60 protein-coding genes and 1 pseudogene (1 of these 61 only partly in view) are annotated in these 54529 nt (G+C 69.9%); 35 read left to right on the plus strand and 26 right to left on the minus strand.

The window, feature by feature from the left end; translation table 11 throughout:
- The first annotated feature begins 9 nt into the window (after window positions 1–9).
- The 7 genes from AB0H78_RS10485 (at window position 10) to AB0H78_RS10515 (ending at window position 8213) form a co-directional block, all read left to right on the plus strand.
- Window positions 10–819 carry a purine-nucleoside phosphorylase gene (locus AB0H78_RS10485; RefSeq protein WP_363233869.1) on the plus strand — a complete coding sequence of 270 codons (810 nt, stop codon included), beginning with the start codon at window positions 10–12 and terminating at the stop codon, window positions 817–819.
- A gap of 362 nt (window positions 820–1181) precedes the next feature.
- On the plus strand, window positions 1182–2816 hold the full coding sequence (locus AB0H78_RS10490; protein WP_363233870.1) for a phospho-sugar mutase: 1635 nt from the start codon (window positions 1182–1184) through the stop codon (window positions 2814–2816).
- A 209-nt stretch (window positions 2817–3025) separates the two neighbouring features.
- Window positions 3026–4132 (plus strand): glycosyltransferase family 39 protein, encoded by a 1107-nt coding sequence (locus AB0H78_RS10495; RefSeq protein WP_363233871.1) that lies wholly within the window; start codon window positions 3026–3028, stop codon window positions 4130–4132.
- Between the two features lie 58 nt (window positions 4133–4190).
- Window positions 4191–4832: a PH domain-containing protein gene (locus AB0H78_RS10500; protein WP_363233872.1), complete on the plus strand. Its 642-nt coding sequence runs from the start codon at window positions 4191–4193 to the stop codon at window positions 4830–4832.
- Between the two features lie 102 nt (window positions 4833–4934).
- Complete coding sequence (gene deoC, locus AB0H78_RS10505) at window positions 4935–5882, plus strand: deoxyribose-phosphate aldolase (RefSeq protein ID WP_363233873.1); 948 nt, start codon at window positions 4935–4937, stop codon at window positions 5880–5882.
- A 5-nt stretch (window positions 5883–5887) separates the two neighbouring features.
- Window positions 5888–7330 carry an aldehyde dehydrogenase family protein gene (locus AB0H78_RS10510; RefSeq protein WP_363233874.1) on the plus strand — a complete coding sequence of 481 codons (1443 nt, stop codon included), beginning with the start codon at window positions 5888–5890 and terminating at the stop codon, window positions 7328–7330.
- Entirely contained in the window at window positions 7323–8213 is an 891-nt protein-coding gene (locus AB0H78_RS10515; RefSeq protein ID WP_363233875.1) for an aldehyde dehydrogenase family protein, read from the plus strand. The genes AB0H78_RS10510 and AB0H78_RS10515 overlap by 8 nt, the downstream gene beginning before the upstream one ends.
- 95 nt (window positions 8214–8308) lie before the next feature.
- Here the strand turns inward: AB0H78_RS10515 and AB0H78_RS10520 are convergent, their stop codons facing one another.
- Window positions 8309–9055 carry a flavodoxin family protein gene (locus AB0H78_RS10520; protein WP_363233876.1) on the minus strand — a complete coding sequence of 249 codons (747 nt, stop codon included), beginning with the start codon at window positions 9053–9055 and terminating at the stop codon, window positions 8309–8311.
- 151 nt (window positions 9056–9206) lie between these two features.
- Between AB0H78_RS10520 and AB0H78_RS10525 the strand changes: the two genes are divergently transcribed.
- The 4 genes and pseudogenes from AB0H78_RS10525 to AB0H78_RS10540 all read left to right on the plus strand — a co-directional run.
- On the plus strand, window positions 9207–10103 hold the full coding sequence (locus AB0H78_RS10525) for a LysR family transcriptional regulator (protein ID WP_363234105.1): 897 nt from the start codon (window positions 9207–9209) through the stop codon (window positions 10101–10103).
- 43 nt (window positions 10104–10146) lie between these two features.
- Complete coding sequence (locus tag AB0H78_RS10530; protein WP_363233877.1) at window positions 10147–10674, plus strand: DinB family protein; 528 nt, start codon at window positions 10147–10149, stop codon at window positions 10672–10674.
- Window positions 10675–11180: 506 nt separating this feature from the next.
- A complete protein-coding gene (locus AB0H78_RS10535) occupies window positions 11181–12485 on the plus strand; it encodes a DUF222 domain-containing protein (protein WP_363233878.1) in 1305 nt (434 codons plus the stop codon).
- 605 nt (window positions 12486–13090) lie between these two features.
- Window positions 13091–13384: pseudogene (locus tag AB0H78_RS10540) on the plus strand (phytanoyl-CoA dioxygenase family protein); the annotation flags it as partial.
- Between the two features lie 215 nt (window positions 13385–13599).
- Here the strand turns inward: AB0H78_RS10540 and AB0H78_RS10545 are convergent.
- Window positions 13600–14082 carry a hypothetical protein gene (locus tag AB0H78_RS10545; RefSeq protein ID WP_363234130.1) on the minus strand — a complete coding sequence of 161 codons (483 nt, stop codon included), beginning with the start codon at window positions 14080–14082 and terminating at the stop codon, window positions 13600–13602.
- Between the two features lie 94 nt (window positions 14083–14176).
- Here AB0H78_RS10545 and AB0H78_RS10550 point away from each other — a divergent pair, with 94 nt between their 5' ends.
- Both AB0H78_RS10550 and AB0H78_RS10555 read left to right on the plus strand, forming a co-directional pair.
- Window positions 14177–14839, plus strand: a complete 663-nt coding sequence (locus AB0H78_RS10550) for a hypothetical protein (RefSeq protein WP_363233879.1) — start codon at window positions 14177–14179, stop codon at window positions 14837–14839.
- Window positions 14840–14887: 48 nt separating this feature from the next.
- Window positions 14888–15397 carry a hypothetical protein gene (locus AB0H78_RS10555; protein ID WP_363233880.1) on the plus strand — a complete coding sequence of 170 codons (510 nt, stop codon included), beginning with the start codon at window positions 14888–14890 and terminating at the stop codon, window positions 15395–15397.
- 11 nt (window positions 15398–15408) lie between these two features.
- Here AB0H78_RS10555 and AB0H78_RS10560 read toward each other — a convergent pair whose 3' ends face one another.
- Both AB0H78_RS10560 and AB0H78_RS10565 read right to left on the minus strand, forming a co-directional pair.
- Entirely contained in the window at window positions 15409–15618 is a 210-nt protein-coding gene (locus tag AB0H78_RS10560; protein ID WP_363233881.1) for a DUF397 domain-containing protein, read from the minus strand.
- Complete coding sequence (locus AB0H78_RS10565) at window positions 15615–16499, minus strand: helix-turn-helix transcriptional regulator (RefSeq protein WP_363233882.1); 885 nt, start codon at window positions 16497–16499, stop codon at window positions 15615–15617. The genes AB0H78_RS10560 and AB0H78_RS10565 overlap by 4 nt, the downstream gene beginning before the upstream one ends.
- Before the next feature lie 158 nt (window positions 16500–16657).
- On the opposite strand from AB0H78_RS10565, the gene AB0H78_RS10570 reads away from it, so the two are divergent.
- Window positions 16658–17149: an ATP-binding protein gene (locus AB0H78_RS10570; protein WP_363233883.1), complete on the plus strand. Its 492-nt coding sequence runs from the start codon at window positions 16658–16660 to the stop codon at window positions 17147–17149.
- On the opposite strand, the gene AB0H78_RS10575 is transcribed toward AB0H78_RS10570, so the two are convergent.
- Window positions 17066–18172, minus strand: a complete 1107-nt coding sequence (locus AB0H78_RS10575) for a hypothetical protein (protein WP_363233884.1) — start codon at window positions 18170–18172, stop codon at window positions 17066–17068. The genes AB0H78_RS10570 and AB0H78_RS10575 overlap by 84 nt on opposite strands.
- 89 nt (window positions 18173–18261) lie before the next feature.
- Between AB0H78_RS10575 and AB0H78_RS10580 the strand changes: the two genes are divergently transcribed.
- Window positions 18262–18615, plus strand: coding sequence for a VOC family protein (locus tag AB0H78_RS10580; RefSeq protein WP_363233885.1), 354 nt, complete (start codon window positions 18262–18264; stop codon window positions 18613–18615).
- Window positions 18616–18621: 6 nt separating this feature from the next.
- Here the strand turns inward: AB0H78_RS10580 and AB0H78_RS10585 are convergent, their stop codons facing one another.
- Window positions 18622–19329 carry an IMP cyclohydrolase gene (locus AB0H78_RS10585; protein ID WP_363233886.1) on the minus strand — a complete coding sequence of 236 codons (708 nt, stop codon included), beginning with the start codon at window positions 19327–19329 and terminating at the stop codon, window positions 18622–18624.
- A gap of 13 nt (window positions 19330–19342) precedes the next feature.
- Window positions 19343–19885 carry a GNAT family protein gene (locus AB0H78_RS10590; RefSeq protein ID WP_363233887.1) on the minus strand — a complete coding sequence of 181 codons (543 nt, stop codon included), beginning with the start codon at window positions 19883–19885 and terminating at the stop codon, window positions 19343–19345.
- 83 nt (window positions 19886–19968) lie between these two features.
- On the opposite strand from AB0H78_RS10590, the gene AB0H78_RS10595 reads away from it, so the two are divergent.
- Both AB0H78_RS10595 and AB0H78_RS10600 read left to right on the plus strand, forming a co-directional pair.
- Window positions 19969–20610 carry a methyltransferase domain-containing protein gene (locus tag AB0H78_RS10595; protein WP_363233888.1) on the plus strand — a complete coding sequence of 214 codons (642 nt, stop codon included), beginning with the start codon at window positions 19969–19971 and terminating at the stop codon, window positions 20608–20610.
- Window positions 20611–20660: 50 nt separating this feature from the next.
- A complete protein-coding gene (locus AB0H78_RS10600) occupies window positions 20661–20897 on the plus strand; it encodes a hypothetical protein (protein WP_363233889.1) in 237 nt (78 codons plus the stop codon).
- Between the two features lie 84 nt (window positions 20898–20981).
- Here AB0H78_RS10600 and AB0H78_RS10605 read toward each other — a convergent pair whose 3' ends face one another.
- The gene (locus AB0H78_RS10605) at window positions 20982–21620 is read right to left on the minus strand and encodes a LysE family translocator (protein WP_363233890.1); all 639 of its coding nucleotides are present in this window, start codon (window positions 21618–21620) and stop codon (window positions 20982–20984) included.
- 91 nt (window positions 21621–21711) lie between these two features.
- Window positions 21712–22290 carry a TetR/AcrR family transcriptional regulator gene (locus tag AB0H78_RS10610; RefSeq protein ID WP_363233891.1) on the minus strand — a complete coding sequence of 193 codons (579 nt, stop codon included), beginning with the start codon at window positions 22288–22290 and terminating at the stop codon, window positions 21712–21714.
- 76 nt (window positions 22291–22366) lie between these two features.
- Here AB0H78_RS10610 and AB0H78_RS10615 point away from each other — a divergent pair, with 76 nt between their 5' ends.
- Both AB0H78_RS10615 and AB0H78_RS10620 read left to right on the plus strand, forming a co-directional pair.
- A complete protein-coding gene (locus AB0H78_RS10615) occupies window positions 22367–23332 on the plus strand; it encodes an alpha/beta hydrolase (protein WP_363233892.1) in 966 nt (321 codons plus the stop codon).
- Window positions 23329–24108 (plus strand): NAD(P)-binding domain-containing protein, encoded by a 780-nt coding sequence (locus AB0H78_RS10620; protein ID WP_363233893.1) that lies wholly within the window; start codon window positions 23329–23331, stop codon window positions 24106–24108. Before AB0H78_RS10615 ends, AB0H78_RS10620 begins: the two co-directional genes overlap by 4 nt.
- Window positions 24109–24143: 35 nt before the next feature.
- Here the strand turns inward: AB0H78_RS10620 and AB0H78_RS10625 are convergent, their stop codons facing one another.
- A complete protein-coding gene (locus tag AB0H78_RS10625) occupies window positions 24144–24524 on the minus strand; it encodes a hypothetical protein (RefSeq protein WP_363233894.1) in 381 nt (126 codons plus the stop codon).
- 84 nt (window positions 24525–24608) lie between these two features.
- On the opposite strand from AB0H78_RS10625, the gene AB0H78_RS10630 reads away from it, so the two are divergent.
- Window positions 24609–25265 (plus strand): uridine kinase, encoded by a 657-nt coding sequence (locus tag AB0H78_RS10630; protein WP_363233895.1) that lies wholly within the window; start codon window positions 24609–24611, stop codon window positions 25263–25265.
- Between the two features lie 214 nt (window positions 25266–25479).
- Here AB0H78_RS10630 and AB0H78_RS10635 read toward each other — a convergent pair whose 3' ends face one another.
- Window positions 25480–26226 (minus strand): SigE family RNA polymerase sigma factor, encoded by a 747-nt coding sequence (locus AB0H78_RS10635; RefSeq protein WP_363233896.1) that lies wholly within the window; start codon window positions 26224–26226, stop codon window positions 25480–25482.
- A gap of 195 nt (window positions 26227–26421) precedes the next feature.
- Here AB0H78_RS10635 and afsQ1 point away from each other — a divergent pair, with 195 nt between their 5' ends.
- The 5 genes from afsQ1 to AB0H78_RS10660 all read left to right on the plus strand — a co-directional run bounded on the left by afsQ1 (window position 26422) and on the right by AB0H78_RS10660 (window position 30103).
- Window positions 26422–27099, plus strand: coding sequence for a two-component system response regulator AfsQ1 (gene afsQ1 / locus AB0H78_RS10640; RefSeq protein ID WP_363234106.1), 678 nt, complete (start codon window positions 26422–26424; stop codon window positions 27097–27099).
- On the plus strand, window positions 27096–28580 hold the full coding sequence (locus AB0H78_RS10645) for a HAMP domain-containing sensor histidine kinase (protein WP_363233897.1): 1485 nt from the start codon (window positions 27096–27098) through the stop codon (window positions 28578–28580). Before afsQ1 ends, AB0H78_RS10645 begins: the two co-directional genes overlap by 4 nt.
- Window positions 28577–29206, plus strand: a complete 630-nt coding sequence (locus AB0H78_RS10650; RefSeq protein WP_363233898.1) for a hypothetical protein — start codon at window positions 28577–28579, stop codon at window positions 29204–29206. Before AB0H78_RS10645 ends, AB0H78_RS10650 begins: the two co-directional genes overlap by 4 nt.
- 67 nt (window positions 29207–29273) lie before the next feature.
- On the plus strand, window positions 29274–29807 hold the full coding sequence (locus AB0H78_RS10655; RefSeq protein ID WP_363233899.1) for a VanZ family protein: 534 nt from the start codon (window positions 29274–29276) through the stop codon (window positions 29805–29807).
- Window positions 29808–29899: 92 nt separating this feature from the next.
- Window positions 29900–30103 (plus strand): PspC domain-containing protein, encoded by a 204-nt coding sequence (locus tag AB0H78_RS10660; RefSeq protein ID WP_363233900.1) that lies wholly within the window; start codon window positions 29900–29902, stop codon window positions 30101–30103.
- Between the two features lie 76 nt (window positions 30104–30179).
- Here AB0H78_RS10660 and AB0H78_RS10665 read toward each other — a convergent pair whose 3' ends face one another.
- Window positions 30180–30575, minus strand: coding sequence for an ATP-binding protein (locus tag AB0H78_RS10665; RefSeq protein ID WP_363233901.1), 396 nt, complete (start codon window positions 30573–30575; stop codon window positions 30180–30182).
- Between the two features lie 148 nt (window positions 30576–30723).
- Window positions 30724–31845, minus strand: coding sequence for an adenosine deaminase (locus tag AB0H78_RS10670; RefSeq protein WP_363233902.1), 1122 nt, complete (start codon window positions 31843–31845; stop codon window positions 30724–30726).
- Window positions 31846–31957: 112 nt separating this feature from the next.
- Here AB0H78_RS10670 and AB0H78_RS10675 point away from each other — a divergent pair, with 112 nt between their 5' ends.
- The gene (locus tag AB0H78_RS10675) at window positions 31958–32713 is read left to right on the plus strand and encodes an alpha/beta hydrolase (RefSeq protein WP_363233903.1); all 756 of its coding nucleotides are present in this window, start codon (window positions 31958–31960) and stop codon (window positions 32711–32713) included.
- Between the two features lie 7 nt (window positions 32714–32720).
- Here the strand turns inward: AB0H78_RS10675 and AB0H78_RS10680 are convergent, their stop codons facing one another.
- Both AB0H78_RS10680 and AB0H78_RS10685 read right to left on the minus strand, forming a co-directional pair.
- Window positions 32721–33308, minus strand: a complete 588-nt coding sequence (locus tag AB0H78_RS10680) for a Uma2 family endonuclease (RefSeq protein WP_363233904.1) — start codon at window positions 33306–33308, stop codon at window positions 32721–32723.
- A gap of 59 nt (window positions 33309–33367) precedes the next feature.
- Window positions 33368–34012, minus strand: coding sequence for a MerR family transcriptional regulator (locus tag AB0H78_RS10685; RefSeq protein ID WP_363233905.1), 645 nt, complete (start codon window positions 34010–34012; stop codon window positions 33368–33370).
- A gap of 90 nt (window positions 34013–34102) precedes the next feature.
- Between AB0H78_RS10685 and AB0H78_RS10690 the strand changes: the two genes are divergently transcribed.
- Entirely contained in the window at window positions 34103–34675 is a 573-nt protein-coding gene (locus AB0H78_RS10690) for a DUF4188 domain-containing protein (RefSeq protein ID WP_363233906.1), read from the plus strand.
- Here the strand turns inward: AB0H78_RS10690 and AB0H78_RS10695 are convergent.
- The gene (locus AB0H78_RS10695) at window positions 34629–35582 is read right to left on the minus strand and encodes a LysR family transcriptional regulator (RefSeq protein ID WP_363233908.1); all 954 of its coding nucleotides are present in this window, start codon (window positions 35580–35582) and stop codon (window positions 34629–34631) included. The genes AB0H78_RS10690 and AB0H78_RS10695 overlap by 47 nt on opposite strands.
- A gap of 62 nt (window positions 35583–35644) precedes the next feature.
- On the opposite strand from AB0H78_RS10695, the gene AB0H78_RS10700 reads away from it, so the two are divergent.
- The 3 genes from AB0H78_RS10700 (at window position 35645) to AB0H78_RS10710 (ending at window position 38765) form a co-directional block, all read left to right on the plus strand.
- A complete protein-coding gene (locus AB0H78_RS10700) occupies window positions 35645–36949 on the plus strand; it encodes an MFS transporter (RefSeq protein WP_363233909.1) in 1305 nt (434 codons plus the stop codon).
- Between the two features lie 23 nt (window positions 36950–36972).
- Complete coding sequence (locus tag AB0H78_RS10705) at window positions 36973–37674, plus strand: L,D-transpeptidase (RefSeq protein WP_363233910.1); 702 nt, start codon at window positions 36973–36975, stop codon at window positions 37672–37674.
- Between the two features lie 107 nt (window positions 37675–37781).
- Window positions 37782–38765, plus strand: coding sequence for a sigma-70 family RNA polymerase sigma factor (locus AB0H78_RS10710; protein WP_363233911.1), 984 nt, complete (start codon window positions 37782–37784; stop codon window positions 38763–38765).
- A 202-nt stretch (window positions 38766–38967) separates the two neighbouring features.
- On the opposite strand, the gene AB0H78_RS10715 is transcribed toward AB0H78_RS10710, so the two are convergent.
- The 10 genes from AB0H78_RS10715 to AB0H78_RS10760 all read right to left on the minus strand — a co-directional run bounded on the left by AB0H78_RS10715 (window position 38968) and on the right by AB0H78_RS10760 (window position 50191).
- Complete coding sequence (locus tag AB0H78_RS10715; protein WP_363233912.1) at window positions 38968–39978, minus strand: AraC family transcriptional regulator; 1011 nt, start codon at window positions 39976–39978, stop codon at window positions 38968–38970.
- Between the two features lie 22 nt (window positions 39979–40000).
- Window positions 40001–40282: an STAS domain-containing protein gene (locus AB0H78_RS10720; protein WP_363233913.1), complete on the minus strand. Its 282-nt coding sequence runs from the start codon at window positions 40280–40282 to the stop codon at window positions 40001–40003.
- 110 nt (window positions 40283–40392) lie between these two features.
- Window positions 40393–41670, minus strand: coding sequence for a thymidine phosphorylase (locus AB0H78_RS10725; RefSeq protein WP_363234108.1), 1278 nt, complete (start codon window positions 41668–41670; stop codon window positions 40393–40395).
- 196 nt (window positions 41671–41866) lie between these two features.
- Window positions 41867–42271 (minus strand): cytidine deaminase, encoded by a 405-nt coding sequence (locus AB0H78_RS10730; protein ID WP_363233914.1) that lies wholly within the window; start codon window positions 42269–42271, stop codon window positions 41867–41869.
- Window positions 42268–43533, minus strand: a complete 1266-nt coding sequence (locus AB0H78_RS10735) for an ABC transporter permease (protein WP_363233915.1) — start codon at window positions 43531–43533, stop codon at window positions 42268–42270. Before AB0H78_RS10735 ends, AB0H78_RS10730 begins: the two co-directional genes overlap by 4 nt.
- Window positions 43533–44654 carry an ABC transporter permease gene (locus AB0H78_RS10740; RefSeq protein ID WP_363233916.1) on the minus strand — a complete coding sequence of 374 codons (1122 nt, stop codon included), beginning with the start codon at window positions 44652–44654 and terminating at the stop codon, window positions 43533–43535. The genes AB0H78_RS10735 and AB0H78_RS10740 overlap by 1 nt, the downstream gene beginning before the upstream one ends.
- A complete protein-coding gene (locus AB0H78_RS10745; RefSeq protein ID WP_363234110.1) occupies window positions 44651–46324 on the minus strand; it encodes an ABC transporter ATP-binding protein in 1674 nt (557 codons plus the stop codon). Before AB0H78_RS10745 ends, AB0H78_RS10740 begins: the two co-directional genes overlap by 4 nt.
- A gap of 135 nt (window positions 46325–46459) precedes the next feature.
- On the minus strand, window positions 46460–47521 hold the full coding sequence (locus AB0H78_RS10750; RefSeq protein ID WP_363233917.1) for a BMP family ABC transporter substrate-binding protein: 1062 nt from the start codon (window positions 47519–47521) through the stop codon (window positions 46460–46462).
- Between the two features lie 207 nt (window positions 47522–47728).
- Entirely contained in the window at window positions 47729–48811 is a 1083-nt protein-coding gene (locus AB0H78_RS10755) for a BMP family ABC transporter substrate-binding protein (protein WP_363233918.1), read from the minus strand.
- Window positions 48812–48958: 147 nt separating this feature from the next.
- Window positions 48959–50191 carry an amidohydrolase gene (locus tag AB0H78_RS10760; protein ID WP_363234112.1) on the minus strand — a complete coding sequence of 411 codons (1233 nt, stop codon included), beginning with the start codon at window positions 50189–50191 and terminating at the stop codon, window positions 48959–48961.
- A 313-nt stretch (window positions 50192–50504) separates the two neighbouring features.
- Here AB0H78_RS10760 and AB0H78_RS10765 point away from each other — a divergent pair, with 313 nt between their 5' ends.
- From AB0H78_RS10765 to AB0H78_RS10785, 5 genes are all read left to right on the plus strand, one after another.
- Entirely contained in the window at window positions 50505–51155 is a 651-nt protein-coding gene (locus tag AB0H78_RS10765) for a GntR family transcriptional regulator (protein WP_363233919.1), read from the plus strand.
- A gap of 85 nt (window positions 51156–51240) precedes the next feature.
- Window positions 51241–52002 (plus strand): PIG-L deacetylase family protein, encoded by a 762-nt coding sequence (locus AB0H78_RS10770; RefSeq protein ID WP_363233920.1) that lies wholly within the window; start codon window positions 51241–51243, stop codon window positions 52000–52002.
- Window positions 52002–52712 carry a 4-carboxy-4-hydroxy-2-oxoadipate aldolase/oxaloacetate decarboxylase gene (locus AB0H78_RS10775; protein ID WP_363233921.1) on the plus strand — a complete coding sequence of 237 codons (711 nt, stop codon included), beginning with the start codon at window positions 52002–52004 and terminating at the stop codon, window positions 52710–52712. Before AB0H78_RS10770 ends, AB0H78_RS10775 begins: the two co-directional genes overlap by 1 nt.
- A gap of 29 nt (window positions 52713–52741) precedes the next feature.
- Window positions 52742–53833, plus strand: coding sequence for a 4-oxalomesaconate tautomerase (locus tag AB0H78_RS10780; RefSeq protein ID WP_363234113.1), 1092 nt, complete (start codon window positions 52742–52744; stop codon window positions 53831–53833).
- Window positions 53830–54529, plus strand: the 5' portion of a protein-coding gene (locus AB0H78_RS10785) for a catechol 2,3-dioxygenase (RefSeq protein WP_363233922.1). It continues 284 nt past the right edge of the window; the window shows 700 of its 984 coding nt (coding positions 1–700); its start codon is at window positions 53830–53832; its stop codon lies beyond the right edge, outside the window. The genes AB0H78_RS10780 and AB0H78_RS10785 overlap by 4 nt, the downstream gene beginning before the upstream one ends.

Genomic DNA, 54529 nt, shown 5'->3' on the forward strand with positions numbered 1-54529 from the left:
CTCATCTGCGTGAACGCATCAGTTATCCCGGACCCCCACGCCGCCGCCGACGCCGCGGCCGCCCGTCTGCGCGAGCTCACCGGCGCAGAGTCGCACGACGTCGCCCTGGTGATGGGCTCGGGCTGGGCGCCCGCAGTCGACGCACTCGGCACACCCGAAGCCGAGTTCCCCGTCACCGAGGTGCCCGGGTTCCCGCCGCCGGCCGTCGAGGGCCACGGCGGCAAGATCCGCTCGTACAAGATCGGCGAGAAGCGGATCCTGGTCTTCCTCGGGCGTACGCACTTCTACGAGGGCCGGGGCGTCGCCGCGGTCTCGCACGGCGTCCGTACGGCGGTGGCCGCCGGCTGCAAGACGATCGTGCTGACGAACGGCTGCGGCGGTCTGCGCCCAGGCATGCGCCCCGGTCAGCCGGTGCTGATCAGCGACCACATCAACCTCACGGCCACCTCCCCGATCATCGGGGCGAACTTCGTGGACCTCACGGACCTGTACTCGCCGCGGCTGCGCGCGATGTGCCAGGAGATCGACCCCTCGCTGGAAGAGGGCGTGTACGCCCAGTTCCCCGGCCCGCACTACGAGACCCCTGCGGAGGTCCGCATGGCGGGCATCCTCGGCGCCGACCTGGTCGGCATGTCGACGGTGCTCGAGGCGATCGCCGCGCGCGAGGCGGGTGCGGAGGTGCTCGGCATCTCGCTGGTGACGAACCTGGCGGCGGGCCTGTCGGGCGAGCCGCTGAACCACGAGGAGGTCCTGCAGGCGGGGCGCGACTCGGCGGTGCGGATGGGCGAGCTGCTGACGAGGGTCCTGGACCGGATCTAGGCGCACCCCCGCTTTTTCGGGGGCTCCGCCCCCGGACCCCCGCTCCTCAATCGCCGAAGGGGCTTGAAGTTGCCTGAAGTGGGCTTGCTTGTGCAGGCACATGCGAGCCGAGTTCAGCAAAAATCAGCCCGTCCGGCGATTGAGGACACGCGGCCGAAGGCCGCGCAGGGGGGCGCAGGGGCCGAAGCCCCCGCAAGCGGGGGCCCGGGGTACTCGCCCCCGCCCCACCCCACCCCCGCCAGGGGGTCTGGGGCGGAGCCCCAGTTTCGGGAAGGGGCGGGTAGGGGACCAGCGCCGCAGGCAACCCCCGCCCCGGACGACCCGCACCCGCACCCGCACCAACGCGAGAGGCAGACGACACCGTGACGACGCAGGACCTGATCGCCCGCGCCAGCGCCTGGCTGGCCGAGGACCCCGACCCCGACACCCGCGACGAGCTCGCGAAGCTCATCGACGCCGGGGACACCGAGGCGCTCGCGGAGCGCTTCAGCGGCACGCTGCAGTTCGGCACCGCCGGCCTCCGCGGCGAGCTCGGCGCCGGCCCCATGCGCATGAACCGCGCCGTCGTCATCCGCGCAGCCGCCGGCCTCGCCGCGTACCTGAAGGCGAACGGCCAGGACGGCGGCCTCGTCGTCGTCGGCTACGACGCCCGCTACAAGTCCGCGGACTTCGCCCGCGACACCGCCGCCGTCATGACCGGCGCGGGCCTGCGCGCGGCAGTACTCCCCCGCCCGCTCCCCACCCCCGTACTGGCCTTCGCCATACGGCAGTTGGGCGCGGTCGCCGGCGTCGAGGTCACCGCCAGCCACAACCCGCCCCGCGACAACGGCTACAAGGTCTACCTCGGCGACGGCTCCCAGATCGTGCCGCCCGCCGACGCGGAGATCGCCGCCGAGATCGACGCCGTCGCGCGTCTCGCCGACGTACCGCGCCCCGAGACCGGCTGGGAGACCCTCGGGGAGGACGTCCTGGAGGCCTACCTCGCCCGTACGGACGCGGTCCTGTCCCCCGGCTCCCCCCGTACCGCCCGCATCGTCTACACGGCCATGCACGGCGTCGGCAAGGAGACCCTCCTCGCCGCCTTCGCCCGCGCGGGCTTCCCCGAGCCCGTCCTCGTCGCCGAGCAGGCCGAGCCCGACCCGGCGTTCCCGACCGTCGCCTTCCCCAACCCGGAAGAGCCCGGCGCGATGGACCTCGCCTTCGCGACGGCCCGCCGCGCGCAGCCCGACATCATCGTCGCCAACGACCCGGACGCGGACCGGTGCGCGGTAGCCGTCCCGTACGAAAACGACTGGCGCATGCTCCGCGGCGACGAGGTCGGCGCCCTGCTCGCCGCCCAGCTGGTGCGCCGCGGCGTCACCGGCACCTTCGCCGAGTCGATCGTCTCCTCCTCGCTCCTCGGCCGGATCGCCGAAGCCGCGGGCCTCGGCTACGAGGAGACCCTCACCGGCTTCAAGTGGATCGCCCGCGTCGAGAACATCCGCTACGGCTACGAAGAAGCCCTCGGCTACTGCGTGGACCCCGACGGCGTACGCGACAAGGACGGCATCACCGCCGCCCTGCTCATCACCGAGCTGGCCTCCGAGCTGAAGGCCGAGGGCCGCACCCTCCTCGACCTCCTCGACGACCTCGCCCTCGCCCACGGCCTGCACGCCACCGACCAGCTGTCGGTCCGCGTCGAGGACCTGACCGTCATCGCGGACGCCATGCGCCGCCTGCGCGAGCAGCCGCCCACCGCGCTCGGCGGCCTGTCCGTCACCACGGCCGAGGACCTCACCCGGGGCACGGATCTGCTCCCGCCCACCGACGGCCTGCGCTACCACCTCGACGGAGCCCGCGTCATCGTCCGTCCCAGCGGCACGGAGCCCAAGCTCAAGTGCTACCTGGAGGTCGTGGTCCCGGTCGCGGACGCCGCCGCACTGCCGGCCGCCCGCACACGTGCCGCCGAGCTCCTCGCGGCCGTCAAGAGCGATCTGGCGGCGGCAGCCGGGATCTGATCCCCGCTCAGGGGGACTTCAGCCCGTACGAGTGATTCCCGTACGGCAGGTGGTGCAGCGGCCCGCGCCCCGCGCGGATCATCCGAGAAATGGTGACCCGGTACCCACTCCGAGTCTCTGGAGCAGCCGCTGTGCCCCCGATCGCGTCCCCTGCGACCGAAACCGAACTGCCCGCCGCCCCCGCCTCTCGCCCCGCTCCCTCCCGAGCAGTGGCGAGAGGCGCCGGTCTGCTGCGCCGCGCCGCACCGGCGCTGATCGCGTACACCTCCGTACGGCTCGCGGGCCTCGTCCTGCTCTTCTACTGGTCGCATCTCAAGCACCACGGCCTGTGGCCCGCGCTCGCCACGTCCTGGGACTCCTCCTGGTACCTGGGCATCGCCGACCACGGCTACGCCCACCACCTCGACAACAACAACCTCGCCTTCTTCCCGCTCTACCCGGTCCTCGTCAAGGCCGTCGCCGCGGTGACTCCCGGCTCGCGCGCCACCGTCGGGGTGCTGCTCGCGATGGTCTGTTCGCTGGTCGCCGCGGCCGGGATCTACGCGGTCGGTGAGCGGCTCTACGGGCGCAGGACCGGCACCGTGCTCGCCGTCCTGTGGGGCGCGACGCCCATCGCCCTCGTCCAGTGGATGGGCTACACCGAGTCGCTGTTCACGGCGCTCGCCGCCTGGTCGCTGTACGCCGTCCTGACCGGCCGCTGGGTCTGGGCCGGTCTGCTCGCCGCGCTGGCCGGGCTGACCCGCCCGACCGGCGTCGCGGTCGCGGCCGCCGTCGTGGTGCCCGCGCTGCTCGCCCTGTACCGCGGCAACCGCTCGCGGCGGATGGTCGCCGGCGCGCTGATCGCCCCGCTGGGCTGGCTCGGATACGTCGCCTGGGTGGGTGTGCGGGTCGGGCGCTGGGACGGCTACTTCGCCGTACAGAAGCTGTGGAAGAACCAGTGGGACGGCGGCGCCGACACCCTGCGCGAGGTGCGCCGCCAGCTGATCTACCAGGGCCACCCGCAGCCCTTCCTGCTGGTGGTGACGGCCTGTCTGGCTCTGTCGGCGGTGCTCTGGCTGGTGTGCTGCGTACGCGACCGGCAGCCGCTGCCGCTGCTGGTCTTCACCGGGATGCTGCTGCTGGTCGTGCTCGGCAGCGGCGGGGTCTACTTCCCGCGGGCCCGCTTTCTGCTCCCCGCCTTCCCGCTGCTGCTGCCGTTCGCCGTCGCGATCGCGCGTGCGCGGCCGCGGACCCTGGTGCTCGTGCTGGGCGGGGTGGCGCTGTTCTCGGCGTATCTCGGGGCGTACATGACGCTGGTGTGGACCGGGCCTCCGTGATGGAGCCGTGACGGACGGCCTCTCCGGCCGGGGGGAGTCATCAGGCAGAATCAGAAGCATGAGCACCGAGCCGCCGACCACCTACGCCGACCGCGTCTTCCGGTCCCCCGCCGCACTCGTGGGCGGCGTCCTGCTGCTCGCCCTCGCCGTCTGGCTCGGCGGCGACGCGCTGCTGCGCGGCGACGGGAACGCCCCGTGGTTCGCGCTGGCCGGGCTGCTGTGCGTGATCCCGCTGGTGGTCGCCTTCACGCTGCGTCCCGCCGTGTACGCCAATGACGACCGGGTCAGGGTCCGCAATCCCTTCCGTACGATCACGCTGCCCTGGGCCTCCGTCGATGACGTCCGGGCGAACTTCTCCAGCGAGATCTTCGCGGGCGGCTCGAAGTACCAGATGTGGGCGATCCCCGTCTCGCTGCGCGGCCGCAAGCGCTCCGCGACACGCCAGGCGCGGGACGCGGCCGACGACCCGTTCGGGCGCACCTCGGCGACGCGGGCCGCGGCCCGCAACAACCGCGGCCTGGACGCCACGACCGGCCGGGCCCAGGCCGACCAGGCCATGGCGGACCTGCGCGAGCTCGCCGAGCAGAATGCGGCACGCCCCGAGGCGCAGGGCGCCCCGACGGTCCGGTGGGCTTTCGAGATCATCGCGCCCGCTGTGGCCGGGGCGGTTCTGCTGATCGTGCTGATCGCCGCCGCCTGACGGGGTCCGCGCCTCCCGTATCTCGTAATTTCTGTCATACGGGCAGATCGACCCTCCCCCTGTACAGGTAGCTACGCGCGTAGATATGCTGCCCTGGTGACCATGCCCAGTACTGCACCCGCATTCGTAGACGCCACCGCGTCCGACGGTGCGCTGCGCCGCTTCCTGCACGGCCTCCCCGGCGTCGACGCCGTAGGCCTGGAAGCGCGCGCCGCCGCCCTCGGCACCCGGTCGATCAAGACCAGCGCGAAGGCTTATGCCATCGATCTGGCGATCTCGATGATCGACCTGACGACCCTCGAAGGCGCGGACACCCCGGGCAAGGTCCGGGCGCTCTCCGCCAAGGCCGTCCACCCCGACCCGACCGACCGCACGACGCCCACGACAGCGGCGGTCTGTGTCTACCCGGACATGGTGGCGACGGCGAAGGCCGCCCTCGGCGGCGCCGACGTCAAGGTCGCCTCCGTGGCGACCGCCTTCCCCGCGGGCCGCGCGGCGCTCCCCGTGAAGCTCGCGGACGTACGCGACGCGGTGGCGGCGGGCGCCGACGAGATCGACATGGTGATCGACCGCGGGGCGTTCCTGGCGGGGCGGTATCTGGAGACGTACGAGCTGATCTCGGCCGTGAAGGCGGAGTGCGGGTCGGCGCGGCTCAAGGTCATCTTCGAGACCGGCGAGCTCTCCACGTACGACAACATCCGCCGCGCCTCCTGGATCGGCATGATGGCGGGCGCGGACTTCATCAAGACGTCGACGGGCAAGGTCGGGGTCAACGCGACCCCGGCGAACACCCTGCTGATGCTGGAGGCCGTACGCGACTTCCGCGAACAGACCGGCATCCAGGTGGGCGTGAAGCCGGCGGGCGGCATCCGCAACACCAAGGAAGCGATCAAGTTCCTGGTGCTGGTGAACGAGACGGCCGGTGTGGACTGGCTGGACAACCACTGGTTCCGCTTCGGCGCCTCCTCGCTGCTGAACGACCTGCTGATGCAGCGCCAGAAGCTGAGCACCGGCCGGTACTCCGGTCCCGACTACGTGACGGTGGACTGATCACCATGGCATCTGTATCCGCATTCGAGTACGCCCCGGCACCCGAGTCGCGCTCGGTCGTCGACATCGCCCCGTCGTACGGCCTGTTCATCGACGGCGAGTTCGTCGAGGCGGCCGACGGCAAGGTCTTCAAGACGGTCAGCCCCTCCACCGAGGAGGTCCTGTCCGAGGTCGCCCAGGCGGGCACCGCGGACGTGGACCGAGCCGTGAAGGCGGCCCGCAAGGCGTTCGAGAAGTGGTCGGCGCTGCCCGGCTCCGAGCGCGCGAAGTACCTCTTCCGTATCGCCCGGATCATCCAGGAGCGCAGCCGTGAACTGGCCGTCCTGGAGACCCTCGACAACGGCAAGCCGATCAAGGAGACCCGCGACGCGGACCTCCCCCTGGTCGCCGCGCACTTCTTCTACTACGCGGGCTGGGCGGACAAGCTCTCGCACGCGGGGTACGGCGAGAACCCCGCGCCCCTGGGCGTGGCGGGCCAGGTCATCCCCTGGAACTTTCCGCTCCTGATGCTGGCGTGGAAGATCGCCCCGGCGCTGGCAACGGGCAATACGGTGGTGTTGAAGCCGGCCGAGACGACCCCTCTCTCCGCGCTCTTCTTCGCGGACATCTGCCGCCAGGCAGGCCTCCCGAAGGGCGTCGTCAACATCCTCCCCGGCTACGGGGACGCGGGCGCGGCGCTGACCGAGCACCCGGACGTGAACAAGGTCGCCTTCACGGGATCCACCGCCGTGGGCAAGGCGATCGCACGCCAGGTGGCGGGCACGGACAAGAAGGTCACCCTGGAGCTGGGCGGCAAGGGCGCGAACATCGTCTTCGACGACGCGCCCATCGACCAGGCGGTCGAGGGCATCGTCACCGGGATCTTCTTCAACCAGGGTCAGGTGTGCTGCGCGGGCAGCCGCCTCCTGGTGCAGGAGTCGATCCAGGAGGAGCTCCTCTTCTCCCTGAAGCGCCGCCTGTCCACCCTGCGCCTGGGCGACCCGCTGGACAAGAACACGGACATCGGCGCGATCAACTCGGCCGAGCAGCTGTCCCGTATCACCGCACTCGCGGAGACGGGCGAGGCGGAGGGCGCGGAGCGCTGGTCGCCGGAGTGCGAACTGCCCACGTCCGGCTACTGGTTCAGGCCGACGCTGTTCACGGGCGTGACGCAGGCGCACACCGTCGCGCGCGACGAGATCTTCGGCCCGGTCCTCTCGGTCCTCTCCTTCCGTACCCCGGAGGAAGCGGTCGCGAAGGCGAACAACACGCAGTACGGCCTGTCCGCCGGCATCTGGACGGAGAAGGGCTCGCGCATCCTCGCGGTCGCGTCCAGGCTCCGCGCGGGCGTCGTCTGGGCCAACACGTTCAACAAGTTCGACCCGACCTCGCCGTTCGGCGGCTACAAGGAATCGGGCTACGGCCGCGAAGGCGGCCGCCACGGCCTGGAGGCGTACCTCAATGTCTGACTCGAATCGACTGAGCGTCTTCAAGACCTACAAGCTGTACGTGGGGGGCAAGTTCCCCCGTAGCGAGAGCGGCCGGGTGTACGAGGTGACGGACAGTAAGGCCAACTGGCTGGCGAACGCGCCTCTTTCGTCCCGCAAGGACGCGCGCGACGCGGTCGTCGCGGCCCGCAAGGCGTTCGGCGGCTGGGCGGGCGCGACGGCGTACAACAGGGGCCAGATCCTCTACCGCATCGCGGAGATGCTGGAGGGCCGCAGGGACCAGTTCGTACGCGAAGTGGCGGACGCGGAGGGCCTGTCCAAGTCGAAGGCGGCGGCCGTCGTGGACGCGGCGATCGACCGCTGGGTCTGGTACGCGGGCTGGACGGACAAGATCGCCCAACTCGCGGGCGGCACCAACCCGGTGGCGGGCCCGTACCTCAACATCTCCTCCCCCGAACCGACGGGCGTGGTGACGGTGATCGCCCCCCAGGAGTCCTCCTTCCTGGGCCTGATCTCGGTGATCGCCCCGGTGATCGCCACGGGCAACACGGCCGTGGTGATCGCGTCCGAGAAGTCCCCGCTCCCGGCGCTGTCCCTGGGCGAGGTCCTGGCGACGTCCGACCTCCCGGGCGGAGTGGTGAACATCCTCTCGGGCAAGACGGCGGAGATCACCCCGTCGCTCGCGTCCCACCAGGACGTGAACGCGATCGACCTGACGGGCGCGGACGCGGACCTCGCGCGCGACCTGGAGATCGCGGCGGCGGACAACCTCAAGCGCGTCTACCGCCCACGCCCCGTGGACTTCACGGCGGACCCTGGCACGCACCGCCTGACGGCGTTCCTGGAGACGAAGACGGTCTGGCACCCGACGGGCTCGCTGGGCGCGTCGGGCTCCGCGTACTGATCCCACCGCCGGACCAGAGCCCCGCCCGCCCTCCGTCCAGGGCGCGCGGGGCTCTTCGGCTGTCCGGGCGGACACACCCACGGGGCGCGGGGACGTCAGGCGCTGGTCAGCGCGGCCGGTGCGACGTCCGTCTCCCTGAGGGAGGCGGAGAGGGCGCGGGCCTCGTGTTCGGTCATCCGGGAGGTCTCGTACGGCACCGCGTTGACCCAGCGCTGAGCGAGCCGGGCGATCCGCTCGCCGTACCGCTCGGCGGTGATCAGATCGCCGCGCGATCCGGCATCCTCCGGCCCCTGGTCGGCGTTGCTCTGACTCATCAGGCCCAGCCACGAGCCGAGCCGGTTCACATCGTCACGGGAGCCACCGCTCCAGTTGTTCCCCGGCATGTCACCCACGCCGATCCACTGCATGCCCAGTTGTGCGCCGAAGACCGCCAACTGCTCGAGCACGGTGAGCTTGTCGCCGCTCTGCGAGGCGGACATGGTGAACGCCCCGGCCAGCTTGTCCTTCCACGCCTGCGTGACAAAGGGCGTAAAGGCCGCCTCCATGAACGCCTTGAACACGGCCGACACGCTGCCCATCAGCGTCGGGCAGCCGAAGACGATCGCATCGGAACGTTCAAGCAGCGCCAGCACTTCCGCATCGTGCCAGCGGCCCGCGACGACGTCCTCGGCCCGGATCTCGACGAGATGCACCTGGGCGCCCGGCACGAGCCTCGCCCCGCCGGCCAGGTGCTCGGCCAGGACCTGGGTGTGCCCGTGGACCGAGTGGTAGACCACGGTCACCGTGACCGGCGGCGCATGGTTCTCACGCGAAACGTCATCGACTGCCCTATCGACTGCCATGTGTTCTTCACTGCTTCCGGTCGTGGGGAATCCCCTGGGGAATCCCTGCCCAGCCATCACAGCCTGCGTACGGCACGGCATCAACGCCGAACTTCGGCATACAGCGATCGGTCACACCGATCGATGGCGTTAGCCTGGTCCCGTGGACAGGATGGAACTGGAATCGTTCGTCGCGGTCGCGGAAGAGCTTCACTTCGGCCGTGCGGCCGCACGCCTGCACCGGGGCCAGCCCACGGTGAGCGACGCCGTCAAACGACTGGAAAGCACCCTGGGCGGCCGGCTCTTCCACCGCACCAGCCGCAGGGTGTCACTGACGGACCTGGGCGAAGCACTGCTCCCCGACGCCCACGCCGCCCTGGCCCAACTCCGCCGCTTCCAGCAGCGCGGACGCTCCCTGGCCGCCGGCGACCAGGCCCGCACCACCCTCGTCGTGGCACACGCCGAATACACCTGCCACCAACTGCTGTTGCGCTGCCTGCCTCAGCTGCGCGACCGATTCCCCGACGTGACGATCGTCCCGGAGTCCATGCCGACCACGGCCCAACTCACCGCCGTACGGATGGAGACGATCGGCCTGGGCATCGGCTGGGCAACGGACGGCGTCACCGGCGTACGCGCGAGGGTGCTGTCCACCGAAAGGTTCGTGGCGCTCGTCCCCGCGGCCCACCCTCTCGCCGGACAGGCCGAGTTGAGCGCGTCCGAGCTGTCCACGACCGACCTGCTCACCTGGCCCCACCAGATCAACAGCGGCCTCTGCGACCGCCTCCTGTCCGCCTTCCACATCGGCGGAGCCGACCTGCGCATCATCAGAACCGCGGACAGCGTGCACGCCATCGCCGCACATGTCGCCGCAGGAACGGGCATCGGCATCGCCATCGAATCCGCACTCGACCACGAGCCGCCCGGCCTGCGCATGATCCCCCTGGTCGGCCCGTCGACCACAGCCGACCAGGTCATCTTCACCCCCACCGAACCATCGGCCCCCGCCACGGCACTGCGCGACCTGCTGCTGCGGACCTCGGCCGAGTCACCCTCCGCCGCGTACTGAGGACGAGGGCAAGGGCCACGCCATGGTGTGCCAGGGTGCGTTCATGACGACCACACCGGATGGACGCCCGATCCCGCCTCCGCATGCCGGTGAACGCGACATGCTGGAAGCGTGGCTCGACTTCCACCGCGCCACGCTCGTGCTGAAGTGCTCCGGCCTCAAGGACGATCAATTGCGCCTGGTCTCAATCGCACCGTCGCCGATGACACTGCTGGGTCTCGTCCAACACATGGCTGAGGTTGAACGCAACTGGTTCCAGCGTGTATTCGCAGGCCAGGACGTACCCACCGTCTTTGGGGAGGGCAACGCCGATGGCTTCGCACTTGAGGCTGGCCGAGGACTAATCGAGGTGACGGCGATCTGGGAGGCCGAGATGGCCCACGGGCGTGAACTCATCGCCACCGCATCACTGGACGACTCCGGTCACCTGCCTGAACAAGAGACCGTCCACCTGGGTGCTGAAGGAATCTCACTGCGCTGGATCATGGTTCACATGATCGAGGAATATGCACGCCACAATGGCCATGCCGACCTGATCCGAGAACGCATCGACGGAGTCGCCGGCGCCTGACACTAGATCTCCTCGGGTGTTGTCCGGTGGTGATGGCACCGGGTTTCGTGGCCGGGTGCGGGTGGTGGGCTCCGTCATGACGTGGGTGGTGGGTGGGGGCGGGGCGTGGGCGTTCGCTCCTGTTCAGGATGAAAATTGCGTGGCTGGGGTGGGTGGCCGGTTGGACTACCTCCGTTCGCGCGATGTCGGCTGCGGAACCGTCGCAACGACCTTTCCCCAACTGGTGTGAGAGATGGGCCCGGTGGGGTGCGTCGGGTGGGTGGGGAGGGTTGCGGGTGTCGTATCGCGCCTGCGGCGCAGGACGGCTGGCAACAAGGAGGAGCGGATGGGGGCGGGGCGCTGGCCCGCGCCACCGGGCGGGCACATGTTCCCTCTTCTCGAACGTTCACTCGACCGAGTGGTTTATGCAGTTTGACCTGGCAATATCACGGAGAGTGAGCGAGGATGGAGGGAGCAACCACCGCACAGGGGGCGGGGGTTGGCATCGAACACGCGGGGGTGTGGGGATGAAAGAACAGCCAGGAACACCGGACGAATGGGCCGCGTATTTGCGCGTGCAGCAGCCATCGGCGCATCTGATGGACCTGCTGCCCGTCCTGGACGTGGAGAAGCTCTCCCCCACGGGTCGCATCGACGCCCTCGCGGTCCTGGAGCGGTTCTCCTCGTGGATCGCGGCATGCCAGGTGCCGCTGCTCGCGGCGATCGAAGCCCACACCGACGCCGATCTCCCGGTCGGGGCCGACTTCGAGACCACGCTCCACCATGAGTGGGACTACGCGGTCGAACAGGTCGCCTGCGTCCTGAAGTTGAGCGGCGCAGGGGCGGCGGACCGGCTGGAGGTGGCACGGGGTGTGGCCGAGCGCCTGCCGCAGATCCTGGACCTGTTGGGCCAAGGAGAGATCTCCTGGCGGCAGACCAAGACCGTCGCCGATGCCTGTGCGGTCCTCGACGACACCATGACCGCGCAGGTGGAGGACGCCATCGTCGCCAAGCTGCCCGTGCAGGCCGCCCACGAGACCCGGCGGATGTTGAACCGCATCATCGCCCGCTTGGACCCGGACGGTGCGGCCGCCCGCCACGAGGCCCGTCGCCTGGAGCGAACCACGGTCAACTACCCGCAGCCGGACGGGATGGCGATGTTCGGGGCGGTCGTCCCGGCCGAGCAGGCCGCGATGATGGCCCAGGCCGTCGACGCGCACGCCGCGACCTTCGAGGACGACGAGCGGACCCTGCCCCAAAAGCGCGCGGACGCCCTGTTCGACCTCGTCGTCAACCGCACCAGCACACCCAACACGACACCTGCGGGCGGGCGTTCAGTGGCCATCGTGCAGATCACCGTCCCGCTGGACGTACTGATCGGGGCGAGCGAAGACCCGGCCGACCTGAAGGGATACGGACCCATCACCGCCGGCCAGGCCCGCGACATCGCCTTCACCGAAGGCACCATCTGGCGGCGCCTGATCACCCACCCCACCACCGGGTTGGTCGTGAAAACCGACCCGACCACCTACAAACCCACCGCCGAGACCATCCGCCACGTCGAGGCCCGCGACCGGCACTGCGCCTTCCCGACCTGCCGGATGCCCGCCCACCGCACCGACCTCGACCACATCGTCGAATTCGACCACCACAACCCCTCCGCAGGCGGCCAGACGGTCCCGGAGAATCTGATCCCGCTTTGCCGACGCCACCACGGACTCAAACACCGCGGCGGCTGGCAGGTTGTGCGCGACGACACCACCGGCCAAACCCACTGGACCGCACCCACCGGCCACACCTTTACCAACACCCCCGACACCTGGCACGAATGACCCACCAGCAGCCGGGAGTTGAAAGCCCACGTCCGCTTCGTGCTGCCCACGCACGACAGGCCCGTACACCTGTATCACGCACCCGTGCCCACCCGGCACACGGCCACGCCCGGCGACGCGGGCCACCCCGCTCCTCCTTGTTGCCAGCCGTCTTGTGCCGCAGGCGCGACACGACACCCGCAACCCTCCCCACCCACCCGACGCAACCCACCGGGCCCATTTCTCACACCAGTTGGGGAAAGGTCGTTGCGACGAAGCCGCAGCCGACAACGCGCGAACGGAGGTAGTCCAACCGGCCACCCACCCCAGCCACGCAATTTTCATCCCGAACGTGAGCGAACGCCCACGCCCCGCCCCCACCCACCACCCACGTAATGACGGAGCCCACCACCCGCACCCGGCCACGCAACCCGGTGCCATCACCACCGGACAGAATCCGAGGAGATCTTCCTCCTCGCTGGTCAGACTCCTGTTTCGGGCGATGAAATCGCGTCATCCGCGAGGCGTTCATGGAGTAGGTGGCCAGGGACAGTGAGACGGTCGCCGCGCGGGACGAAGTGGCGCCGGACGATGCCCCCGCAGTCCATGCTCCACTTCAAGCCGCTGTGGCCCGCGAGCAGGCGTGGCGCCAGGACAACTACTTGCTGCGCGCCCACCCAGGGGCCTGTATCGCCGCCTGGATCGCGGTCGACGACTGCGCCGAGGCGAACGGAGCTCTGGCCATGGTGCCGGGTTCGCACACCATGGAGGTGGTGTGCCCGGAAGAGGCCGACGCAGAGCAGTCGTTCACCAGCGGACTGGTCGGGCCTCCGGCCGGATTGGAGGCCCGGCAGACGCGTATGCACGCCGGTGACGTGCTGAACTTCCACGGCAGCACGGTGCACAGCTCGCTGCCGAACACGTCGGAGGACCGGTTCAGCCGCCCGCTGATCTTCCACTACGTGCCCGTCGGCAGCGTGGAGGTCTCCATGTGGCACCTGCCACTCGTGGATGTGGCATCAGGGGCCGACCTGAACATCCCGGAAGCCACCGGAGGCGGTCCGTGCGGCGACGGCTGGGAGGGGCGGTGCACTGATCATCTCCATGACAGCCGACCCATCGATTCCGTCCAGACTCAGCCGGAGCCGGGAGAGCCCCAGTCGTCGGTGGACCGATGGCGGCCCAGGCCCACGGCAGTGAATTCGTCCTCGCCCGGACCACTCCTCGCGCCCAGCCGCCGAAGAGCCTGTGAAGCCGGACTGCCCTCACTTGAGAAATGTTCTTTCTCCTGCACGCACAACGGCCCCAACTCCAGTGCACCGGCGGCCCAGACGGCAGCCCGCTGCTCACCGACTCCACCGAAGTACTCGGCCTCCACATAGGCGACCGGCCCTGCGACGGACCACCGAGCGAGCACGTTCTCTACGTCGCCCGATAACCGCCAGAATCCCAGCACCCGTTCAGGGCTACCCGCTGTGACGACATCAACGATCTCATCCGTCAACGGCAGCAACAAAAACCCCTGCGCCAGCCTCGCCACCCGGCCGCCGGGGACCTCCCGTACCGCAGCACGAAGCAGCTCGTCGCCCGCGATCACCGCCTCAAGCACAAAGCTCATCCCGGGCCCCTCCTCCAACGAACGGATGCCTCATCCTGCCTGATGGGCCTATGCGCCGGCGTACGGAACCCCCACCCAAACAGGGAGGCGCTGCGTGGTGGAATACGGGACCATCAGCCCGGTGATCGTGATGCAGCCAGTCCTGGAGATATACGCCCCTGACGGCTTCGCTCTCTGGCCTGTCGCCGAGAGCGAGCCGTTCGGGTACCTCGCGCTCAACGGTGACCTCACCTCCGCCGAGGTCGGCACAGCGATGATGCGGATCGCCCAGTGCAACGACATCGACCCCGACCCCCAGGCGGGGGACGACCGCCCGCCTCGACCGGACGAACCGCTTGCATCCTTCCTCCATGGGCTGCTGACATTCGAGGACCTCTTCGCCGCGGGTGGACTGCGGGTCACGGACAACACCACTGGCGTCACGCTCATGCCCGGCTGCTGCAACGGGATCGAGGAGTGGCGTGATTGGTACGCCGTCATCGAAGGCGGCGGGCCGGTCGGCTTCGGCCACTCCCCCGATCCCCTGGCCGAACGCCACGGCGAAACCGTCCGACTCGTTGTCGACTGCGACAAGAGCGACAGCCCGGAGATCGAGCTGTCCACCACCGAGCTGCGCCGCCTACTGGAGGGAGCCGAGCACGATCTCGCCGCCTTCCTCGCGCTGGCGGCCGACTGGCTCCGCACGCATCTGCCCCACCAGGCCGTCCCTGTCACCGACGCACTCGCCCGAGTTCTCGCTCACCCCACAGCAGCCTGACGAGAACCAGTGCCCCCCTTGTCAGTGGCCGACGCTACGGTTCGGGCCATGGGATCTTCGGCGACCTACATAGTGGCGCGGGCCGCACGGCCACTGACGAATCTGGCAGCGATGCAGACGTCCGGCTGCATGCCGGAATGGTGGGCGCGAGATGGCAATTGGCAGATTCTCCGGGCTGAGCCGGGAGGCGACCCCGAGTCGTCGATCGTCAGCGAGACGGGGGCACCGGTCCTTACCGCGCACGTGCTCGACAGCGACTTCGTGATGGTGGAGGCCGCCAGCCCGAACGGTCTGTCCTGGCGATGTGCTCTGTCCCCGGTGATGGCGCGTGACTACGACATTCCCGAGGAGTGGATAGGCGACCCGGACGACGTGGCCAGGCAGGCGGAATTGTGGGCCTTGGAGGCCGGCCTTCAGCCGGACCTCCCGGAGTTGAGAGCCACCCTGGTCGCAGAGTGTGATCCGCTGGCCGAGGAGCTGGTCTTCCGCCTCACACATGCGCTGGGATTCCGATTCGACGGTGGCATGCCACTGCCCGAGGCTCTGGGCGGTCCCTGACGCGTGTTGGGTCAGCGTGCCGTCGCGTACGTGACGAAGCCTGCCCATGCCGTACGGCCGACGGTGAAGCGTGGGCCCTGGGCGTGCTTGGAGTCGCGGATGTGCACTGTGTCGGGGGCCGTGGCGATCTCGATGCAGTCGCCTTCGTTGCCGTTGCTGCTGTAGCTGCTCTTGAACCACTCCAGCTCGGAACCGTCTCCGACAGAGGTCGTGCGGATCATGTCTCTCCCAGCATGTGCTCGATGAAAGCCAGCGTCTCGCGAGGGGTCAGCGCCTCGGCCCGGATGATGCCATATCGCAGTTCGATGATGCGGACTTGCTTTGCGTCCGTCACGGGTCGACCGTGGAACGCACCGTGTGAGCGCGCCGCCGCCGTACCGTCCTTGAACTTCAGCACGTCGATGTCCCCGTCCATCCCAGGATGCGCCTCGCGCAGCGTGGGCATCACCTGAAGCGTGACGTTGCGCAACTGCCCGATCTCCAGCAGGCGTTCGAGCTGTCGGCGCCACTCCATTGTGCCTCCGATGGGCCTGCACAGCGCCGATTCCTCTTGTACGAAGCTGAGCGCGGGCGCCGGTTGCCGCTCGTAGATGGCCTGGCGTGCCATGCGTGCGGCCGCCATCCGCTCCACTTCGTCCGGCGAGTACGGGGGCTGCCTGGCCTCGAACAGCGCCCTTGCGTGCCCTGGAGTCTGGAGCAGGCCATGCAGGCCGTGTGCCACGTATGCCCCCAGTTCGACTGCCCGGGCCTCCACTCCCGCCATGTCCCGCACCTTCTTGGGATACCGGACCGCCGCCACGTCCGCCGCCATCGCCTTGATCTTCCCGGCCGCACGGAGGAGTTCGTCCGCCCGGATCAGGTACTCGGGGCGGGGGATACGCTTCCCGCCTTCGACCTTGCGGACCAGGTCCTCCCCGTATCCGATCGCCGCCCCGAACTCCCCGGCCCGCAGCCCCGACGCCTCGCGCCAGAGCTTGAGTTGGCGTCCTACGGCCGCGACCACCGCCGCGCCCGGCTCGTCGTCGGGGTCGACCTCCCAGCCGGGGTCGTCCGCCCCGCCGCCACTCGCCGCGCCCGTACTGTCGCCGCCCACGCTGTTCATCCCGCGCCCACCTCCGACGTGCCGAACATCCTCAACGCGCCATATCCCGCTCCGTAACGGCGGACAACCCGGACAGCACCGGACAAGCGCCGGACAGTCACCGTACGCAACCACGTCATCGCTGTTCGCGGATCGAGGCCCGGGCCACGCTAAGTGACATGGCTCACGAAACCGCCGAACCCCTGGTCTCCGCACCGGAGTTCACCATCCGACTGTCCGCCACCCGCCGCGGCGCACGTCTCGCCCGGCTGCTCGCGACCGAGCAGGTCCGCGCCTGGGGGCTGCCCACCGACGCCGCCGCCCACGTGGTCGCCGAGCTCGCGACGAACGCCGCCACGCACGGCCGCGTACCGGGCCGGGACTTCTCCCTCAGCCTGACGCGCACCGACCACCGCACGCTGCTGATCGAGGTGACGGACTCCCGGGGCGAACGGCTGCCAACACCTCAACCGCCGCCTGGCGACGGCGAATCGGGGCGCGGGCTGTTGATGGTGGAGGCGTTGGCCGACCGGTGGGGCGTCAGCCTGGGGCCTGTACCCCGTAAGACCGTGTGGGCCGAGATCGACCTACTGGAAGAAAACGCGGCCGTGCCATTTCTGCGTGAGGCTGTCGAGGATCTCGCGCAGCCAGGGACTGCGGGCGGCCGGTAGCCGGGCCAGAGTCTCCTGGAAGGAGCGCCCGTCGGCCGCGAACAAGCTGCGGGGGCGGGGCACGATCGGGTCGTCGCGGAGCACATCGGCGGGCATGTTGCCCAATACGGGGAGGGGCAGGTGCGGTGCGGGGAAGGCCAGCCGCAGCCATATCCCTAGCGGCAGCGGCACCAAGTACGCCGCCGCAGAAGGCCCTTCAGGGGCCCAGAGTTCCCCCGTCTGCGGATGAGTGGGTACGAGGAGGATGTCGGCGGCGGGGTCCGAGGCCCGCTGTCCCGGACCGGCCAGGACGGCCCGCCTTGCGGGCGGGCCTGCCGGAAGCAGGGTGTCGAGGGTGCGCTGGAACACCTCCCCGGCCAGGCCGTCGGGGACGGACACCGGATCGCCTTGAGAGGCCACCAGCAAATGGGCGAGCGCCCGGCCGGCTGCCGCCTCCCACACGGGGCTCCACAGCCAGTAGCGGTACGGCTCGTGGCTCGCTCCCCACCTGGCCATGGGCCCGAACGGTGGTGTGCCCTCCCTCTCCGCCGTCAGCTCCTCCCAGGAGAGCGGTACGGCGTTGTCGACAGGAAGCCTGTGCACGGCGTCGGGGGCGAGCCACACCGTCTGCCAGAGCGAGCAGTCGTCGATCCTGGTCGCCACGGGCAGTCCGCACGCCGTGCAGACCATGTTGGGGCCGTCGCCCCCGGCAATGCCGCAGCAGGCGCCGCCGCGCAGTTCAGGAAGCAGCCGGGTGCCGCGGACATCTCCCGGTGCGACGGCGATCGCGCCGGGCGCGCCGTCCGACAGGACTCCGACCGGCGCGTAGATGCCGCGCGCCTCCGCCTCGTCCGGATCGGTGTCCTCCCATCTTCGCCAGGGCGGTCCCCACGGCTCCGGTTCCACTGCGAAGGTGCCCGGCTCCATGAGCACGGGGAGCTGGAGCCCGTTGCCGTAACTCTGGTGGGCGTGGACCGGCAACTCGACCTGGGACAGCGGGGCGGTCAGGTCCGCGCCACACCCGGTACACACGAAAACGAACAAATACCCTCCCCAGGGAAACAGCGGCATCGTCGCAGTTAGCGCTCCGCCCGGCCAACACGTTTTCGATCCCGTCCTGGCAGGATCGCCGCATGGAACGAGTTCTTGGAATCGGCGGGTACTTCATGCGGGCCGCCGACCCGGCCGCCCTGAGCGCCTGGTACCGCGAGTGCCTGGGCCTGGACATCGACGAGAACGGGCTGTGGCGGCAGGGGGACGGGGTGACGGTGTTCGCGACGTTCGAGTCCGAGACCGACTACTTCGGGTCCCGTGAGCAGCAGGCCATGCTCAACTTCCGGGTCCGCGACCTTGACGCGATGCTCGCGCAGCTGCGCGCCAAGGGTGCGGACGTGGCGAGCGAGGCGCAGGACATGGAGGGGGTCGGGCGGTTCGGCTGGGTCACCGATCCCGAGGGGCATCGGGTCGAGCTGTGGCAGCCCGCTTGAGCCCGTTCACACCCGAGCAGGCGTCTCGTGTCGGATGACGGCGTCTGCCAGCCGGCCCGGCTCGAAGGCCGCGGCCGCCACGCGGAGTTCAGGGGGCAGACCACTCCACAGCTCCTCCAGCAGTTCGTCGCGGCCGGCCGCCTCGGTCCGGGCTTCGAGGTAGGGCTCGGCGGTGGCGACCACGTGTCCGTCCGACCGGTACGTGGTCATCAACACGACGTCTCCTGGCTCCAGATCCCGTACTGCCAGCGTCATCCGGTCAGTTGTCGTACGCCCGCCCCGGCTCCGTCGTGCCGCACCGAACCACGCCTCCCGACCCGCGCCGGCGTCCGCCGCCACGTCCGCCACCACCGTGATGCGCGGCGTGCAGATCGGAGGGTCGGGTTCGTACTCCAGTCCGTCCAGCGCATCGACCGGTCGTTGATCCGCCAGCAGCCGGTCCGCCACCACGGCGACCTGCTCACCATTGCCGAACACCAGCCAACCGCCCCGCTCGCGAGCCGCCACGTAATGCCGGAGCGGGTCGTGCACGGACGCGCCGGTCGGCGAGACGATCAGTTCCCCCTCGCCTCGGCGCAGGACGCGCGCCTTGGAGGACGCGCTCCGTCCGGTCAGGAAGTAGCCCCCGCACAGCGCTCCACCGAGCGTCCTCGCCCACAGCACGCCCCGCCCGGGATAGGGGTTCCCCGCCACCACTTCGTGCAGCTGATCCATCGGTCCGCTCCCCCTAGCCCTGCATGTCCGGCTTCCACTCCTTGGCGAGGAGGCCGAGCATCACCCCGTCCAAGTACTCGCCCATCACCCACGCCGCGGAGCGCAGTACGCCCTCGCGGACGAAGCCGTTGCGCTCGGCGGAGCGGAGCATCGCGGCGTTGTCCGACAGCGTCTCGATCTGCAGGCGCCGCAGGCCGCGTACGACGAAACCGTAGTGGCACAGCGTCGCGACGATGTCGGTGCCGTAGCCCTTGCCTCGCGCGGCCGGGCGCAGGCCGAGGCCTAGGTGTGCGGAGCGGTTGTGGTTGTCGATGCCCCACAGGTTCGCGGTGCCGACCAGCGTGCCGCCGTCGAGTTCCACCACGGAGAAGGCGGCGAGACTCTGCTCCGTGTCGTCCACCACGAACGGCGCGTCCTTCGCCCCGGGCGTGATCGGGCGCCACGGCCCGCCGGTGGCCCGGGACGTGGTGACCACATCGCCGTAGAGCTCGTCCTGCAGGATCGGGATGTCGTCCTCGTGCCGGGCTCTGAACCCGACTCTGCTTCCTCGTATCATGCGAGCTTCCTATCCGGCCGAACCGATCTGCGGCAAGGCCCATCCGGGATCGGCTGTCGGTGCCGGGGGCTACGGTCGCGGGCATGGTCGAACACGATGCCCTCACCGCCACCCGCCAGGCCTACGATGCCGCCGCCTCCGAGTACGCGCAGTTGTTCCGCGATGCGCTGCGCGATCGGCCGTTGGACCGCGCCATGTTGGGTGCTTTCGCCGAGGTCGTCGGTACGGGTGGGCGCGTCGCGGATCTGGGGTGCGGGCCGGGGCAAGTCACGGCCCATCTGGCGGGGTTGGGGCTGGACGCGTTCGGTGTCGACGCCTCTCCTGCGATGATCGCGCTGGCCCGGGAGGACTCCCCCGGCCTGGAGTTCCACGTGGGCTCGATGACCGCCCTCGGCATCGCCGACGGTGCGCTGGGAGGCGCGCTTTCCCGCTGGTCCATCATTCACACGCCGCCGGCGGAACTCCCCGTCATCCTCGCGGAGTTCAGCCGCGTGCTCGCGCCCGGCGGCCACCTTCTGCTCGGATTCTCGGCCACCGATGGCCCGTCCCATCCCACCCAGATCTTCGATCACGCCGTTGCCCCGGCCTATCGGTGGGCGCCGGATCATCTCGCCATGTTGTTGCACACGGCCGGGTTGGTTGAGGTGGCGCGGATGGTGCGCGAGCCCTTGCCCACCGACCGGCGGCAGTTCAAGGAAGTTCACCTTCTCGCCCGTAAGGCGTGACCGCCTACGCTGAAGGTGAAGGCGTATACGTCCGGATGACGGGGGTCCAAATGCCGCGTACTCACAACGAGTTCGTGGAGATGTTCGCCAAGTATCTCGACGATGAGCGGGCCGAGCGCAAGCAGGCCGAGCGGACTAGTGCGGCGCGTGAAGCACGGGCGCTGATCGCGGAGGCACTGGCGACGGCGCACCGCGTCGCGCTCGACGAGCTGGAGCGGCTTCGGGTGACCGGGCAGATCACCGAAGGCGAGTACAAGGTCCGTCTTGCCCGCCTGCTGGACCTCTGACATCTGACGGGGGCCCTGTCCGGGAGCCCGGTGCGCAGGATGACGACGTGGGATGGATAGTCCTGGCCTCCGGCCTTCGGAGCCTCAGTTGGTGAGTGCCAGCTTGATACCGAAGACGCCGATGACCGTGCCGGTGATCCGGTCGAGCAGGCGGCGGGCCCGGGGTTTGCGGAGCCAGCTGTGCAGGGCGCGAGCGAAGCCGATCAGGACGGCAGACCAGAGCAGACCGATGAGGATGTGCACCGTGGTGAGCAGGAGGCCCATGGTGAAGTGGTCAGCGCCTGGCGGGATGAACTGGGGCAGGACGGCGACGTAGAAGGCGCCCATCTTCGGGTTCAGGAGATTGGTGAGCGTCCCCTGCCGCCAGCCGCCGCTGACCGAGTCCGCGCCGGCGGCCAGGACGCCATCGTCCGCGTCTGCCGCAGGCAGTCCCCGGAAGGTGTCCCGGAGCATGCGCGCAGCCATCCACAGCAGGTATGCGGCGCCGATCCAGCGCAACGCGGTGTAGGCGAGGTGGGAGGCCGTGAGGAGCGCGGTCACTCCGAGGGAGGTGAACGCCCCCCACACCAGGGTGCCGGTCTGGATTCCGAGGACGACGCCCCAGGCTCTCCTGCGTCGGCCAAGGGCCGACGTGCGCAAGATCAGCGCGGTGTCGAGGCCGGGAGTCAGAGTGAGAAGCCCTACAACCAGGGCGAAGGACCATAGGGCGGAACTTATTGCCATGGAATGCCAACCTACCCCGCCAGATCGCCTGCCTTGCTAGCAAGTGCGGCGGATCACAAGCTGGGTGGGTTCTCCTCCGAAGAGACAGGTCCTAGCCCCGGTCGGACTCCCCGGCGAAGTGCGGCAGCACCATCGCGATCAGTCGGTCCACGTCGGCGTCCGCCATCGGCTCGCCTGTCATGCCCATCCGGTGGAGCATCACACCGACCACCACGTCGATGAAGAACAGCACCCGGTCCTCCGGCTCGTCGAGCGCCTCCTGGAACGCCAGCCGGTACGGGTCCTGGAAGCGTGAGGACAGAATCGCGCGCAGCGCCGGGTCGCTGACCGCGTCGCTGAACACGCCCGCGAACGCGTCGCCCACCCCCGGCTCGGCCACCTTCGCCGCGATCCAGCGGATCGCCGATGACATGAGCTCCGGGCGGTCGGCGCCCTCCAGCGGCGCCGGACCGAAGGCGTCGAGGAGGCAGTCCACGATCAGGTCGCCCTTCGTCGGCCAGCGGCGGTAGACCGTCGACTTCGCCACGCCTGCAGCCGAGGCGATGCGCTCGACGGTGGCGCGGGCGTAGCCGAGCTCGCGCACCGTGCCCAACGCCGCTGCGAAGACCGCCTCGTTGACGCCGGTGCGCGGGCGGCCGGGCGGCCGGGAGGCGGATGTGTGCGAAGTCATTCCCTTACGGTACCGCCTTTCGCTACCTTAGGTATCGATACCTCAAGTCGCGAAACTCTCTGGACCAGGAGAAGTCATGAGTGAGAGCACTGCTGTCGCACGACCGCCGGAGCCCGACTGGCAGACGATCACCGCCGAGGAACTGGTCGCCTACCGCGACGCGGAGAACCGCTTCCGGGCGTTGGGCGCCGCGCGGGCGATCACCGGGGAGCCGGATCCCGGCGCCACGATCCAGTGGGAAACGGTGGCGCTGCCCGGCCGTGAGCTCCCGGTACGGGTGTACCGGCCGGAGGCGGGCGCGGACCGGGGCGGCCTGCCCCTCGTGATCCACGTACACGGTGGCGGTTTCGTCGGGACGGCCGTCCAGTGCGACTGGGGCACCAGTCACCTCGCCGCCCGACTGCCAGCCGTCGTCGTCTCGGTGGAGCATCGGCTGCTCGCCCACGACAGTCCGCTGTCGGCCGCCGCCGACGACGGCTGGGATGTCCTCCAGCACGTCGTACGGCACGCCGGCCGGTGGGGCATCGACCCCGCCCGGACCGCCGTGTTCGGCGAAAGCTGCGGCGGGCTGATCAGCGCCCTGACCGCGCTGCGGGCCAGGGACGCCGGTCTGCACCTCGCGGCACAGGTGCTGGTCAACCCCGCCGTCGATGTGACCGACACACTGCTCGACTACGACTCGGCCACCGCGTACGCCCACACCCCGACCCTCGGCCTGCCCCAACTCCGCCTGTTCCAGCGGCTCGCGGTGCCGGCAGGCACCGACCCCCGCGCGCTCTCGCCGCTGTACGCCGACGACCTGAAGGGGCTGGCCCCCGCGCTCGTAGTGGTACCGACCGACGACCCTCTGGCCGACCACGGCCGCCACTACGCCGAGCGGCTCCAGGCGGCCGGGACTCCCGCGCGCCTCAGCGAATACCCCGGGGCTCCGCACGCGTTCCTCGCTCTGCCGGGCATCGTGCCGCAGGCCGAGCCCGCACTCGCGGAAATCCTCGACTTCCTCCGGGTCTCGCTCAACTCTGGGCAGGATCAGCAGACATGAGGGCAGACGCAGTGAAGCGGATCGGCATCATCGGCGTGGGCGAGATCGGGCGGGCCATCGTCGAGGGGCTGTGCGGCGCGGGCGGTTCCGCGCCGAACGTGTTCTTGTCTCCCCGGGGAGCCCGCACCGCCGCCGAGCTGGCCTCCCTCTACGAAGGCGTGCAGGTCTGCGCCGGCAATCAGGAGGTCGTGGACCGCGCCGAGTTGGTGATCATCGCCGTGCGTCGCGCGGACCGTCACGACGCCTTGGCGGGTCTGCGGGTGGACGGCGGCAAGGTCGTCATCAATGTCATGGCAGGCGTCTCCAACGACGACCTGCGGCAGACCCTGGCCACCGACGCCCCGCTGGTCCGCGCCATCCCGCTGCCGACCGTACGCGAACGCCGTTCCGTCACCGTCACGTACCCCTCGCACCCTGAAGTGGACGCCTTCTTCGGGCAGTTGGGCGGAGCACTCCCCGTCGCGGACGAGGCCGACTTCGACGTCTTCTCCGCGCTGACGGGGACACTGACCGCCCATTACGCGTATCTCGCCACGCTCACCTCGTGGGCCGCGGACCAGGGCATCGGCCCCGCCGACGCCGAGCGCTATGTCCGCGGCCTCTTCGAGGGCGTCGGCCGCTCCCTGGGGGACGAGAGCCGCACCCTGCGGCAGCTCGCGGCCGACCACGAGACGCCGAAGGGAAACAACGAACGCATCCGGACCACCTGGTTCGAGCCTGCCAACTCCGACGCCCTGAAGAAGGCCCTCGACGGGCTCCTCGACGCTCTGAGGTAGCTCGCCGCAGCCCCCTCCTCGCCGTAGCGCCTCCCTCAGTGCGGCAGCAGATCGCTCAGCGACGCGCCCCGCGCCAGCGGGCCGGTGGCCGCGGCCGAGGAGACCGGCTTGAAGTCGGCGATCTGGGTGCCCACGGCGTTGTCGAGGGGGTCCACGCCCGTGTTGGCCAGGGGGTCGATCTTCATATGACTCGCCGGGGCGGTGGCGTGCTGGAGCGAACCGACCAGGGCCTGGGCCGGTGTCGTCGTCGCGTCGCCCAGCGGGGTGGCCAGGCCGACCGTCTGGGAGGCGGCGAGTGGGGCCGCCTGGGCCGCGGCCGCCCCTGCGGCGAGCGCCGCGCCGGCCGCCGTGAGGGTCAGTCCGGCGCGGAGTGCGGTGCGATGCCTGAGCTGCTTGGGTGCTGCGTGTCGGGCCATGATCACCTTCTGCTTGAGTAACCAGTCGTGCGCGCAGCGTAGTTGAGCAGGGGCCGACAGCCCAATGCAGCACAATGGTTTCCCGTGAGTACATCTGCCATACCCACCCGCGTGGTCCTCCTCGCCGGCCCGTCCGGCTCCGGGAAGTCGCTCCTCGCGGCCGAGTCCGGGCTGCCGGTGCTGCGGCTCGACGACTTCTACAAGGAGGCCGGCGACCCGACGCTGCCGCTGGTCGAGGGCTCGAACGACATCGACTGGGACCACGCGGAGTCGTGGGACGCGGAGGTGGCGCTCGCCGCGATCGTGGAGCTGTGCCGTACGGGACGTACGACGGTCCCCGTGTACGACATCGCCACCAGCTCACGGACCGGCGTCGAGGCGCTCGACATCGGCCGGACTCCCCTCTTCATCGCGGAGGGAATCTTCGCGGCGGACATCGTGGCGCGGTGCGAGGAACTGGGCGTGCTCGCCGATGCGCTGTGTCTGAGCCGGGGGGCCTTCACCACGTTCCGGCGGCGACTGGTGCGCGACCTGAGGGAGGGGCGGAAGTCGGTGCCCTTCCTGCTGCGCAGGGGGTGGCGGCTGATGCGGTCCGAGCGGGGGATCGTCGCGCGGCATGTGGCGCTCGGCGCGTACGCCTGCGACAAGGACGAGGCGCTGGGCCGACTCGCCTCCGCCGCGGCCGGGCGGTGCCGCCGGACCGGAGCGCCCCTTCGCGGCCAGACCGCCGCAGGGGCCTGATTTTGCTCTTGCCGGTGTCGCATCCGAACGCACCGCAAGCGGCCATTGAGCAACCCCCACCGACGCCGGCCACCTCCGCGAGAGCGGCGGCGGCTTAGCCGCAAAGGGGGCAAAAAACAGGGCCGGACAAGACCCCCCGGCCTGTCCGACCCTGCTCTCCCCCGTGACCCCCGTACTGCCGCCGTATCCCCCGATGCGGCGTCCCCCCGATCCCTCAGGCGACCAGCTCGCCGAAGGACTCCTCCTCGTCACGGCCGAAGCTGAGGACCTCGTCCTCACGCATCCGGCGGAGCGACCGCCAGATGCTCGACTTCACCGTGCCGACACTGATGTCCAGGATCTCCGCGATCTCCGGATCCGTACGGCCTTCGTAGTAGCGCAGGACGAGCATCGTCCGCTGCAGTTCGGGGAGGCGGGCCAGTGCCTGCCACAGGACTGCCCGCAGCTCCGTGCCGCGCATCGCGTCCGTGTCGTTCGCCGTCTCCGGGAGTTCCTCGGTCGGGTACTCGTTGAGCTTGCGGCGGCGCCAGGCGCTGATGTGCAGGTTCGTCATGGTGCGGCGGAGGTAGCCCCCGACCGCGGCCTTGTCGCTGATCCGGTCCCAGGCGCGGTACGTGGAGAACAGTGCGCTCTGGAGCAGGTCCTCGGCCTCGAAACGGTCGCCGGTCAGGTGGTAGGCGGTCGCGTACAGGGAGGCGCGGCGTTCCTGTACGTAGGCGGTGAATTCCGCCTCCGACAAGGACTGCTGCTGCTCCCCCGAGCTCTCCCCGTACGCCGCCGCTCCCCCGGTGCCCCCGGCTCCCCCGTCGACCACCGTCATGTACGACGGCGTGTGCTGACGCCCGGTGCCGCGAGAGGAGCACCCCCGCACTCCTGCGGCACCGGACTTCTGAACCGGCACGGTCACGTCGTGGAGACGCGTGATTACTGCGCCGGAGTTGATGCTGTGCAGTGCGTTCATCTCGCGCCCCCCGTCGGTGGTTCCTAGCGGTTCGGTCTGTGGTGAAAAGCTTGCCCGCGGTCCTTCATGGCCGTGTCCGCCGACTGTCACAGAGCTGTCACAGCGGCCGGGCCGGCAACCCCGTACAACACCCCCTCACGATGGGAGCGCTCCAACTGTCGAACTCCCCCTGTCCCATGGGCCAGAATGACCAACGTGCCCTTCCTGTTGCTGATCGAGGACGACGACGCCATCCGCACAGCCCTTGAGCTGTCGCTGTCACGCCAGGGGCACCGTGTCGCCACGGCGGCCACTGGCGAGGACGGTCTCAAACTGCTGCGCGAACAACGGCCCGACCTGGTGGTTCTGGACGTGATGCTGCCCGGCATCGACGGATTCGAGGTGTGCCGGCGCATCCGGCGCACCGACCAGCTGCCGATCATCCTGCTCACCGCGCGCAGCGATGACATCGATGTGGTGGTCGGTCTCGAGTCCGGTGCCGACGATTACGTCGTCAAGCCCGTCCAGGGGCGGGTACTCGACGCCCGCATCCGTGCCGTACTGCGCCGCGGGGAGCGGGAGTCGACGGATTCCGCCGCCTTCGGCTCTCTCGTCATCGACCGGTCCGCGATGACCGTGACGAAGAACGGCGAGGATCTGATGCTCACCCCGACCGAGCTGCGGCTGCTCCTGGAGCTGAGCCGGCGGCCCGGACAGGCGCTGTCGCGCCAGCAGTTGCTGCGCCTGGTGTGGGAGCACGACTACCTCGGGGATTCGCGGCTGGTCGATGCCTGTGTGCAGCGGCTGCGCGCCAAGGTGGAGGACGTGCCGTCCTCGCCGACCCTGATCCGTACCGTGCGCGGCGTCGGCTACCGGCTGGACACGCCTCAGTGAGAAGGAAGTTCCTCCACGGCCTGCGGTGGACCAGCCTCAGGCTCCGGCTCGTGGTCGTCTTCGCGCTCGTCGCGCTGACCGCCGCCGTCTCGGCGTCCGGCATCGCGTACTGGCTCAACCGCGAGGCCGTGCTGACCCGCACCCAGGACTCCGCGCTCAACGACTTCCGCCAGGAGATGCAGACCCGGGCCGCGTCCCTCCCGCTGCAGCCGACGCAGAGCGAGCTGGAGACCGCCGCCGTGCAGATGTCCGCCAGCGGCAATCCGCACTACAGCGTGCTGCTGGTCGGCGAGAGCGGGGGCAAGCAGGTGAAGGGCTCCTCGGCTCTCGCCATGTTCTCGCTCGACGACGTCCCCCAGTCGCTGCAGGACGCGGTGAACAAGCAGCAGAAGGTCACCGCGGGCAACCCGTACACCTACCACCTGTTCTGGCAGCGCATCACGCTGCGCAAGCAGCCGTACCTGGTGTCCGGGACGCGCATCATCGGGGGCGGGCCGGCCGGCTACATGCTGACCTCCCTCGACAAGGAGCGCCAGGACCTCAACTCCCTTGCCTGGTCGCTCGCCATCGCCACCGCGCTCGCGCTCATCGGGTCCGCGCTGCTCGCGCAGGCCGCGGCGACGACCGTACTGAAGCCGGTGCAGCGGCTGGGCGACGCGGCGCGGCGCCTGGGCGAAGGCAAGCTCGATACGCGGCTGCGGGTCTCGGGGACCGATGAACTCGCCGATCTGTCGCGGACGTTCAACAAGACGGCGGCGTCGCTGGAGAAGAAGGTCGACGACATGAGTGCGCGGGAGGAGGCGAGCCGCCGGTTCGTCGCCGACATGTCGCACGAGCTGCGTACGCCGCTGACCGCCATCACCGCCGTGAGCGAGGTGCTGGAGGAGGAGGTCGACACCCTCGATCCGATGATCGCGCCCGCCGTCGCGCTCGTGGTGAGCGAGACCCGGCGGCTCAACACCCTGGTCGAGAACCTCATGGAGGTCACCCGCTTCGACGCGGGCACGGCGCGCCTCGTCCTCGACGACGTCGACATCGCCGACCAGATCACGGCGTGCATCGATGCCCGCGCCTGGCTGGACGCCGTCGAGCTCGACGCCGAGCGCGGGATCATGGTGCGGCTCGATCCGCGCCGGCTCGATGTGATCCTGGCGAATCTGATCGGCAACGCGCTCAAGCACGGCGGTTCGCCGGTACGGGTCACGGTCCGCCTGGAGGGCGAGGAGCTCGTCATCGCGGTGCGGGACCACGGGCCCGGGATCCCCGAGGAGGTGCTGCCGCACGTCTTCGACCGGTTCTACAAGGCGAGTGCGTCGCGGCCGCGTTCGGAGGGCAGCGGGCTCGGGCTCTCCATCGCCACGGAGAACGCCCGTATCCACGGCGGGACCATCACGGCGGCCAACTCGGCGGAGGGCGGTGCGGTGTTCACCTTCCGGCTGCCGCGCGACTCCTCCGTGAACGACGAAGAGGGGGGCGCATGACGCTCCGGTTCCAGAAGGCCGCCACCGCGCTCGCGGGGATCGCCGCCCTCTGCGCCGCCGTCACCGGCTGTGGCATCCGCGACACCTCGGTGCCCGTCGACGCAGGTCAGGCGCCCTCGCGGGTGCCGTGCGATCTGCCCGCCGAGAACATCACCACCCAGGCCCAGGAGGGCATTCCCGTACGGATCTACCTGGTCTGCAGCTCCCAGCTGGTCTCCGCCGACCGTACGGTCCGCCTCCCGCAGGGCGCGGGTTCCACGGACCGGGTCCGGGTGGCGCAGCTGCTGCTCGACGAGCTCCGGGTGCCGCCGACGGCCGCCGAGAAGCAGGCCGGGTTCAGCACGGACGTGCACGGGGCGCTGACCGTGCAGGGGCCGGACAAGCGCGACCCGAGGACCGCGCTGCGGCTCAGCCGCGCGCCCGAGAGCCTGCCGGCCGCCGCGCTGGCCCAGGTGATCTGTACGTACGCGGAGAGCGCGCTGGTGGAATCGCAGGACATGGCGGTGCTGCTCGGGGGTCCCGCGGCGGGCGACCCGGTGCGGTCGTACGTCTGCACACCGGAGGTGAAGGAGCGGCCGGAGGCCATGTCCACCGCGCAGGAACCCTCACCGGTGGCGACGTCCTGACAGCGGGTCCCCGTGCGACGGAACCGATCGTGGCGGTCCGGGCGTCTTGGGGGGCGTGCGTCAAGGTATGGGCGGTGGTGCCGCCATCCGCTTCCGCGTCGGGGGATCCCTTCTCCTCGCCGCGTATCTGCTGTTTGTGGTCTGGCTGACGTTGCGCCCGCTGAACGTGATGTGGGTGACCGCATCGAACTTCACCCCGTTCGCCGGGATCCGCGCCGACCTCGACATGGGGGCGGCCGAGGCCGTGCGCCGGATCGGCGAGGGGCTCGCGCTGCTGGCGCCGCTGGGTGTGCTGCTGCCGCTGGCGGGGGGACGCCTGTACGTCTCCCCCTGGCTCTCCTTCGCCCGTACGGTCGCCGCCGGAGCACTGGTCTCGCTGGCCATCGAGCTGCTGCAGACCGGGGTGCCCGGGCAGGTCGTCGACATCGACTCGCTGCTGCTGAACACGGTCGGGGTGGCGCTGGTGCACCTCGCCGTCGTACCCGCGGCGCGGGCCGGTCTGCGTCGCAGGCAGGAGAAGAAGGCCGTGGCGGCCCTCCTGCGGGAGGAGCCTTCTCAGGGGGCTACCCCGACGATTCCCAGGGTCGGGATCGCCCCGTAGTCCGACGCTTTGCACCCCTCGTCCGAGGCACTCTGGATCCATCAGGGGCCGCGGTCGAGCGGCTCCCGCCACAGCTCGCGAAGGAGCCCCACATGTCCGCACTTGCCCGCCCCCGCGACGGCCGCGTCCTCGGCGGAGTGTGCGCAGCGCTGGCACGGCGCTTCGGCACCTCCGCAACGACGATGCGGGTGATCTTCGTGGTCTCGTGTCTGCTGCCCGGCCCGCAGTTCCTGCTCTATCTGGCGCTGTGGATCCTGCTGCCCGCGGAGGACAAGACGTCGTCCGCGGCCTGGTAACAGCCGCTGCTCGCACGAACACGAAAGGGCGCCCTCCGGAGAACCGGGGGCGCCCTTTCGCGTGGGTACGGCGTGACTAGCCGAGACCGGGGACCGCACCGGTCGGGAGGCCACCGGTGGGCAGCGCGCCCGTCGGGAGCGACCCGGTGGGCAGGCCGCCGAGGAGTCCGGAGACCGGGTCGCCCGTGCCGTCGGCCGGCAGGGTGCGCGGCAGCGTCTGGTCGGCGGTCGAGGGGGCGGTGGCGAGGCCGCTGGTGAGGGCGTTCTGCCCGGCACCCAGCGCCTCGGGTGCGCCGGCCGGGAGCTTGGCTGCGGCGTCCTCGACGGGGAGCGTCTTGGTCACGGTGTCCAGGGCGGAGGTCGCGTCCGGGAGAGTCGGGACGACCGAGGCGGAGGCGGTGCCGGCGGCGGCTGCGGCGAAGGCGGCACCGAGAACGGCAACACCGAGAGTCTTTGCTGCAGACTGCTTCATCAGGAAAACGTCCTTGGGGAAGGGGAAATTGAGCGGCTCCGCAAGGTAGTCAGGCCTTACGCCGCCCCGCAAACCCCCCTGCGCGGCCGGGTTTTGATGTTCGTAACTTCGCCCGGCCGCAGTCGTGCCCGCTTCCCTCCACACGGAACTAGCTGGTCACAGCGGTCTGCCGGAACAGCCATTCGGCTTTCAGTTCGGCGTATCCGGGCTTGATCACGTCATTGATCATGGCCAGTCGTTCATCGAAAGGAATGAAAGCTGATTTCATCGCATTGACTGTGAACCACTGCATGTCGTCGAGCGTGTAGCCGAAAGCCTCGACCAGGTGCTCGAATTCACGGCTCATGCTGGTGCCGCTCATGAGGCGGTTGTCGGTGTTGACGGTGGCGCGGAAGTGCAGCTTGCGCAGCAGGCCGATGGGGTGTTCGGCGTACGAGTCGGCCGCCCCGGTCTGGAGGTTGGACGTGGGGCAGAGCTCCAGGGGGATGCGCTTGTCCCGTACGTACGACGCGAGGCGCCCGAGCTTGACCGTGCCGTCGTCGGCGACCTGGATGTCGTCGATGATGCGCACGCCGTGCCCGAGCCGGTCGGCGCCGCACCACTGCAGCGCCTGCCAGATGGAGGGCAGGCCGAAGGCCTCTCCGGCGTGGATGGTGAAGTGGTTGTTCTCGCGCTTCAGATACTCGAAGGCGTCGAGGTGGCGGGTGGGCGGGAAGCCTGCCTCGGCGCCCGCGATGTCGAATCCGACGACGCCCAGGTCGCGGTAGCGGTTGGCGAGTTCGGCGATCTCCAGCGCGCGGGCGGCGTGCCGCATGGCGGTGAGCAGGGCTCCCACGCGGATGCGGTGGCCGCCTGCGCGGGCGCGCCGCTCGCCCTCCCTGAAGCCTTCGTTGACGGCCTCGACGACCTGCTCCAGGGTGAGCCCGGACTCCAGGTGCTGCTCGGGGGCGTACCGGATCTCCGCGTACACGACGCCGTCCTCGGCGAGGTCCTCGGCGCACTCGGCGGCGACCCGGAAGAGCGCGTCGCGGGTCTGCATGACGGCGCAGGTGTGCGCGAAGGTCTCCAGATAGCGCTCCAGCGATCCGGAGTCGGCGGCCTCCTGGAACCAGACCCCGAGCTTGTCGGCCTCGGTCTCCGGCAGACCTTCGTAACCGGCCTCGCGGGCGAGGTCGATGATGGTGCCGGGCCGCAGTCCGCCGTCGAGGTGGTCGTGCAGCAGCACCTTGGGCGCGCGCCGGATCTGATCCGCACTGGTTTCGTGTCTCATCTCCGCACTCTAGACCTACGCGCGTAGACCGCGCAGGAGATCTGCCGGTCGATACGTAACAGAGACCGTGCGGACGGGTGGAGTACACCTCTGCTTCTGAGACTGTTCTGTTATGCCACAGCAAGCACTTCGGTCGCCGGAAGCCAGGCTGGGACGGGCAGTTGGCACGGATCTGGCGGTCAGCGGGGTCACCCTGCTGCTCCCCGACGGCGAACCCCACTCGAAGCGCGGCCCCTCCCTCCTCGCGTACGCCACGGTGCGTCCGCTCGCCCGCCGGCTGGCCCGCGCGGGCGCCGAGGAGGGCCTGGCCGCACACATCGTCCGCTACCGCTACCGGGGCTGGAACGGCACCGACGCACATCTCGCCCGCGACGCGCGGTGGGCGGTCGAGGAGGTCATGCGGAGATACGGCGACATCCCCGTCTGCCTGGCCGGCCACGGCATGGGGGCCAGGGCGGCGCTGCACGCGGCGGCCCACCCGGCGGTCAACTCCGTGCTCGCACTCGCCCCTTGGCTGCCGGAGGACGACGTGGCGGCGACGCCCGAGCCGGTGAAGCAGCTGGTGGGCCGGCAGGTGCTGATCGTGCACGGCACGAACGACGCCCGCACGGACCCCGAGCTCTCCTTCCGCCTGGCGGAACGCATCAAGAAGATCAACCGCGACACCTGCCGCTTCGAGGTCCACTCCGACGGCCACGCCCTGCGCCAGCACCACGAGGAGGTCCACGCACTCGCGGCGGACTTCGTGACGGGCGCCCTGTTCTCCCGCGCCTACGCCCGCCCGGTCGCCGACGCCCTGGCGGCCCCGCCGCCCCTGGGACTGCGGATGCCATTGGCGGCGGGGTTCGGACGGTCGCTGCGGAGGTAGGCGGGGATCAGCCTTCGATGTCCTTGGCCGTGTAGCGCGGGAACGCGCTCGTGTCGATCCGCCAGTCACCGACCTGGATCTTCGCGCCGAAGGCGTACTCCCGGCTGTACGCGTACCGGGCCGCATCGCCCGTGCCCGTGGGCTCGGCGTGGTGGTGCACGAGTCCGGTGCGCGGATCGATGATCAGGTAGTGCTCGATCCGCATCGCCGGATAGTCGCGCATCTTGGACACGTAGTCGTTGTCCGGATTCGACGGGGAGACCACCTCCGCCGCGAGAAGGACCTCCGCCGGGTCGACGCCGGCCCCCTCCGCGTCAAGCGCTTCCTCACGTACCACCACGAGATCGGGTCGGCGCAGAATCCCCTGCGCGGGGTCCTCGACCTCGGGCCCGTTCTCGGCAATGAACCCCGGATCAGTGAGCGGAACCTGCGGCTCCAGCTCTCGGCGCAGGCGCCGCGCCGCGAGCTCGTGCCGCTTCGAGGGCGACATCATCATGACGATCTGCCCGTCCGAGATCTCCACGGGACTGAGCCCCGCAGGCACATCCAGCAGGTGGGCGTATCGCCGCAGATGCTCGTACACAGCTTCGCTCATACCAGTAACGATAGTCGCGCCGCGTGGGTCGTGACCGCGCATCGCTGTGGGCGGTCCGCCTACGACAGGCCGTACCTGCGTGCCGCCTCCTCCTCCTGGGCCAGGCGGTGCAGGGCCTGCAGCATCGGCTCGACGAGGACCGTTCCCGCGACCGCCGTCTCCACCTTCTCGGCAGCTGTGGGATACATGTCCATGATGTCCAGGTCGAGGATGGCGGCCTGGTACATCAACTCGGCGTATGGGAGAAGCAGTTCGGGTCCCCAGGGGTAGCCGAGGCGGTTGAGGGTGGCCAGCGCGACGACGAGTGCGCGGTGGGCCGGGGCGAGGGCGCCGATCTCGCGGGCCGTCGTCCAGCCCAGGGTTTCGAGCAGGTGGTCCACCACCTGGCCTGCCGCGATCACCGACGGGTCGCTCTCGTCGGGTTCGGGACCGTACGGCAGGGACCAGAGCGCCGCGCCCAGGCGCATCGTCTGGTCCAGGGAGTCGTCGTCGATGTACCCGATGACCTCCTTGGCAGTGGCCACCGGCAGGCGCCCGACCTCGATGAGGGCGCGAACCAGGCGCAGGCGGCGGATGTGGCTCTCGTCGTACTCCGCAGTGGTCGCGGCGACCCGGCGGCCTGGCGCCAACACCCCTTGCCGCAGGTAGTACTTGATCGTCGCGATGGAGACTCCGCTCCGCTCGCTCAACTCTGCCAGCCGCATCCCTTGCGCCCTTCCTCGGACAGCGTCATTATCCAAGAGTCGAGGATGGATAGCTACGTTATCCAATGGGCGATCTCCTGGGGGAGCAGCATGTTCGCGAAGCCGATTCCGGGCAACACCACCGCCGCCGCAGAGGGGGACGTGGTGGTCCTGCTCATCGGGATGCGGATCAACCACTTCTGGGCGGCGCACCGCTGGATCCCTGTCTTCGTCGGCATGCTGCGCATGCTGCGCGAGCTGGGACGGGACAAGAGCCGGGGGCTGCTCGGGCACGTACTGCTGACCGCGTCTCCGCGTACGTACTACGTGGTCCAGTACTGGGAGTCCAAGGAGAAGCTCTACGCCTACGCCTCCGCGCCCGACATGTTCCACCGCCGGGCGATGGCGGTCCTCAACCGCAGGCAGCTCAAGGGCAGGATGCACCAGCACGTGGGGCTCTGGCACGAGTCGTACATCGCTCCCGAGGGGTCCTACGAGACCATCTACGCCGACATGCCGCCCTTCGGGCTCGCCGCGGCCACCGGGGTGCTGCCCCTGGAGAAGCGCGGCCGGTACGCCGCCGACCGGTTCGCCCACGGCTCGGCGAAGAGGGCGGAAAAGCAGCTGGCCGACAGCGTCAGTCGGGCAGCAGATGACCACGCCGTGACAGCAGAAACGCCTTGAACGCCGCCACCGGCGGCGTGTCCGGGTGGCCGTCCAGCCAGGCCACGCCGATCTCGCGCACCGCGCGCTGACCGGTGATCGCGAGCTCCACAACTCCTGGGCGTGGCACGGCCGGTGGGGGGAGCAGTGCCACGCCCAGGCCTGCCGCCACCAGGCCGCGCAGGGTCTCCGCCTCCTCTCCCTCGAAGGCGATACGGGGCTTGAAGCCCGCCTCCGTACAGAGGTCGTCGGTGATGCGGCGCAGTCCGTAGCCGGGCTCCAGGGTGACGAAGGTTTCGTCCGCAGCCTCCGCCAGGCGGATCCGCTTGCGGGACGCGAGGCGGTGGTCGTCGGGGACCACCAGGCGCAGGCGCTGCTCGTCGAGGCGGCGGGCCACGAGGTCGGGGGCGTCGGGGACGGGTGAGGTCAGGCAGAGGTCGAGGGTGCCGGAACGCAGGCGTTCCAGCATCGCCTCGCCGTAGTTCTGGACGAGGCTGAAGCGGACGCGGGGGTGGTCGGCGCGGAAGGCGCGGATCAGGGACGGGACCGTCTCGGAGCCCAGCGTGTGCAGGAAGCCGAAGGCGACCTTGCCGGAGGTGGGGTCCGCATCGGCCCGTACGGAGTCCGCTGCCCGCTCCACCTCGGCCAGCGCGCGCTCCACCGTGGTGAGGAAGGTGCGGCCCGCGGGCGTGAGCGAGACCGTGCGGCCCTTGCGGGCGAAGAGGGCGACACCCAGGTCCGCTTCGAGGCGGACCATGGCGCGCGAGAGCGTCGACTGGGGGACGGAGAGCTCCTGTGCGGCCCGGGTCACATGCTCGTGGCGGGCGACCGCCTCGAAGTACGCGAGGCGGGGCGCGAGGAGGTGCGTGATGTCTTCTTCGTAACTGCTCGGTGACAGGCGGGGCTGTGAGCTGTGCTGATGCGCCATGGGAACGATTATGAGCCTTCCATGCATTGGACGCATGAAAGGGACGGGCTTAGTTTCGTCGCATGCCTCCTGTCAGTACCGGGGCGCTCACCGCAGTGAGTGCCTCCGCCGCGCCGTCCGTTCCGCTCCAGACGCTCCAGCTCTCCCCGGGCCGCCCCGGCTACCGCCGGATGAGCCTCGCGCTCTTCGCCGCGGGGATCGCCACCTTCGCGCTGCTGTACTCCACGCAGGCGCTGCTGCCCTCCATCACCGCCGGTTTCGGCGTCACGGCGAGCCAGGCCAGCTGGACGGTCTCGGCGGCGACCGGCGCACTGGCCCTGTGTGTGCTTCCGCTCAGCGCGCTCTCCGAGCGCTTCGGGCGGCGGACCATGATGACCGCCTCGCTCTCCGTCGCCGTGGGCATCGGCATGATCGTCCCCTTCGCGCCGGACCTGGGCTGGCTGATCGCCCTGCGCGCGGTCCAGGGCGCGGCGCTCGCCGGACTTCCCGCCTCGGCGATGGCGTACCTCGCGGAGGAGGTGCGGCCCAAGGCGCTGGTCGCCGCGATCGGGCTGTTCGTCGCGGGCAACTCCATCGGCGGCATGAGCGGGCGCATCGTCTCCGGCTGGGTCGCCCAGGCGTGGGGCTGGCGCGCGGCGCTGGGCGTCATCGGGCTGCTGGCCGTCGTGTGCGCGGTCGCCTTCCGCCTCCTGCTCCCCAAGGCCCGTAACTTCACGCCCGGTTCGCTGAACCCACGCGCCCTGGGCCGCACCGTCGCCATGCACCTCGCCGACCCGCTGCTGCGCCGCCTGTACGCGATCGGCGCGCTCTTCATGACGGTCTTCGGCGCGGTCTACACGGTCATCGGCTACCGCCTGGTCGCCGAACCCTTCAACCTGCCGCAGGGCCTGGTCGGTTCGATCTTCCTGGTCTATCTGGTCGGCACGGTCTCCTCGGCGGCCGCCGGCAAGCTGGTCGCCCGCACGGGCCGCCGCGGCGCGCTCTACCTCGCGGTCTCGACGACGGCCGCAGGCCTGCTGCTCTCGCTCTCGGACGCGATGGCCGCCGTCCTGCTGGGACTTGTCCTCATCACGGCGGGCTTCTTCGCGGGCCACGCGGTCGCCTCGTCGTCCGTGAGCCGTACGGCGAAGACGGGCCGGGCGCAGGCATCCGCCCTCTACCAGAGCGCGTACTACCTGGGCTCCAGCGCGGGCGGCACGCTCGGCGCGATCGCCTTCCACGCGGGGGGCTGGGGCGGCACGGTGGCACTGGGGCTGCTGGCGGTGGTGGGCGTCGCATCGATCACGCTGTACGGGTCGTACGCGGCACGGACCGCCCGGCACCCCGCGCCCGCCGGAAACTTCCGCCCCGCACGTGCAACTGACTGACCGATCCGTCTGTCTATCTCCATGTGAAGCATAGAGAGATACGAAAAAGCGCGGTCGCGGCCGGGATCACCGCACTGGTGATCCCGCTGACGGTCGTGCTGGGCGGCGCGACCCCCGCCCAGGCAGCCTCGTGCTCGACCAGCACGGGCCCCTACCAGAAGCAGGTCGAGAAGTTCCTCGGCCGCCCGGTGGACGGAAAGCAGTCCGCCGCCGACTGCAAGGCGACCCGCGCCTTCCAGGCCAAGCACGGCATCACCCCGACGATCGGGTACGCGGGCCCCGTGACCTGGGGCGTGATGAACGTGATGAACCAGCAGAAGGCCGCGGGCAAGACGCCCAACAAGGCCGGCAAGTGCCCCACCAACAAGGGCCGTATCGCCTGCGTCGACCTGACGCGTCAGCTGAGCTGGATCCAGGACGGCAAGAAGCTCGTGTACGGGCCCGTCCCGGTCCGCACGGGCCGCAAGGGGTACGCGACCCGCACCGGCCTGCACAAGATCTATTACCGGCACATCAACCACGTGTCGACGATCTACAACGTGGCCATGCCCTACAGCCAGTTCTTCGACGGCGGCGAGGCATTCCACTCGGTGAACCTCTCCATGTGGAACCCGCCGGGCTCGCACGGCTGCGTGAACATGACGTCCACGACGGCGAAGAAGTACTGGTCGCTGCTGAAGAAGGGCGACGAAGTCTACGTGTACGGGCGCAAGCCCGGGACGTGAGCGGACAAGGTCGGGGTCGATTGTCAGTGCCCTCCGGTAGGTTCCCAGTCATTGAGCGATGACCGATTCGCTTTGATGCGCTGGGTTCCAGGCAGGGGGGCGCTCCCATGAGCGATCTTGCAGCACCGACCGACATCGACGCACGACTCGAAGGCCACCGCCGGGAGTTGACGGGCTACTGCTATCGCATGCTCGGCTCGGCCTTCGAAGCGGAGGACGCGGTCCAGGACACGATGGTGCGTGCCTGGCGTAACTTCGACAAGTTCGAGGGGCGCTCCTCGCTGCGCTCCTGGCTGTACCGCATCGCCACGAACGTCTGCCTGGATCTGCTGAACGCGGGCAACAAGCGCGCCAGGCCCATGGACCTGACCTCCGCAGCGCCTCTCGCGCAGGCCGCGCTGAGCCTGCGCCCGGACAACGTATGGCTGGAGCCGATGCCGGACGCGCGCGTCCTGCCGACCCTGCACGACCCCGCGGAAGCCGCCGTGGCGAAGGAGTCGGTGCGCCTCGCGTTCGTCGCCGCCCTGCAGCAACTGCCCGCCAAGCAGCGGGCGGTGCTCATCCTGCGCGAGGTCCTCGCCTGGAAGGCGAGCGAGGTCGCCGAGCTCCTCGACACCTCCGTCGCGTCGGTGAACAGCGCGCTGCAGCGGGCGCGGGCGACGCTCGCCGAGGCACCGCCCGCCGACTCCGCGACGTCGGACCCGCTGGACGAGGAGCAGCAGAAGCTCCTGGACCGGTATGTCGCCGCCTTCGAGGGGTACGACATGAAGGCTCTGACGGAGCTGCTCGCCGAGGACGCCATCATGACGATGCCGCCGTTCGACCTGTGGCTGCGGGGGACTTCGGACATCACGGGCTTCATGACGACGCTGGGAGCCGAGTGCGCGGGGTCGCGCCTCGTACCGGTCTCGGCCAACGGCACGCCGGCGTTCGCGCACTACAAGCCGGATCCGGAGGGCGGGTTCACGGCGTGGGCCGTGCAGATCCTGGAGATCTCGGAAGGGCGCATCGCCGGGTACCACTGCTTCCTCGACCTCGATGCCGAGCGGTGGTTCCCGCTGTTCGGGCTCCCGACGAAGCTGGCCGGCTGACCCCCGCGGGGGTCCTCCCTCAGGCGGGGTCCGGGCCGTCGGGAAGTGTGGAGCACACGCGGGTGCGGGCCGGCCGGTGACCCGAGGGGGTGCGCCGGGCGGTTCGCGTACGCGGGCGGTGAGGAAGCCGATGCCACGGTGAGTATCACCGACGCCACTCACCGACCGGGTGGACAACAACTTCCGCCACCTCAGGTGCACTTTAGGGTCGGCGGGGCGGTCCGGCGATCCGTTCTGCGCGGGCGCAGTCCGGATAGCGCAGCGTTCGTGACGGGCTCTCGCCGTACCGTGCCCGGTACCGCGCGGCGAACCGCCCCAGGTGGGTGAAGCCCCAGCGCCAGGCCACCTCCCCCACCGTCAGCCCGGCCGGATCCGCCCGGCGCAACTCCTCGTGGACACGGGCCAGCCGGACGTCCCGCAGGTGACCCAGTGGCGTCGTACCCGCGTAACGGCGGAACGCTTCCTGCAGCCAGCGCACGCTGACCTGGGCGATGGCCGCCAGCTCGGTGGTGGTGAAGGGGTGTTCGGGGCGCTCCTCCATGGCGTCCATGGCGCGCTTGACGGGGGCCGGGCGGACGCCTGTCGCGGGTGCGGTCAGTTCCTCGTGATACGGGTGATCCACGGCCAGCAGGAGGCCGGTGAGCAGCGTCTCCTCGACCTGTGCCGCCATCAGGGGGTGCTGGAGCAGGCCGTCCCCCTCGCCGGCCTCGTGGAACATCCGCCGCACCAGCCGCACCCAACTGCTGCCCGGCCCCTGGGAGATGTCGAGTCCTGACGCGAGCTGGAGAGGCTGCCGCAGGGGGTGGCCGAGCATCGCCTCCAGTCGGCGCTGGAGCGCTGCGGACTCGATCTTCACCGCCAGCATGCGGCAGTCGCCGCTCCAGAACTCCACGCCGCAATCGCCGACCGGCTGATAGACCGCGGCCCGTGCGGGGTCCGCGACCTCTTCGGTGCGCCGGCCCTGGCGCCAGGCGAAGTGTCCGGTGAGCGCGATGTTCACATGGAAGGAGCCCAGCTCGCCGCTGCGCACCCGCAGATCGGTGCCGCTGGTCAGCTCCCCCACCGTCAGCGCGCCGAGGTCCGCGATGTCGTAGCGGGCTTCGAAGGACGTGGTCGGGCCGAGGACATCGAGGAAGCTCGCGTAGAAGCCCTCACGGATCGTCGAGAGGGCCACATCGACATCGGTGGTGCGGAGGGAGAACGGGTAGGACACGCCCCCAATGTGGCAGGTTCCGCTACGCGTTGTCCCCGATTCCCGCCAGGTCCAGAAGCGCCTTCAGCCCGGGCTGTACGTCACGCAGCCGCAGCGTGCTGCCGAGCCTTCGCGCGGTGAGCCGCAGACGGGCCACCGCCTCGATCGCGGCCAGGTCAGGGGCGATGAGGGTGCCGACGTCGCAGATCACCTCGGGCGCCCCCGTGCCGTACAGAAGGACCCGCAACTCCTCGCACAGACAGGGCACATCCGCCCGGGTGACCGGGCGGGTGATGACGAGGACGAGCGGTTCGGTGGCCTTCACATGGGTGCAGACCGGGCCGGGGCGCGGAACTCATCGCCGGCGCCCCGGACGGTCTCACATTCTGACCCTGCTGATCAGGGTGATCCGGCTGATCCGGCTGATCCGGCTGATCAGGCGATGCGGTCGATGAGGATCGGGGCCGCCGTGAACTCGGTGCCCGCGGGGGCGATGTCGTAGGCACCCTGGAGGGATTCGAGGGCGTACGCGAACTTCTCGGGGGTGTCCGTGTGGAGGGTCAGCAGCTTCTGGCCCGCGAGCACCACGTCGCCCGGCTTGGCGTGCATCTCGATGCCCGCGCCCATCTGGACCGCGTCCTCCTTGCGCGCCCGGCCGGCGCCGAGCCGCCAGGCGGCGACGCCGACGCCCAGGGCGTCGAGGCGGGTCAGGACTCCGGTGGTGGGGGCGGTGACCACATGGGTCTCGCGGGCCGTGGGCAGCGCCGCGTCCGGGTCGCCGCCCTGCGCCGCGATCATGCGCCGCCAGGCGTCCATGGCGGAGCCGTCGGCGAGGGCCTTGGCCGGGTCGGCGTCCTTCAGGCCCGCCGCGTCGAGCATTTCGCGGGCCAGGGCGAGGGTGAGCTCGATGACGTCGGAGGGGCCGCCGCCTGCCAACACCTCGACGGATTCCCGGACTTCGAGGGCATTTCCGGCGGTCAGGCCGAGCGGGGTCGCCATGTCGGTGAGGAGCGCGACCGTGTGCAGACCGTGGTCCTTGCCGAGGCCCACCATCGTCTCGGCGAGCTCGCGCGCCGTGCCGATCTCCTTCATGAAGGCGCCGGAGCCGACCTTCACGTCGAGGACGAGCGAGCCCGTGCCCTCGGCGATCTTCTTGGACATGATGGAGGACGCGATGAGCGGGATGCAGTCGACGGTGGAGGTCACGTCGCGCAGCGCGTAGAGCTTTTTGTCGGCGGGAGCGAGGCCGCTGCCGGGGGCGCAGATGACCGCGCCGACGTCGGTGAGCGTGCGCATCATGTCCGCGTTGGTGATGTCAGCGCGCCAGCCGGGGATCGATTCCAGCTTGTCGAGCGTGCCGCCCGTGTGACCAAGACCACGGCCGCTGAGCTGCGGTACGGCGGCTCCGCAGGCCGCGACGAGCGGGGCGAGCGGGAGGGTGATCTTGTCGCCCACGCCGCCGGTGGAGTGCTTGTCGGCGGTGGTGCGCGGGAGGGCGGAGAAGTCCATGCGCTCGCCGGAGTTGATCATCGCTGCGGTCCAGCGGGCGATTTCGGCGCGGTCCATGCCGTTGAGGAAGATCGCCATGGCCAGGGCGGACATCTGCTCGTCGGCGACCTCGCCGCGCGTGTAGGCGTCGATGACCCAGTCGATCTGGTCGTCGCTGAGTCGCTCGCGGTCGCGCTTGGTGCGGATGACGGAGATGGCGTCCATGGTCATGGAGCGGGGTTCCTTCCAGGAAGGGTCTATGCGCGTAGATGCCCTATACGAGCAGACGGGGTCCGGTTGCACAAGGGGGTGGGGCGGGCGTTGCGCGACCTCCGGCCGCGCTTCGTCCCCGATCTCCCCCGAGCTCTCAAGGACCAGGGGGAGATCGAGGACGGACCGGCCCCGCTCGGGCCGGTCCGGGCTATCCGACCAAGTGCTGGGGGCCGAACGCGTCCGGGAGCATCTCCGCCAGGGTCCGCACCCCGGCGGAGGTCTCCAGCAGGAGCTCCGGGCCCCCGAACTCGTACAGCAGCTGGCGGCAGCGCCCGCACGGCATCAGGACTTCGCCCGAGCCGTCCACGCACGTGAAGTGCGTCAGGCGCCCGCCCCCCGTGGCCTGCAGCGTCGAGACCAGGCCGCACTCGGCGCACAGGCCGAGTCCGTACGAGGCGTTCTCCACGTTGCAGCCCGAGACGGTGCGGCCGTCGTCGACCAGGGCCGCCGCGCCGACCGGGTAGCCCGAGTACGGCGCGTACGCCCGGGACATGGCCTCGCGGGCCGTGTCCCGCAGCGCGGTCCAGTCGACAGCGACCGCCTGGTCCGTCACTTGCCCTGGCCCTTCCGGTACGGCATCCCGTCCGCCTTCGGCATCCGCAGCCGCTGCGCCGAGAGCGCGAGGACCAGCAGGGTCACCACGTACGGCGTGGCCGTCACGAACTGGCTCGGCACCTCGTCCGTCAACAGGTACCACGCGAGCACCAGCGCCGCGACAGCCGTCGTGACGAGCCCGGCGACGTACCGCTTCTTCCAGAGCAGCCAGCCCACCGCGAGCACCAGCAGGATCGCCAGGAGCAGCAGGAGCGCGTGGACGTTCGTGCCGCCGCCGCGCAGGTTGAGGCTGTCGGTGTAGCCGAAGAGGCCGGCGCCGAGCGCCAGTCCGCCGGGCATCCAGTTGCCGAAGATCATCGAGGCGAGACCGATGTAGCCGCGGCCGCCCGTCTGACCCTCCAGGTAGAAGTTGGCGGAGACGATCGAGAGGAACGCGCCGCCGAGGCCCGCGAAGCCGCCCGAGATGATCACGGCCAGGTACTTGTACTTGATGACGTTCACGCCGAGCGACTCGGCCGCGACCGGGTGCTCACCGCAGGAGCGCAGCCGCAGACCGAAGGACGTACGCCACAGGGCCCACCAGGTGAACGGGACCAGCGCGATGGCGATCAGCGTCAGCCAGGACACGTTGGTGACCAGGCCGCCGAGCAGTCCCGCGATGTCCGAGATCAGGAACCAGCCCTTGTGGTTCAGGTCGGAGAGCCAGTCCGCCAGACCCGGCACCGTGAAGGATCCCAGCGAGTCCACCGGCGGCGACTGCTTGGAGGAGCCGCCTTCCTTGCCCTCGAAGGCGAACTTCGAGAGGTAGCGCGTCATGCCGAGCGCCAGGATGTTGATCGCCACACCGGAGACGATGTGGTTCACGTTGAAGGTGACCGTGACGATCGCGTGGATCAGTCCGCCCAGCGCACCGCCGAGGATCCCGAAGAGGAGTCCGACCCACGGGCCCCACTGGAAACCGGCCCAGGCACCGAACCAGGTGCCGAGGATCATCATGCCTTCGAGGCCGATGTTGACGACGCCCGCGCGCTCGGCCCACAGGCCGCCGAGTCCGGCGAGGCCGATCGGCACGGCGAGCTGCAGGGCGGTGGACATCTGGCCGACGTCGGTGATGCCGTCGGCACCGGTGATGATGCGGACCAGCGAGGTGAGCGCGAGCACACCCGCGATCAGCAGCATCAGCACGGGGAGGGTGAGCTTGTTCCTGACGGACTGGCCGGGCTTCGCCTTCGGCGTCCCGGCGACGGTTGCCGTAGCCATCAGACCGCCACCTCCTTCGTGATGTCGGAGTTCTTCTTCTTACGGGCGGCCTTGGCCAGCTCCTCGCCGACGCGCTGCTGCTGGCGGCGCAGGCCCCAGCCGCGTACGACCTCGTACGAGACGACGACCGCGATCACGATCAGCGCCTGCATGATGACCGCGATCTCCTTGGGGTACCCGGCGAAGTCCAGCGCCGGGGACGCCTTGTCGAGGAAGGCCCAGAGGAGTGCGGCGAAGGCGATGCCGACCGGGTTGTTCCGGCCGAGCAGCGCGATGCCGATGCTGGTGAAGCCGATGGTGCTCGGGAAGGTCAGGTCGAAGGTGTGCGTGTCGCCGAGCAGGATCGGCATGCCCGCGAGGCCCGCCATTCCGCCGGAGAGCAGCATCGCCGTGAGGACCATGCGCTTGGAGTTCACACCGCTCGCCGCGGCGGCCGACTCCGAGGCGCCGGAGGCGCGCAGGTCGAAGCCGAAGCGGGTGCGGTTGAGGACCAGCCAGTACAGGAAGCCGATGACGGCCGCGACGATCACGAAGCCGTAGATGTTGCCGGCCGAGCCCATCGAGATGCCCGGGAACCAGCCGGACTTCGACATGATGCCGGTCGTCTGGTTGTTGCCGACCGCGACACCGAGGTGGTCGGTCAGGGTGAGCCAGGCGATCAGGCTGGTCGCGATGGAGTTGAGCATGATCGTGGCAACGACCTCGCTCACCCCTCGGGTGACCTTGAGGACGCCCGCGATCCCGGACCAGAGGGCGCCGGTCAGCATCGCGACGATCAGCAGCATCGGGATCTGCAGGAAGCCGGGCAGCGAGACCGAGGCGCCGACGACGGCGGCGGTCATCGCGGCGAGGCGGTACTGGCCGTCGATGCCGATGTTGAAGAGGTTCATCCGGAAGCCGATGGCGACCGCGAGGGCGGCCAGGTAGTACATGCCGGCCTGGTTGATGATCAGCACCTGCACGTCGGAGAACCCGGCCTGCTGGAACATCAGGGTGTACGGCTCGATCGGGCTCTTGCCCGAGACCAGCAGGATGATCGAGGTGAGCGCGACGGCGATCACCAGGGCCATGGCCGGTCCGGCGAGCGCGAGGAGCACGCGCTCTTTGGAGAACTTCTTCATCGGGCCTCACCGTCTTCTACGACGTCGGTTGCTGCGGCGTCTTCTTCGACGTGCTCAAGGTGGCCGGAAGCCGCGCCGGTCATCGCCGAGCCCAGTTCTTCCGGGGTGACGGTGGCCGGGTCGGCATCCGCGACCAGGCGGCCGTTGTAGATCACCCGGAGGGTGTCGGAGAGCCCGATGAGCTCGTCCAGGTCGGCGGAGATCAGCAGCACGGCCAGTCCCTCGCGGCGGGCTTCGCGGATCTGGTCCCAGATCTGCGCCTGCGCGCCGACGTCCACACCGCGCGTGGGGTGGGCGGCGATGAGGAAGCGGGGCTTGTGGCTCATCTCGCGGCCGACGATCAGCTTCTGCTGGTTGCCGCCGGAGAGGGAGGCCGCGGTGACGTCGATGCCGGGGGTACGGACGTCGTACTCCTTGACGATGCGGCGCGTGTCCTCCTGGGCGGACTTGGGGTCCAGCCAGAAGCCTTTGGAGTTGGGGCGCTCGGTGACGTGACCGAGGATGCGGTTCTCCCAGAGGGGCGCTTCGAGGAGCAGGCCGTGACGGTGACGGTCCTCGGGGATGTACCCCATGCCCTGCTCGCGGCGCTTGCGCGTAGGAGTCGAGGTGATCTCCTCGCCGAGGAAGCGGATGGTGCCCGCGTCGGCGTGCCTGAGACCGATGAGGGCGTCGATGAGCTCGGTCTGGCCGTTGCCCTCGACACCCGCGATGCCCATGACTTCACCGGCGTGGATGGTGAAGGTGATGTTGTCGAGGGTCAGCTTCTCGCCGCTGTGGCCGACCTCGGACATCAGCATGCCCGCGGAGGTCTCGTTGCTGAGCCCGACGGTGCCCTTGTCGGAGGCCGTCAGGCCCTCGACCTCGATCACCGGCTTGTCCGTCACCGTCGACTCGCTCGTCTCGGGCGTCGGCAGCTCGCTGCCCACCATCAGCTCGGCGAGCTGGCGCGGGGTCGTCTCGGCGGGGACGGCCGTGCCGACCGTCGTACCGCGCCGGATGACCGTGATCTCGTCGGCGACCGACAGGACCTCGCCCAGCTTGTGCGAGATGAAGATGACCGCGAGGCCCTCGGACTTGAGCTCGCGCAGGTTGTCGAAGAGTGCGTCGACCTCCTGCGGCACCAGGACCGCGGTCGGCTCGTCGAGGATCAGGGTCGTCGCACCGCGGTAGAGGACCTTGAGGATCTCCACGCGCTGACGGTCGGCGACGCCGAGGTCCTCGATGAGGAGGTCGGGGCGGACCCCGAGCCCGTACCGCTCGGAGATCTCCTTGATCTTCCTGCGGGCGGCCCCGCCGATGCCGTGCAGCTTCTCGCTGCCCAGCACGGTGTTCTCCAGGACGGTCAGGTTGTCCGCCAGCATGAAGTGCTGGTGGACCATCCCGATGCCGCGGTTGATCGCGTCGGCCGGGGTGGAGAGGGCTATCTGCTCTCCGTCGATGGCGATGGTGCCCTCGTCCGGCTTCTGCATGCCGTAGAGGATCTTCATCAGCGTCGACTTGCCGGCGCCGTTCTCACCGACGAGCGCATGGACGGTGCCCTTGCGGACGCTGAGGTGGATGTCGTGGTTGGCGACGACGCCGGGGAACCGCTTGGTGATGCCGGTCAGTTCCACGGCGAGTGCCGTGCCGGATGCCGGGGACGGAGCCGGCGGGCTGGTGGACGCGTTGATAGCGCACTCTCCTCGGGAAAGGGGAGGTCTACGCGCGTAGGTCCCCTGCTTCAACGGAGTTACTGCCGAGCCGTGGAAAGGGGCGCGGGAAGGTTGATCCTCCCCGCGCCCCGTTCCACGGCCGTATCGCTGTGATTACGGAGTGGTCTTGACCTTGATCTTGCCGCTCGCGATGTCCTTCTTCGCCTGCTCGACCGCCGTCTGCACCGCGGTCATCTTGGTGAAGGCCGGGTTCGAGGTGGCGAGCGCGACGCCGTTGGAGGCGAGGTCCGCACGGACGACGCCGGTCTCGGGCTTGCCATCCTGAACCGACTTGGCCAGGTTGTACACCGCCTCGGATACCGACTTCGTCACAGAAGTGAGGATGTGGTCCTTGTACTTGGCGAGGGCCGACTGGCTGTACTGGTCGGAGTCGACGCCGATGGCCCACTTGCCCGCGGTCGCGGCGGCCTCGATGGAGCCCTGACCGGCCAGACCGGCGGCCGAGTAGATCACGTCGGCGCCCGCGTCGAGCTGGCCCTGGGCGGCGGCCTTGCCGAGGTCGGGCTTGGAGAAGCCGTCGTAGTTCGGGGGCTGGGTCAGGAACTGCGACTTGACGTTGACCTTGCCGCCCGAGGCGTCCTTGACGCCCTGCTCGTAGCCCGCCTGGAACTTCTTGATCAGCGGGGTCTCGACACCACCGATGAAGCCGACGGTGTTGGTCTTGGTCGTCTTCGCGGCGGCGACACCGGCGAGGTAGGAGCCCTCCTGCTCGCTGAAGACGAGGTCGGCGACGTTGTCGGCCTTGACCGTCTCGTCGTCGATGATGCCGAAGGTCACGTTCTTGTACTTCGCGGCGGCCTGCTTCACGGCGTCCGCGTAGACGAAGCCGACACCGATGACCGGGTTGTAACCGGCCTGCGCGAGGGACTCCAGGCGCTGGACCTTGTCGGCGGTGGCCTCGCCGGCCGACGGCTCGACGTCCTTGCCGCCGATCTTGAGCTCGTCCATGGCCTTCTTCATGCCGGTGTACGCGGCATCATTGAAGGACTGGTCACCCTTGCCGCCGACGTCGTACGCCAGGGCTACACCCTTGGACTCGCCGGCCTTCTTGCTGCTGCCCGTGGAGTCGGTGGACGTACCACCACAGGCGGAGAGGGCGAGGGCGAGGGCGGTGGTTGCAGCGCCTGCAACCGCTATTCGAGAAACCCGGCGCATAGGGAAGTGCTCCTTCGGTACTGCGCCGTACAGGCGCTGGCTCCGCCGCAGCGTAACGCGCGTAGACAGAACATAAAACCCCCCAAGTCCACCTGTTATCGGGCTGTGTCTCACCGCGCGTACGTGTCGCATACACCTGTTACGGGCAGCAAAGCGGGCGGGGCGCGGGGGTTCGGACCCCCGCGCCCCGCCCGCTCAATGATCTTGTTACGGCGTTGCCTTGACCGTGATCGTCCCGGCGATGATCGCCGCCTTGGCCTTGTCCACGGCGGCCACCACATCGGCCATCGCGGTGTACTTCGGGTTCGATGCGGCCAGGCCGACCCCGCCCGACTTCAGGTCGAAGCGCTGCTCGCCGGAGAGCGGCTTGCCCTCGACGACCGACTTCACGAGGGAGTAGACGGCGCCGCCGACGTCCTTCGTCATGGACGTGAGGATGTAGTCCTTCGAGGAGGCGAGCGCCTTCTGGTTGTACTGGTCGGAGTCGACGCCGATCGCCCACGCCTTACGGGCGGCCGTGGCCTCGATCGCACCCTGGCCCGCCAGGCCCGCCGCGTGGTAGACGACGTCCGCCTTCTTGTCCAACTGGCCCTGCGCGGCGGCCTTTCCGAGGTCCGGCTTGGAGAACCCGTCGAAGTTCGGCGGCTGCGTCAGGTACTGCTTGAGCACCTTGACCGACTTGTCCGTGTCGTTGACGCCCTGGACGAACCCGGCCTCGAACTTCTTGATCAGCGGGGTCTCGACACCGCCGATGAAGCCGACGGTCTTCGTCTTGGTCGACTTGGCCGCGGCGACGCCCGCCAGATAGGAGCCCTGCTCCTCGCTGAAGACCAGGTCGGCGACGTTGTTCAGCTTGATCGTCGAGTCGTCGATGATGCCGAAGGTGACGTTCGGGTTCTTCGCGGCCACCGCCTTCACCGCGTCGGCGTAGACGAAACCGACGCCGATGACCGGGTTGTAGCCCTGCTGGACCAGGGTGGTCAGCCGCTGGATCTTGTCGGCGGCGGTCTCACCGGTGGACGGCTCGACATCCAGGCCGCCGACCTTGAAGTCCTTCTCGGCCTTCTCGAAGCCTGCGTAGGCGGCGTCGTTGAACGACTGGTCGCCCTTGCCGCCGATGTCGTAGGCGAGGCCGATTCCCTTGCCCTTGTAGCCGGTCGAGGCGCCCGTGCTGCCGCTGGACGGCTTCGACGACGAAGAGTCGGTGCTGGTCTTTCCACAAGCGGAAGCTGCGAGGGCCATGGCGGCGACCGCCACAGCAACTCCGGACAGCCTGGATATACGGCGCAACGGAAGCTCCTTCAGCCAAAGCGCCGCTCTGGGCGCTGAGTTCGGCGCAGCGTAACGCGCGTAGATGGTCCTGGGAATGTGCTTTGACGGTGCCGTTACCGATTCGTGCCGACCGCCGGTTACGTCCCGGTGAACGAGCCGGACGAATCAGTCCTGACCGTCCAACAATGCTGCTGCCGTGAAGAGTTCGACCCCTACGGTGATGGACTTTTCGTCCGCGTCGAAGTCCCCGCGGTGCAGATCTCCGCGCGCGCTGTCGCCGGGGGTGCGGACCCCGAGCCTGGCCATCGCGCCCGGCACCTTCTCCAGGTACCAGGAGAAGTCCTCGCCGCCCAGGCTCTGTTCGGTGTCCTCGACCGAGAAGGCGCCGCGCCGCGCCGTCATCGCGTCGCGCAGCAGCTCGGTGACGGCGGGGTCGTTGACGACGGGCGGCACGCCCCGTACGTACTCCACGACCGATTTGGCCCGGTGCAGGTCGGCGATCTCGACGATCGCCGCGTGGACCAGGTCGGGGGCGTCGTGCCAGGCCTTGAGGTCCAGGCACCGTACGGTCCCGGAGAGTTCGGCGTGCTGCGGGATCACGTTGCAGGCGTGGCCGGCCTCGATGCGCCCCCAGGTGAGCGCGAGTCCCGAGCGGGCGTCGATGCGCCGCGCCAGCAGGGCGGGCACCTCGGTGACGACCTTCGCGGCCGCGGTGACCAGGTCGGTGGTGAGGTGGGGGCGCGCGGTGTGGCCGCCGGGGCCGTCCAGGGTGATCTCGAGGCGGTCGCAGGCCGAGGTGATGGGTCCCGTACGCAGCCCGATGCGGCCCGCGTCGACCTTGGGGTCGCAGTGCACCGCGATGATCTTCCCGACCCCGTCCAGGACACCGGAGTCGATGGCGTCGGGGGCGCCGCCGGGCAGGACCTCCTCGGCCGGCTGGAAGATCAGGCGGACCGCGTGCGGGAGCAGACCCTGCCGGTCGAGGGCGGCCAGGACGAGCCCGGCCCCGAGGACGGTGGCGGTGTGGATGTCGTGGCCGCAGGCGTGTGCCCGGTCGGGGACCGTGGAGCGGTAGGCACAGTCGGCCTTGGTGTCCGGAATGGGCAGTGCGTCGATGTCCGCGCGCAGGGCGAGCATGGGCCGTACGCCGTCCCAGGCGCCGATGTCGCACATCAGGCCGGTGCCGGTGTCGAGCACGCGCGGTACGAGCCCCGCCGCCTCGAGCCGTGTCTTGATCGCGGCCGTGGTGCGGAACTCCTGGTTGCCGAGCTCCGGGTGCATGTGCAGATCGCGCCGGAAGGCGATCAGTTCGGCGCGCAGTTCGTCGGGAAGCGCGCCGAGGAGCGGTGCTCCGGCGTCGGAATCGGCGTCGGCACCGGCATCGGGATCGCGGGACATCAACTGGTTCACCTGTTGAAGGGTAGGCCCCGGGGCCGCCCAACTCACCCTCGATCAACAAAAGTTCAGCCGCATAGGCGAAGGTTCCTCGTCCGATTACGTATGAAGCGCAGCCGCGGTGGGTAAGCTCCTCCGCTTCTCTTCCTGGTCAGTGCATATGCGGCCCGCCGTGCCGCCGCCCGACGCGAGGTGCGTCACATCCGGGCGCGCATGCCGGTGCCGCGCGCCCCTCAGTGCACCTTGGACAAAATTGTTGACAATCCTGTTGCCCTAGATTTAGGTTCGACAGGCACTCACCCAGGGAGGGCAAACGATGCCGGACCAACCCCGTTCGGGCACCGGAGAGCAAGCGAAGCAGCAGGCTCTGACGCAGCTCAGGCAGGCCATCCTGCGAGGCGACATGGCACCGGCCCAGCGGCTGGTGGAGAACGAGCTCGCCGAGCAGTTCGGTGTGACGCGGGCCAGCGTCAGGGCTGCGCTGATCGATCTGGCGGCCGAGGGACTGGTCGAGCGGATCCGTAACCGCGGATCGCGTGTACGGGTGGTGACGGTCGAGGAGGCCGTCGCCATCACCGAGTGCCGTATGGCCCTGGAAGGGCTGTGCGCGGCGAAGGCCGCCGTCGCCGCGAGCGACGAGCAGCTGGCGCAACTGGCCGACGTGGGCGCCGCGATGTCCAAGGCGGTCGCGAACGGCGAGCCGGTGACGTACTCCGAGCTCAACCATCAACTGCACTCCCTGATCAGGGAGTTCTCCGGCCAGCCCGTGGCCGTGGAGCTTCTTGACCGGCTCAACGGCCAGCTGGTGCGCCACCGTTTCCAGCTCGCGCTGCGACCGGGGCGGCCCCAGCAGTCCCTGGGTGAACACCTGGCCATGATCGAGACGATCACGTCCAGGGACCCGAAGGCGGCCGAAGAGTCCGTCCGTGCCCACCTGGCAGGCGTGATCGACGCATTGCGCGAATAACGCGAACAGCGCGTGGAGCGCATGGAGCGCGTGGAGCGCCACCGAGGTGGGCCGACCTTCCTGTCCCAGCAAGGAGATTCAGCCCATGACCCACGGCACGGCGCCCACCACCCCACCCGCACCCCCACGATCGACGCTCGTCGTCACCGCGCACGCCGGTGACTTCGTCTGGCGGGCCGGCGGAGCCATCGCGCTGGCCGCCTCACGGGGCGAGAAGGTCACCGTCGCGTGCCTGACCTTCGGCGAGCGCGGCGAATCGGCGAAGGCCTGGCGCGAGGGGAAGTCCCTGGAGGAGATCAAGGCGCTGCGTCGCGACGAGGCCGAGAAGGCCGCGGCCGCGCTCGGCGCCGAGGTCCGTTTCTTCGACGCGGGCGACTACCCGCTGCTCGTATCGCCGGAGCTGACCGACCAGTTGGTCGAGGTCTACCGCGACACCCAGCCGGACGTCGTCCTCACCCACCCGGCCAATGACCCGTACAACGGCGACCACCCGGCCGCACACCGCATGGCCCTGGAGGCCCGCGTCCTCGCCCAGGCCATCGGCTACCCGGGCCCCGGCGAGATCATCGGCGCCCCGCCCGTCTTCTTCTTCGAACCGCACCAGCCCGAGATGAGCGGCTTCAAGCCCGAGGTGCTCCTCGACATCACCGAGGTCTGGGAGACGAAGCGGAAGGCCATGGAGTGCCTGGGCGCCCAGCAGCACCTGTGGGACTACTACACGGATCTGGCCGTACGGCGCGGAGTCCAGCTCAAGCGGAACGCGGGCCCCAATCTCGGCCTGGCGCACAGGACCATGGCGGAGGCTTACATGCGTCCGTTCCCGCAGATCACCAAGGAGCTGGCCTGATGCCCGGCGTGATCGTCACCAACCCTCCGAAGGCGCCGGCGAAGGACGTGGACGCGCTCTCCGCGTACGGCACCGCCACCGTGTCCGAGGCGCTCGGCCGCACCGGGAGCCTCGGACTCGGGCTGCGCCCCGTCCAGCAGGACGTTCGGATCGCGGGCACCGCGGTGACCGTCGTGTGCTGGCCCGGCGACAACCTCATGATCCATGCGGCCGTCGAGCAGTGCGGCGAGGGCGACGTCCTCGTCGTCACCACCACATCCCCTTGTACGGACGGCCTGTTCGGCGAGCTCTTCGCCACCGCGCTCACCGCGCGCGGGGTGCGCGGGGTCGTCATCGACGCGGGCATCCGCGACACCTCCGAGCTGCGTGAACTGGGCTTCCCCGGCTGGGCGGCGGCCCTCTCCCCGCAGGGCAGCGTCAAGGCGACGGGCGGATCGGTGAACGTGCCGGTCGCGATCGGCGGGCAGGTGATCCGCCCCGGGGACGCGATCGTCGCCGACGACGACGGCGTGGTGGTCGTCCCGCGCGAGCGCACCGGCGAAGCCGTGGCGGCCTGCGAGGCGCGCGAGGCGAAGGAGGCGGCGGCCCGGGCGGCCTTCCAGGGAGGCCAGTTGGGCCTGGACCGCTACGGGCTGCGCGAGACGCTCGTACGCCTCGGTGTCCGGTACCGGACGTACGAGGAGTACACCGCCGACGGGACCCGGCCGTGACGACCGGGCCGCCCGAGGAGGTCCGCTGCATGCTGATGCGCGGCGGCACCTCCAAGGGCGCCTACTTCCTGGCCGCCGACCTGCCCGCCGATCCCGCCGTACGCGACGACCTGCTGCTCCGCACCATGGGCAGCCCCGACCCGCGCCAGATCGACGGAATCGGCGGCGCGCACCCACTGACCAGCAAGGTCGCCGTGGTCTCCCCCTCGGCCGACCCCGCCGCCGATGTGGACTACCTCTTCCTCCAAGTGGGCGTCGACCGACCGGAGGTGACGGACCGCCAGAACTGCGGCAACCTGCTCGCCGGGGTGGGCCCCTTCGCCGTGGAACGCGGCCTCGTGCGCCCCGGCGGCGAGCAGACCTCCGTACGCATCCGGATGGTCAACACCGGCGACCTGGCCACGGCGGCCTTCCCGACCCCGGGCGGCCGTGTCGCGTACGGCGGCTCCACCGCGATCTCCGGCGTGCCGGGGACGGCAGCGGCGGTGGTCATCGAGTTCCCGCCGGGCCCGAGCCCGCTGTTGCCGACGGGCCGGGCCCTCGACCGCATCGCCGGAACCCCGGTGACCTGCGTGGACAACGGAATGCCGACCGTCCTGATCGCCGCCTGCGACCTGGGGATCAGCGGTTACGAGGACCCGGCCGACCTGGAGAAAGACCAGGACCTGCGCGCCCACCTCCATGAACTCCGGCTCTCAGCAGGGAAGTTGATGGGACTCGGCGACGTCGGTACGACGACCGTGCCCAAGCTCAGCCTGCTCGCCCCGCCCCGGCACGGAGGGGCGGTCACGACGCGCACCTTCATCCCGGTGCGCTGCCACACCTCCATCGGCGTCCTGGGCGCGGCGAGCGTCGCCGCCGGGCTGCGGATACCCGGTTCGGTCGGCGAGGGCATCGCGCAGTTGTCCTCAGAGAGCTCACAGGCGGGCCTGGTACGTATCGAACACCCCACCGGTTTCCTCGACATCGAGGCCGACATCGCGCCCGGCCCCCCACCGGTGGCCCGTCGCACGGCCGTGGTCCGTACCGCACGGAAACTCTTCGACGGAACGGTCTTCCCCCGCCCCGCCGCCGAAGCCGCACCGCACCGCACTTCTGAAGGACGAAGGAGCCGCACATGACCCCGCCGCTCGGCGACATCGCGCATCTCGGCCACGTGGACCTGCTCACGCCCGACCTGGACGCCAGCGTCCGGTTCTTCACGGACTACCTCGGCCTGACCGTCAACGGCAGCACCGGGGACTCCGTCCACCTGCGCACCTGGGACGACTACGAGCACCACAGCCTCACGCTCACCCCCCACACCACCTCCGGCATACGCCGCACCGCCCTGCGCACCTCCAGCGAGGAGGCGCTGCACCGACGGGTCAAGGAGATCGAGGCGAGCGGCCGCCCCGGCCGCTGGACCGAGGACGAGCCGGGCATCGGCAGGCTGTACGTCACGACCGACCCGGACGGCCACGAGATCGCCCTGTACTGGGAGAGCGAGTGGTACCAGGCCCCGCCCGAGCTCAAGCCCGGCCTGAAGAACCAGCCGCAGGCCAAGCCCGGCCACGGCGTGGGCGTACGCCGCCTGGACCACGTCAACTTCCTGGCCGCGTCCGTGGAGCCCAGCGGCGACTTCGTCCGCGACCAACTGGGCGCCCGCCCCACCGAGCAGATCCGCCTCGACGACGGCCGGATCGCCGCCCAGTGGCTGACCTTCAGCAGCAAGTCGTACGACATCGTCTACACCGAGGACTGGTCGGGCACGCAAGGCCGCCTGCACCACATCGCGTTCGCGACCGACACCCGCGAGGACATCCTGCGTGCGGCCG

The sequence above is a fragment of the Streptomyces sp. NPDC050738 genome (genome assembly GCF_040654175.1).
Classification (GTDB): domain Bacteria; phylum Actinomycetota; class Actinomycetes; order Streptomycetales; family Streptomycetaceae; genus Streptomyces.

Coding starts and splice junctions, on each gene's coding strand:
- AB0H78_RS10580 (WP_363233885.1), top strand. CDS start 18,262: ATGGAACGAGTTCTTGGAATCGGCGGGTACTTCATGCGGGCCGCCGAC.
- AB0H78_RS10525 (WP_363234105.1), top strand. CDS start 9,207: ATGGAACTGGAATCGTTCGTCGCGGTCGCGGAAGAGCTTCACTTCGGC.
- AB0H78_RS10665 (WP_363233901.1), bottom strand. CDS start 30,575: ATGAAGCAGTCTGCAGCAAAGACTCTCGGTGTTGCCGTTCTCGGTGCC.
- AB0H78_RS10510 (WP_363233874.1), top strand. CDS start 5,888: ATGGCATCTGTATCCGCATTCGAGTACGCCCCGGCACCCGAGTCGCGC.
- AB0H78_RS10555 (WP_363233880.1), top strand. CDS start 14,888: ATGGGATCTTCGGCGACCTACATAGTGGCGCGGGCCGCACGGCCACTG.
- AB0H78_RS10535 (WP_363233878.1), top strand. CDS start 11,181: ATGAAAGAACAGCCAGGAACACCGGACGAATGGGCCGCGTATTTGCGC.
- AB0H78_RS10635 (WP_363233896.1), bottom strand. CDS start 26,226: ATGAACGCACTGCACAGCATCAACTCCGGCGCAGTAATCACGCGTCTC.
- AB0H78_RS10775 (WP_363233921.1), top strand. CDS start 52,002: ATGCCCGGCGTGATCGTCACCAACCCTCCGAAGGCGCCGGCGAAGGAC.
- AB0H78_RS10590 (WP_363233887.1), bottom strand. CDS start 19,885: ATGATACGAGGAAGCAGAGTCGGGTTCAGAGCCCGGCACGAGGACGAC.
- AB0H78_RS10710 (WP_363233911.1), top strand. CDS start 37,782: ATGAGCGATCTTGCAGCACCGACCGACATCGACGCACGACTCGAAGGC.
- AB0H78_RS10690 (WP_363233906.1), top strand. CDS start 34,103: ATGTTCGCGAAGCCGATTCCGGGCAACACCACCGCCGCCGCAGAGGGG.
- AB0H78_RS10565 (WP_363233882.1), bottom strand. CDS start 16,499: ATGAACAGCGTGGGCGGCGACAGTACGGGCGCGGCGAGTGGCGGCGGG.
- deoC (WP_363233873.1), top strand. CDS start 4,935: ATGCCCAGTACTGCACCCGCATTCGTAGACGCCACCGCGTCCGACGGT.
- AB0H78_RS10760 (WP_363234112.1), bottom strand. CDS start 50,191: ATGTCCCGCGATCCCGATGCCGGTGCCGACGCCGATTCCGACGCCGGA.
- AB0H78_RS10770 (WP_363233920.1), top strand. CDS start 51,241: ATGACCCACGGCACGGCGCCCACCACCCCACCCGCACCCCCACGATCG.
- AB0H78_RS10595 (WP_363233888.1), top strand. CDS start 19,969: ATGGTCGAACACGATGCCCTCACCGCCACCCGCCAGGCCTACGATGCC.
- AB0H78_RS10620 (WP_363233893.1), top strand. CDS start 23,329: ATGAGGGCAGACGCAGTGAAGCGGATCGGCATCATCGGCGTGGGCGAG.
- AB0H78_RS10670 (WP_363233902.1), bottom strand. CDS start 31,845: ATGAGACACGAAACCAGTGCGGATCAGATCCGGCGCGCGCCCAAGGTG.
- AB0H78_RS10750 (WP_363233917.1), bottom strand. CDS start 47,521: ATGCGCCGGGTTTCTCGAATAGCGGTTGCAGGCGCTGCAACCACCGCC.
- AB0H78_RS10605 (WP_363233890.1), bottom strand. CDS start 21,620: ATGGCAATAAGTTCCGCCCTATGGTCCTTCGCCCTGGTTGTAGGGCTT.
- AB0H78_RS10660 (WP_363233900.1), top strand. CDS start 29,900: ATGTCCGCACTTGCCCGCCCCCGCGACGGCCGCGTCCTCGGCGGAGTG.
- AB0H78_RS10530 (WP_363233877.1), top strand. CDS start 10,147: ATGACGACCACACCGGATGGACGCCCGATCCCGCCTCCGCATGCCGGT.
- AB0H78_RS10560 (WP_363233881.1), bottom strand. CDS start 15,618: ATGATCCGCACGACCTCTGTCGGAGACGGTTCCGAGCTGGAGTGGTTC.
- AB0H78_RS10610 (WP_363233891.1), bottom strand. CDS start 22,290: ATGACTTCGCACACATCCGCCTCCCGGCCGCCCGGCCGCCCGCGCACC.
- AB0H78_RS10780 (WP_363234113.1), top strand. CDS start 52,742: ATGCTGATGCGCGGCGGCACCTCCAAGGGCGCCTACTTCCTGGCCGCC.
- AB0H78_RS10500 (WP_363233872.1), top strand. CDS start 4,191: ATGAGCACCGAGCCGCCGACCACCTACGCCGACCGCGTCTTCCGGTCC.
- AB0H78_RS10735 (WP_363233915.1), bottom strand. CDS start 43,533: ATGGCTACGGCAACCGTCGCCGGGACGCCGAAGGCGAAGCCCGGCCAG.
- AB0H78_RS10725 (WP_363234108.1), bottom strand. CDS start 41,670: ATGGACGCCATCTCCGTCATCCGCACCAAGCGCGACCGCGAGCGACTC.
- AB0H78_RS10655 (WP_363233899.1), top strand. CDS start 29,274: ATGGGCGGTGGTGCCGCCATCCGCTTCCGCGTCGGGGGATCCCTTCTC.
- AB0H78_RS10585 (WP_363233886.1), bottom strand. CDS start 19,329: ATGGATCAGCTGCACGAAGTGGTGGCGGGGAACCCCTATCCCGGGCGG.
- AB0H78_RS10740 (WP_363233916.1), bottom strand. CDS start 44,654: ATGAAGAAGTTCTCCAAAGAGCGCGTGCTCCTCGCGCTCGCCGGACCG.
- AB0H78_RS10545 (WP_363234130.1), bottom strand. CDS start 14,082: ATGAGCTTTGTGCTTGAGGCGGTGATCGCGGGCGACGAGCTGCTTCGT.
- AB0H78_RS10625 (WP_363233894.1), bottom strand. CDS start 24,524: ATGGCCCGACACGCAGCACCCAAGCAGCTCAGGCATCGCACCGCACTC.
- AB0H78_RS10570 (WP_363233883.1), top strand. CDS start 16,658: ATGGCTCACGAAACCGCCGAACCCCTGGTCTCCGCACCGGAGTTCACC.
- AB0H78_RS10685 (WP_363233905.1), bottom strand. CDS start 34,012: ATGCGGCTGGCAGAGTTGAGCGAGCGGAGCGGAGTCTCCATCGCGACG.
- AB0H78_RS10600 (WP_363233889.1), top strand. CDS start 20,661: ATGCCGCGTACTCACAACGAGTTCGTGGAGATGTTCGCCAAGTATCTC.
- AB0H78_RS10515 (WP_363233875.1), top strand. CDS start 7,323: ATGTCTGACTCGAATCGACTGAGCGTCTTCAAGACCTACAAGCTGTAC.
- AB0H78_RS10520 (WP_363233876.1), bottom strand. CDS start 9,055: ATGGCAGTCGATAGGGCAGTCGATGACGTTTCGCGTGAGAACCATGCG.
- AB0H78_RS10675 (WP_363233903.1), top strand. CDS start 31,958: ATGCCACAGCAAGCACTTCGGTCGCCGGAAGCCAGGCTGGGACGGGCA.
- AB0H78_RS10695 (WP_363233908.1), bottom strand. CDS start 35,582: ATGGCGCATCAGCACAGCTCACAGCCCCGCCTGTCACCGAGCAGTTAC.
- AB0H78_RS10700 (WP_363233909.1), top strand. CDS start 35,645: ATGCCTCCTGTCAGTACCGGGGCGCTCACCGCAGTGAGTGCCTCCGCC.
- AB0H78_RS10680 (WP_363233904.1), bottom strand. CDS start 33,308: ATGAGCGAAGCTGTGTACGAGCATCTGCGGCGATACGCCCACCTGCTG.
- AB0H78_RS10650 (WP_363233898.1), top strand. CDS start 28,577: ATGACGCTCCGGTTCCAGAAGGCCGCCACCGCGCTCGCGGGGATCGCC.
- AB0H78_RS10765 (WP_363233919.1), top strand. CDS start 50,505: ATGCCGGACCAACCCCGTTCGGGCACCGGAGAGCAAGCGAAGCAGCAG.
- AB0H78_RS10615 (WP_363233892.1), top strand. CDS start 22,367: ATGAGTGAGAGCACTGCTGTCGCACGACCGCCGGAGCCCGACTGGCAG.